Raw genomic sequence first — 56,086 nt, 5'->3', positions numbered from 1 at the left:
GGTGCCGGCCGCGCACGGCGCCTGACCCGCACGGGCACCTGACCAGCGCGGGCACCTGACCAGCGCCGTGCCTGACCCGCACAGCACCTGGCCCGCAAGGTCACCGCTTCGCGCGCGCCGCCTCGGCGAACCGGTCGCGGTCGACGACCGCGCGGTCGATCTCGCCCGCCGCGACGACCGTCCCCGCGGCGTCGACGGCCCGCACCGCGAAGGTGAGGCGGCGGCCCGACGCGCCGTCCGGCGCCTCGGCGGAGACCTCGACCGTCCCGCCGACGGGCGTGGCGCGCAGGTGCTCGACGCGGATCGCCACGCCCACCGTCGTCTGCCCCGCGTCCAGGAGCGGCGCGGCGGCCCGGACGGTCGCCGCCTCCATCCACGCGATCACCCGCGGGGTGCCGAGCACCGGGACGTCGCCGCTGCCCAGCGCGGTCGCGGTGTCGGCCTCCGTCACCTCGTAGCGCACGCCCACCACCCTAGACGCCGCCCCGGCGCCCGGACGGTTGCCGGGGAGGAACGCGGGGTAGGGGGCGACAGTAGGAGCCGGGCGGTCCCCCAGCGCCCGCTGACGCGTGTGCGCGCGAGGGGGATCCAGTGGGGGAGCACAGGCGGGAGTCATGGCCGCGGCTGCGGGTCGCGGACTGGACCGGCACGCGGGACACCCTGCACATGTGGACGCAGATCGTCGGGAAGATCCGGATGGCGCACGCGCCGCTGATCAACCATTGGTGGCAGGTCACGCTGTACGTGAGCCCGCGCGGGCTCACCACCTCGGCGGTGCCCTACGCGGCCGGCGCGTTCGACGTCGAGTTCGACTTCATCTCCCATGTGCTGCGCATCCGCACGAGCAGCGGCGAGGAGCGGCTGGTGGCGCTGGAGCCGAAACCGGTCGCCGACTTCTACGCCGAGACGATGGACCATCTCGTCGGGCTCGGGATCGAGACGACGATCCAGGCGCGGCCGAACGAGGTGGAGCCGTCGATCCCGTTCGCCGACGACCACCAGCACGCGTCCTACGACCCGCAGGCGGCGCACGTGTTCTGGCGGCAGCTGCTCCAGGCGAACCGGGTGATCGGTGATTTCCGGTCCCGGTTCATCGGCAAGGTGAGCCCGGTGCACTTCTTCTGGGGCGCCATGGACCTCGCCTGCACCCGGTTCTCCGGACGCGAGGCGCCGCGGCATCCCGGTGGCGCGCCGAACTGCGGCGACTGGGTGATGGTCGAGGGGTACTCGCGGGAGCTGAGCAGCTGCGGGTTCTGGCCCGGCCTCGACGAGGGCGCCTTCTACGCCTACGCCTACCCCGAACCGGAAGGGTTCGCCGACCGCCCGGTCGCGCCGGACGCGGCGTCCTACAGCCGCGAGAACGGGCAGTTCCTGCTGCCGTACGAGGCGGTCGCCACGGCCGGCGACCCGGACGGGACGCTCCTGGCGTTCCTGCAGAGCACCTATGAGGCCGCCGCGGAGCCCGGCGACTGGGACCGCCGCGCGCTGGAGGCCGACCCGGACCGCTGGGCCCCGCACCGGGTGTAGCCCGCGCCACGAGAGAAGGGAGCCGGGATGCCCGGCCAAGGTGGTTTCCCCGCACCGGCGCAAGGACTGGTGCTGACGCATTTCCTGACCGTGCGGGACGTCGCCGCATCCAGGGACTTCTACGTGAACGTCCTGGGCGGCGAGGTGATCCTGGAGGAGAACCCCGCCACCCTGAAGGTGGCGAACAGCTGGATCATCATGAACCCGGGCGGCGGACCAACACCGGACAAGCCGGACATCGTCCTCACGCCGCCCTCGCCGGGCGACCCTGTGTCGACTTTCCTGAACGTCCGGGTGGCGGACATCAACGCCTTCTATGCGCATGCCACGGCACAGGGGGTCCAGTTCCTCACCGAGCCGCTGGACCGCAAGGCCGAGATCCGCTGCTACATGCGCGACCCCGACGGCTATCTCATCGAGGTCGGCCAGGCGACCGGCATCCTCCAGGGCGTCTTCGCCGACCCGCCGGCGTCCGGCTGACCATGGCACGCGCAGCGCACCGCAGCCCGTCCGCGAAGAGCCCTTCCGCGACCCAGCACGTCCGCGAGCCCGCAGGAGGCCCGGTGATCGACGAGGATTTCGAGGCCCGTGTGGCGCCCTACCGGTGCGAGCTGCTGGTGCACTGCTACCGGATGCTGGGCGCCGTCCACGAGGCCGAGGACCTGGTCCGGGAGACGATGCTGCGCGCTCGGCGGGCCCGCGAGCGCGCCGCCGAGCGGGAGCGGGAGGGCACCGCCGGGCGCGGGCGGAAGGGCACGGCCGAGCGCGCGCGGAAGAGCACGGCGCGGGCGGGGCGGCCGGACGAGCGGGCGGAGCTGTACGGGATCGCGACGCGCGCGTGCCTGGCGGCGCTGGAGGGCCGGTCGCGGCGGCGCCTGCCGTCCGGGCTTTGCGGCCCGAGCGACGATCCGCACGCACCGCTCGCCCCGTCGCTGGACGTGCCGTGGCTCCAGCCGTTCCCGGACGCGCTGCTCGGCGGCCAGGAGGAGCGGGCCGTGCGGCGGGGCAGCCTGCGGCTGGCACTGGTCGCGGCGATGCAGGCGCTGCCGCCGGAGCACCGGGCCGTGCTCATCCTGCGCGACGTGCTGGGCTACCCGGCGGAGGAGGTCGCGGCGCTGCTGGGCACGAGCGCGGCGGCCGTCGAAGGCGCGCTCCGGCGGGCCCGCGCCGACCTCGCGGACGTCTCGGCGGCCGAGGACGCGGTCGCCGGGCCCGACGACGGCGCCGCCGGCGCGCTGATGGACCGGTACGTCCGGGCGTTCGAGGACGCCGACGTGCCGGGGGTCGTCGCCCTGCTGACCGAGGACGCGGTGCTGGAGATGCCGCCGATCCGGCTCTGGTACGCCGGCCGGGACGCCTGCGGCCGGTTCCTGGAGCGGCTCTTCGAGATGCGCGGCACGGACTGGCGGCTGGTGCGGACGGCGGCGAACGCGCAGCCCGCCGTCGCCGCCTACCACCGCGACGACGACGGCGAGGACTACGTGCTGCACACGCTGCAGGTCTTCACGGTGCGGCCGGGCGGCGTCGCGCGCAATGTCGTGTTCCAGGACGCGCGGGTCTTCGCGGCGTTCGAGCTGTCGCCGGTGCTGGCCGAGGTCCGCTGAGACCGCGGTCGCGGCCGGTCCGAGGGGCGCGAACGTAGACTGGCGGGCATGACCGGGATCCCCGACGGCGACCTGATGCGGCTCGACCACCAGGTCTGTTTCGCCCTGCACAGCACGTCCCGGGCCTTCGACGCGCTCTACCGGTCCGAGCTGCAGGGGCTCGGGGTGACGTACCCGCAGTACCTGGTGATGCTGGCGCTGTGGGAGGCGGACGGCCCGACCGTCAAGCGGCTGGGCGAGCGGCTGCGGCTGGACTCGGGGACGCTGTCGCCGCTGCTCAAGCGGCTGGAGGCCGCGGGCCTGGTGGAGCGGCGCCGCAGCCGCGAGGACGAGCGCTCGGTGTCGGTGCACCTGACCGCGCGGGGCGACGCGCTCCGGGGGCGCGCGGCGGACGTCCCGCGCCGCATCCTCGACGCGACCGGCCTGGACGTCCAGGAGCTGATGGGGCTCCACGAGACGCTGCGGCGCGTCACCGCCAGCCTGGACGACGCCGCTCGTTGACTTGCGGCGTGTCGGCCTTAAAAGCGGGGTTTTAAGGCCGACACGCCGCAAGTCAACGCATGGCGATGCGGTCGAGGACGGGCAGCGGGGCCAGGCCGTACTGGTAGAAGTCGACGGTGTCGGCGCCGGACGCGCGGGCGGCCTCGACCTTCGCGGCCAGGTGCTCGGCGGACGTCGTGTCGGGATGCCCCGGGCGCAGGACGGCCCGCAGTTCGGTGCCGGTGCCGAGTGCGGCGCGGTAGGCGGCGACGTCCTCGCCGATCCGTGCGGCTTCGCGCGCGTAGCAGAGCACCGCGTACGACGGGACGGCTCCGGCGAGGGCGGCCGGGTCGATGCCGACCTGCCAGGCGTCGGCGGCGGCCGGTTCGCCGGTGGGAAGGCCGTCCGCGTAGCCCTTCATGGCGCCGGTCAGGTCGACGAACGTCAGCCGGGAGCCTTCCGCGGCGACGGCGTCGGCGACCTCGGCGGCCAGGGACGTGACGATCGGCGTCCGCGCGCGGGCGAACTCGGCCAGAACGTCCGGGATCTCCTCGGCGGTCGGGCCGCCGTCCAGCACGGACTCAGCGAGCCGGGACGCTGCCTCACGGGCCGCGTCGGTGCCGGGGACGCGGCGCCGGCAGTGCTCGCAGAAGCACAGGCCGAGAGCGAACTCGGCCGCCGGGCCGAGCTGCACGAACGAGCGTTCGTGGTGGTAGCCGTGGCCGAACGTCCCGAAATGCAGGGATTCGGCGACGACGGAGTCCATCCCTTGCCGGGCGATGGCGCGGCCTAGAGCGACCGCGTAGGCGCGGACGTCCGGGTGGGATGGGCAGAGGTCGGCGGGCGCGGCGCGGTCGCCGAAGCAGTTCTCCTGCGTCACGTCAGGGTCGGCCAAGCCGAGCGTCGTGTTGTGCAGGAACACGCCCCAGCCGTGAAGGGGGACGCCGAGCGCGCGCGTCTCGTCCCGGAGCGCGCGCAGCGGACCCTCGTCCGCGCCCTCCCGCACCGGCGGGACGAGCCGGAGCCCGTCGAAGTGGCCGTCGAGCGGGAAATGGACGCCGTCATGGCGGAACGTGACGCGGGACCGGCCATGGGGCGTCACATCGCGGGCGCGATGGTAAGCCGCGCCGACCGTGATCGACGAGACCCCATGGGCCAGGATCCGCGCGGCGTCCACACCGCGCAGATCCTCCACCAGGACATAGAGGGAGGAGTCCATCAGCTCTTCTCGTGAACGGCGACGTCGGGCCAGACGAGGATACGGGCTCTCCGTAGCCCAGGCTCAGCGCGGCTTGAGCGCCCGCCCCGGGCGCGCCGACCCGTCGAGGACGCCGCCGCTCAGCACCGGGACGCCGTTGACCAACACGTGCTCGACGCCGTCCGCCGGCACGCGCGGCCGCTCGTAGGTGGCGCGGTCGGTGACGGTCCCGGGGTCGAGCACGACGAGGTCGGCGGCGTGCCCGGCCTCGACGCGGCCCCGGTCGGCGAGCCGGAACCGGGCCGCGACGCTTCCGGCGAGATGCGCGGCCGCCTGCTCCCAGGTCCAGTCGCCGAGCTCGCGGACGTGCCGTCCGAGCAGCCGCGCGAACGCGCCCCAGCCGCGCGGATGCGGATGCCCGCCCTGGTAGACGGCGTCGGAGCCGGCGATCTGCGCGGGATGCCGCAGCAGCGTGCGCACCGACTCCTCGGTGGCGGACGGCGGCTGTGCGAACACGCATCCCGCCTCGAGGCGGGTGGCCGCGAGGAGGTCGCAGCAGAACGCGCCAGGTGGGAGCCCCGCCCGGTCCGCCGCGTCGGGGAGGGTCATGCCCTCGGCCCAGCGCAGCTCTTCGGCGGGCACGTGCGACAGCGTGATCCGTGGCCAGACGTCCGCGCGCTGCGCGAACCAGTCGCGTTCGAGCCGGGCCCGGACGGCCGGGTCCGCGAGCGCGACGAGCGGCGCGTCGAGGTCGGCGACGGGCAGCCATGTCGGCAGCGCGACGAGCGTCAGCGTGCTGCATCCGCGCAGGTAGGGGTAGCTGTCGAAGGTCAGGTCGATGCCTTCGGCGCGCGCCTGGGAAGCCAGCGGGGCCAGCACGTCGCCGGGTCCGTGGAGGTGCGAGACGTGCGGGGCGACGCGTCCCGCCCGCGCTATCTCCAGCACCTCCGCCAACGCCCGCGCCGCATCGGCCTCATAGCCGCGCATATGGGTGACGTACGGGAGTCCTGCCGCGCCGACGGGCTCGCACAGCGCGGCGATCTCGTCCGCCCTCGCATAGCCACCCGGCACGTACTCCAGTCCTGTGGACAACCCGGCCGCACCCTCGCTCAGGCCGCGCTCCACTTGCGCGCGCATAGCGGCAAGCTCCGCCGCGTCCGGGGCGCGCTGGGCCGTGCCCATGGCGCCGTGCCGGATCGTCCCGTGCGGGAGCAGGTAGACGGTGTTGAGCGCCGTCCGCCGGTCGTAGCCGTCCAGCAGTTCCGCCACCGAGACCGACACCGCGCCGTCCAGGTCCGGGTGGCTCCCGTTGACGGGCGCGAAGTACCGGGTGACGAACCGGAGCGTGTCCGCACTCGCCGGCGCGTAGGAGACACCGTCCTGCCCTAGGACGAACGTCGTGACGCCCTGCCGCAGCGCCGCCTCCTGGGCGTCCGCATCGAACACCGCGGCGTCACCGTGCACGTGGGCATCGATGAATCCCGGCATGACGTAGCGGCCCGTCGCGTCGATCTCCTTGCCCGCCTGCGCGCGCGCCAGCGCACCCACCGCGGCGATCCGTCCGGCGGACACGCCCACGTCGGCGCGGCGCGCGGGCCCACCGGTGCCGTCCAGCACCGTCCCGCCACGGATCACCACATCGAACATCAGGCTGAAGGCTACGGACGGTCAGCGCCGGTCGCCAGGGGCGCGGCGCAGAAGCCGCGGCCTGACCCTCCCCAGCCCCTGCAGCGGGCGCGGGCGGAGCGACGCGATGTCGAAGCGGCCGCCGGAGGGGAGCGCGGACGCCATCTCGCCGTCGATCAGGACGGTGCCGGGGTAGGCGGTGGCGGTGAGCCGGGCGGCGAGGTTCACCGGGGTGCCGAAGACGTCGCCGAGCCGCTGGATGACCTCGCCGTACGCCAGCCCGACGCGGACCTTCGGGAACTCGGGGTCCTCGTTGAAGCGCTCGGCGGTCCGCAGGCCGATCTCGGCGGCGGCGGACGGGTCGGTCGCGACGAACAGCACCTCGTCGCCGAGGGTCTTGACGATCCGGCCGCCGAGGTCGGCGACGATCTCGGCGGACGCGGACTCGAAGCGCTCGACGAACGCGGCGAGCGCGTCGGCGTCGAGGCTGCGGCTCAGCCGGGTGAAGGAGACGACGTCGGCGAACCCGACGGCGAGGTGCGCGAGGCCGGCCGCGGGATCGGACGGCGCGGCGGCCGTGACGGCGGCGGCGCGCATCCCGGCGGCGGTGAGCTGGCGGCGCCAGCCGTGCAGCAGCAGCCGCTCGAACGCGGGCCGCAGCTCCTCGGTGGCGGCGAGGGCGGCGGTGACCAGGTCGGGCGTGACGGGCTGGTCGGCCGGCAGCACGCTGAGCCGCTGCAGCCAGACGTCGCCGAGCCAGCTCGCGAGCCGGCCCATCGTCTGCCCGACGGCGCGGACGAGCTGCAGGACGGTGTCCTCGTCGACGAGGTCGTGGCCCAGCACCTCGTTGATCTCGCGGAGGGCGGTGACGTCGCCGTCGGTGAAGGCGGCCTCGTCGTCGGGCGGGATGGGGAAGCCCAGGGCCTGCCAGATGCGGCGCGCGTACGCGTCCGGGACGCCGGATAGGGCCTCGACCTCCTTGCGGGTGTAGCGCAGGGGACCGCCGAGGAGGGTCTCCTCGATGTCCAGGGGTCCGCCGGGGTCCGTCATGGACTCCCCCTCTATGTCTCATTGATCAATGTCACAATGATGGCGGAGTAAGATCGCGGCGGTCAAGACGAAGCAACCGGCGGGCGGGGCATGGCCGAGTACCGAATCGACGACCTGGCGCGGGCCGCCGGGACCACCGTGCGCAACATCCGCGCCTACCAGGACCGGGGGCTGCTGCCGCCGCCGCGCCTCGCCGGCCGCGTCGGCCTGTACGACGACTCCCACCTCGCGCGCCTGCGGCTCATCGGCCAGCTCCTCGGCCGCGGCTACACCTTCGCGGTCATCAAGGACCTGCTGACGGCCTGGGAGACCGGCAGGGACGTCGGCGACGTCCTCGGCCTGGAGAAGGTCCTCACCGACCCCTGGTCGGACGAGATCCCCGGCACCGTCGGCTATGACGAGCTCATCGCGATCTTCGGCGCCGGGCTGGACGACGCCGAGCGGGACCGGATCCGGGAGCGGACCATCGCGCTCGGCCTGATCGAACCGGACGGCGAGAAGTTCCGCGTGCCGAGCCCCCGGCTGCTGCACGTCGGCGCCGAACTGGTCGCGGCGGGCATCCCGCTGGACGCGGTGCTCGACATCGCCGAGCGGATCCGCGGCGACGTCGACGTGATCGCCGGACGGTTCGTCGGGCTCGTCCAGGAGCACGTCTTCGACCGGCTCGGGGACCAGCCGGGCGGCGAGGAGGTCACCGAGGTCGCCGCCGTCGTCCGCCGGATGCGGCCGCTGGTCAAGATGGTCGTCGACCCGCTGATCGCGCGGGCGATGGAGGCCCGCGTGCAGGACGCGCTGGGCGAGCACCTCGAGATGATCAGAGACCACCTCGCCGGGGCCGAACCGCCCGCTACAGGAGCGAAGCACCCCATTTGACGGTGACCCGGTGGACGGCGCCCTCGGAGTCGGTGAACGTCAGCGTGCCCTGCCCGGGCAGCCCGATGATCGCCGTCCGCAGCGTGACCGTCACGCTCGCCGTCCCGCCCCTGGCCACCCCGCCCTGCATCTGCGACAGGACCAGCTCGCCGTTGGACGTCATCGCCGTCCACGTCACCGGGCCGTTCCGCGCGGACAGGCTGACCTGCGCCGTCTTCGTCCCGTACATCTCGACCGTGCCCGGGTTCACCACCAGCACCCCCGGCCGCGCCGGCGGCTTCGGGCCGGACGGCGACGGCGCCGGCGGCGCGGACGTCGCGGGCGGCGACGGGCTCTTCTCGTCCGTCTGCGGCTGGAGCGGCGCGCCGGACGTGCCCCCGGGCGTGCCGGACGGGGCGCCGGACGAGCCGGGCGGCCCGCCGCGGTGGTCGCCGTGGTCCTTGCCCTTCCCGTCGTGCCCGCCCTCGTGCTTGATCGACGGCTGGTTGTGGAACGGCGGCCACGACAGCGTGCCGCCGCCGATCCCCGGCCCCATGGCGAGCGCCGCCACGACCGCCGCGACCAGCGCGCCCACCATCCCGCCGCCGGTGAACAGCCAGCGCCGGGTGAACGGCGACGGCACGTCCGGCTGGCTCGGCAGGCCCTCCGGCGTCAGCGCGCCGCCGCGCGCGGCGATGTCCGCGCGGTAACCGGCGAGCTCGGGGTCGGTGGCGGTGTGCATGACGCGGTGGCGCAGCGCCGCCGGCAGGACGGGCGCGGGCGCGCGGCGCAGCAGCGGCGCGGCCCGGACCCGGCGGCGGGCCCGGCAGTCCGGGCAGTCCGCGGCGTGCTCGTCGGCGGACGGGTCGGCGGCCTCCTCGGCGGCCGCGCCGCGGCGGTGCAGCGTCTGCCACAGCCCCGCCGACAGCGGCCCGCGCCGCACCGGCGGCCCGGCCTCCTCCGGGGCGTCGTCGGCGTCCGGCTCGTCCGGGATGGGCGCGGGCGGGCGGGCCGCCAGCACCGCGACGGCGGCGGGCCGGCCCTCCTCCGCGGGCTCGCCCGGCACGGCGGCGGGCGCCTCGGACGCCGCGCAGGCCCGGACGGCCCGCGCGACCTCAGCGGCGAGCGCCGCCTCCATCTCCGCACCGCCCCGCCTGACCCGCACGGCGGCGCGCCGTCCCGACATCCCGAGCGCCGCGCCGAGCCGCGCGGGCCGCAGGTCGTGCCGGAACGCCAGCAGGACCGCCTCCTGGTCGACCGGGTCGAGGGCGGCGAGCGCGGTCCGCAGCAGGCCGTGCAGCTCGGCGGACGGCGGCCAGCCCGAGGTGTCGGCGGCATCAGCGCATTCCAGGAAGGGAGCGTCGGAGAACTCGGCGTCCCGATCCCAGTACAGGTGCCGCGGACGGCCGCGGCGGATGCACCGGCGCCGGGCCGCCCCGTACAGCCACGAGCTCAGGTGCAGGTGGTCGCGCATCCGGGGGGCGCGGCGGCACGCGTCGATGAAGGTGTCGTGGACGATCCCCGCAGCGGTCTTCTCGTCCCCCGTCATTGACAACGCGTAGTCGTAAAGGCGCTCACCGTACTCGTCATAGAGCGTGGCCAGCGCCGCCTCGTCGCCTTCGTTCAGACCCTGGACCAGTTTCCGGTCCGCCACGTCTTCAGAGGGGGACAACCTGGGCATACACGCTCCCGGCACCGGCATGGGAGTCCGCCCCGAAAGGGGCCGTCCGGACAATCAGCCCACCTTGCATACACCCCTCGGCCCGGTCGACACCACTCGATCTCATGAAATCGCCGATACCGGTGACCCAGCGGTGAAGCGCCCGCATCTCTCCGTGATCACTTCGTTCATGACCGGCCGTCAGAATCCGGTCAGATCGTGGACCTCCAGCCCGCCCTCGGCGTACCGCCGCCGCAGCACCTTCTTGTCGAATTTTCCGACACTGGTCTTCGGCACTTCGGCGATGAACGCCCAGCGCTCCGGCAACTGCCACTTCGGCACCCGGTCGCTCAAGAACTCCCTGAGCTGCGCCGCCGTGACCGACGCCCCCTCGCGGACGACGACGGACGCGAGCGGGCGCTCCTGCCAGCGGTCGTCCGGGACCCCGACGACGGCAGCCTCGATCACGTCCGGATGCGCCATCAGATGGTTCTCCAGCTCCACCGAGGAGATCCACTCGCCGCCGGACTTGATGACGTCCTTCGCCCGGTCGGTCAGCACCATGTACCCGTCGGCGGACAGGTTGCCGACGTCGCCCGTGCGCAGCCAGCCGTCGTGGAACCTGCCGGGGTCCTCGTCGCGATGGTAGGCGCCGGTGATCCACGGCCCGCGGATCTCCACCTCGCCGACGGCCTCCCCGTCGTTCGCGAGCACCACGTCCCCGTCGCCGACCACCCGGATCTCCAGGCCCGCCAGCACCCGCCCCTGGCTGACCCGGGCCCGCCATGCCCGCTCCCCCTCCGCGCCCGCCGGCGCGTGCGCCATCGTCGCGACCGGCGACGTCTCCGTCATCCCCCACGCCTGCACGATCCGCACGCCGATCTCGTCGAACCCGCGCATCAGCGCCTCCGGCACCGCCGACCCGCCGCACGGGACGAGCCGCAGCGAGCTGAGGTCGGACCCGTGCTCGCGCGTGTACCGCAGCACGTCCGACCAGATCGTCGGGACGGCGCCCGCGACCGTCGGACGCTCCGCCTCGATCAGCTTCACCAGCGGCTCCGCCTGCAGGAACCGGTCCGGCATGACCAGCGCCGCGCCCGCGAGCATCGCCGCGTACGGCAGCCCCCACGCGTTCGCGTGGAACATCGGGACGACCGGCAGCACCACGTCGGCGTCGCTCATCCCCAGCGCGTTCCCGGTGCAGACCGACAGCGAATGCAGGTACGCGGACCGGTGCGAGTAGACGACGCCCTTCGGGTTGCCCGTCGTCCCGCTCGTGTAGCACATGGCCGCCGCGGACCGCTCGTCGATCTCCGGCCACGCGAACTCCGGCGGCGCGCCGGCGAGCAGCTCCTCGTACGAGTGCAGTTCCTTGCCCGCGCCCTCCAGCGGCGCCGTGTCCCCCTCGCCCACCACCACGACGTGCCGGACGGTCTTCATCTGCGGCAGCACCGGCGCGAGCAGCGGGATCAGCGACCCGTCGACGATGACGACGTAGTCCTCGGCGTGGTTGGCGATGTACACGAGTTGGTCGGGGAACAGCCGCAGGTTCAGCGTGTGCAGCACGGCCCCCATCGACGGGACCGCGAGGTACGCCTCCAGGTGCTCGGTGTTGTTCCACATGAACGTGGCGACCCGCTGGTCGCCGTCCACGCCGAGCGCGCGCAGCGCCCCGGCGAGCCGCGCGGCGCGCTCACCGACCTCGGCGTAGCTCCGGCGCCGCGCGCCGTCCCCGGTCCAGGTAGCGATCTCCACGGCCCCGCACACCTGCGTGCCGTACCGCATGATCGTCGTGATGGTCAGCGGGAAGTCCTGCATGGTGCTCCACACGGCACACCTCCGGCTCAGCTGCGGAACTCCGTTCTAGCCCACCCACCGCCCTTTGCCCAGAGCCCACCCCAACCCCCGGGGGTCCGAACCTCAGCCACCGCCCAGCTCGCGCCCGACCCCGCCCCCGACAGCTCGAACCCCGAACCGGGCCAACTCGACCCCGGCCCGGCGGCCCGAACCTCAGCCACCCACCACGGGCAGGCACGCGGAGCGAGTGCAGCGAGCGGAGCGGGCCTGCCCGGCGGTCGGTGAGCCGTTTCGCCGCGGAGCGCCAGCGGAGCGGGGAAACGGCTCACCGACCGTGACGGGGGTTCCAGGGGGTCGCCCCCCTGGGAAAACACAGCCACGGGCAGGCACGCGGAGCGAGTGCAGCGAGCGGAGCGGGCCTGCCCGACGACGGACGAGGCGTTTCGCGCGGAGCGCTAGCGGAGCGGGAAACGCCTCGTCCGTCGCAACGGGGGTTCCAGGGGGTCGCCCCCCTGGGCTAGTACAGCCCCTCGTCGTCGCGGAGGCGGGCCATGGCGCGGGAGACGGTGCTCTTGACGGTGCCGATGCTGACGCCGAGAACGGCGGCGATCTCCGCTTCGGACATGTCCTCGTAATAGCGGAGCATGACGGCGAGGCGCTGCCGTTCGGGGAGGCGGCCGAGGGCGCGGCCGAGGGCGTCGCGCATTTCGGCGCGGCGGGTGTGATCGTCAACCGGGCGGTCGGGAACCTGGTCCGTGGGATAGATATCCAGTTTTTTCCGGCGCCACCAGGAGATCTGGGTGTTGGCCATGGCGCGGCGGACGTAGCCGTCGACGGCGGCGCGGTCCTGGATGCGGTCCCAGGCGAGGTAGGTCTTGGCGAGGGCGGCCTGCAGCAGGTCCTCGGCTTCGGCCCGGTCGCTGGTCAGCCGCCTGGCGGCGCGCAGCAGGGTGGGGCCGCGGTCCGCCACGTAGGCGCGGAACTCCTCGTGCCGCGTGCTGTTCACCGTCACCACCGAACCAGGGGTCGCGCGGAGCCGGCGAGGGGCAGTGGATCTTGTCCGCGCCGGTTCCCGGTACAGTTGACGATCTCAGGTTGATCGTAATTCCGGTCCTACTTAAAGTACATATCCGGGTCAACCAGTTAATAATCCTCATCCCAGGTCGATTGAACGTCTCCCGGCCATCGACTTATCGCGACAAATCCGTCGACAGAGCGTGCACCGCGCGTGACTCTTGACTCGCCGTCCTAACAGACGTCACCCCCCGTGAAGATCGAGCCGGAGTGCCGCCATGCCGTTGCCCCACCGCCGCGCCGCCAGGCGCCGCCGTCTCCGGGAGGCCGTGCTCGGCGCGTCCCCGGAGGCCGGCGCCGGGCTGCCGGAGAACGCCGGCCGGCCGCTCGGCGCGCTGTCCGGGACGATCCTGGACGCGAGCCCGCACCTGCTGGTGCTGGACGCGGACGGCGCCGAGCTGCGGCTCGCGATGAGCGGGGACACGGCGGTGTGGCACGGCGGGCGCGGGGGCCTCGCCGCGCTGCGCCCCGGACGGGAGGCGATCGTGCGGCCGAAGGCCGACGGCCCGGGCATCGACCGGATCTGGGTCGACGCCGACCGGGTCGCCGGCACCCTGCTGGCGTGCGGGCGGGATGTCTGGGAGGTGGACATGGGCCCCCATCGCGGGCGCGCCCATGTGACGATCCCCCCGCACGCCCTCCAGCAGGTGCTCGTCCGGCATCCGCGGCTGGAGCCCGGCTACCTGGTGGACGTGATCTGCGTGCGGTCCCCCAGCGGGACGCAGGCGGTGCGTCCGGGCACGTCCCAGCCCGGGTACCGGGCCGACGACCTGGCGGGGCCGGAGCCGGCGGCGCCCGCGCCGGCGGTGCTGCGCGGGACCGCGACCTGGTTCGCGAACCCGCCGGTGCCGCGCGGCGCGGCGTATCCGGCGGTCGATCCGGAGGGGGACGGCGGCGGGTGCGCGGACGCACCGTCCGGCTGCGTCGCGTTCCCGTACCTGTCGGTCGGCAGCGAGATCACGGTGCACAACGAGTGCACGGGGCGGGCGGGTCGGGTGCCGGTGGTGGAGTGCGGCTGCGCGGCGGCCCGGTTCTGCGACCGGTGCGTGGAGTGCGGGGCGTCGCCGCGCGGCCGGATCGTGGAGCTGACCCCGGAGACGTTCGTGGGGCTCGGCGGCGATCTGGAGGCCGGGTGCTTCAACGTGCTCGCGCGGCCGGAGGTCCCGGCGATCGGTTTCGGCGGCGGCGCGGAGGAGGCCCCGGGATGGTGACGTTCCAGAACACGCAGGTGCTGCTGCTGGCGATGGTGCTGCTGGCGGCGTGCCTGGCGAAGCTGACGATCCGCGAGCGGGTCGCGGAGGCGCCGGACCACGTGCACGGCGTGCCGGTCCCGGCGGGGCTCGCGGGGCTGGCGGCGCTGCGCCGCAGCCGGGGGCTGAACGTCGGGCTCGGGCTCGGCGAGGGGGTGCTCGGGCTGGCGCTGCTGGTGACCTCGCAGTTCTCGGTGCGGCTGGCCACGACGCTGGCGTTCGCGGCGGCGACGTGGGTGGTGGGGGAGCTGCGCGTGCGGCGGCCGGACGCGGGGTGCGGCTGCTTCGGCGGCCTCAGCGCCAAGCGGGTCGGCCGCCGCAGCGTGGCGCGCGCGCTGCTGTTCACCGGGGCGGGCATCGCGTCGCTGGGCGCGCCGATGGCGGGCCTGGACGTGCTGCGCGACGAGCACACGCAGGTGGGGCCCGTGCTGATCCTGGAGCTGGCGCTGTTCGCGGCGCTGTCCCCCGAGTTGCGGGAGTTGCTGGACCGGCGGTCCCGCGCGCGCGGGCTGGGGCGTCCGGAGGCGCCGTGCGAGCGGCGCCGCAGCCCCATGTCGGAGACGTACGCGGCGCTCTATGACAGCGCCGCGTGGCTGGAGCACGAGAACGCGGTGGCGAGCGCGGTTCCGCTGGACGTGTGGCGGGAGGGCTGCTGGCGGTTCGTGGTGTTCCCGGCCCGGCGGGACGGGCGGGACTTCGAGATCGTGTTCGCGGTGTCCACCGCGGAGCGGGGGCGGGCGGTCCGGGCGGCGCTCGTCCCGGCGCGGATGCCGACCGCTGTCTAAGCGTCTCTTGGACGCGTCCAAGAATGCCGTAGAGATTCCTCGCGGGGAGAGCGGGCACTGACCGCGGGTGGGGGGAAACGGCGGCGGCTACCTGCGGTTCCCGTCGGTCTGCGGCGACGACGTCGTCTTCGTGTGCGAGGACGACCTGTGGACGGTGCCCGCGTCGGGCGGCCGGGCGTACCGGCTGACGGCGGGGGTCGCGGCGGCCGCCTATCCGCGGCTGTCGCCGGACGGGCGGCTGCTGGCGTTCGTCGGGCGGGAGGAGGGCCCCGCCGAGGTGTACGTGATGCCGGCGGCGGGCGGTGCGGCGCGGCGGCTGACGTTCCATGGGACGTCCTGCACGATCACCGGCTGGGACCCGGACGGGCGGATCGTCTATGCCAGCGATGTCCGGCGCCCGTTCCGCGGCTACCAGTGGCTGTACGCGATCGACCCGGACGGCAGCGGCATCCCGGCCGAGCTTGCGTACGGGCCGGCGAGCAGCGCGACCTACGGGCCGGGCGGCGCGGTCGTCATCGGCCGCAACACCGCCGATCCGGCCAGGTGGAAGCGGTACCGGGGCGGCACCGCCGGCGACCTGTGGACCGACCCGGACGGCTCGGGCGGGTTCCGCCGCCTCATCGAGCTCGACGGGAACCTCGCGGCGCCCTGCCGGGTCGGCGGCCGGGTCTACTTCCTGTCCGACCACGAGGGCGTCGGGAACGTCTACTCGTGCCTGCCCGACGGCACTGACCTGTGCAGACACACCCACCACGAGGACTACTACGCCCGCAACCTCGCCGACGACGGCCGGCGGCTGGTCTACCACGCCGCCGCCGACCTGTACGTCCTCGACCCGGACGGCGACGCCGGGCCGCGCCGCGTCGACGTGCGGCTCGGCAGTTCCCGCACGCAGCGCAACCGCCGGTTCGTGCCCGCCGCCGAGTACCTCGACACGGTCACGGTGAACTCGGCGGGCGACGGCCTGGCGATCACCACGCGCGGCAAGGCGTACTCGTTCGCGGCGTGGGAGGGGCCCGTCCGGCAGCACGGGCGGCAGGACGGCGTTCGGTACCGGCTGCTGACCTGGTTCAACGACGACCGGCGGCTGATCGCGGCGGCGTCCGGCGAGGACGGCCGGGAGCGGCTGGTGGTGCTGACGGCGTCCGGCGCGCGGGACGCGGCGCACGCCGAGACGTCCGGGGACGTCGGCCGCGTGCTGGAGCTGGCGCCGTCACCGGCCGCGGACCGGTTCGCGTTCACCAACCACCGCAACGAGCTGTACCTGCTCGAACCGGACGGGGACGGCCCGCTGGAGCCGGTGCCGCTGGACGTCAGCCCGTACGGCGCGATCAGCGGCCTGGCCTGGTCGCCCGGCGGCGAGTGGCTCGCCTACGCCTGCCCGACGTCCGCGCAGACCACCGCGATCAAGGTGTGCAACGCCGAGACGGGCCTGGTCGCGCCGGTCACCCGGCCCGTCCTGCACGACCGCGCGCCGGCCTGGGATCCGCTGGGCCGCCACCTGTACTTCATCGGGCAGCGGGTGTTCGACCCGGTGTCCGACACGCTCCAGTTCGACCGGGGCTTCCCGCTCGGCGCCCGCCCCTACGCGATCACGCTGCGCCGGGACGTGCCGTCGCCGTTCGCGCCGGCGCCGCGTCCGGTGGCCGGCGAGGAGGCGCCCGCGCCCGGTGAGGCGAGCCTCGCGGAGGGGTCGGACGCGCGCGACGTCACCGGTCCCGGTCTCGGCGCGAGCGTCGCGGCGGCGTCCCGGCTGGCGATCGACTTCGACGGGATCGAGCGGCGCGTCGTCGCGTTCCCGGTCGCGGAGGGCCGGTACGGGCGGATCGCCGGGGTCAGGGGCGGGGCGCTGTACTCGGTGTTCCCGGTGAAGGGCGGCCGCGGCGACGACCCGGCGCTCGGCCGCGTCGACGCGTTCGACTTCGCGGCGCGGCAGGCGCGGACCCGGCTGCGCGACGTCGGCGACTTCTGGCTCGCCCGCGACGGCGTCACCCTGCTGTACCGGTCGCGGTCGCGGTTGCGGCTGGTCACGGCCGGGCGCGAGCAGCCCGCCGACGACCGGCCGGGCCGCCGCAGCGGCTGGATCGACCTGGACCGCGTGAAGGTGTCGGTGTGCCCGGCGACCGAATGGCGGCAGATGCTCCGCGAGACGTGGGTGCTGCAACGCGAGCACTTCTGGGACGAGGACATGGCGGGCATCGACTGGGACGCCGTGTACCGCCGCTACCTCCCGCTTGTCGACAAAGTGACAACTCGTGGGGAGTTCTCCGACCTGCTGTGGGAGATGCAGGGCGAGCTCGGCACGTCCCACGCCTACGAGATCGGCGGCGAGTACCGCAGCCGCCCCGTCTACGAGCAGGGCTTCCTCGGCGTCGACTGGGCCGTCCGCGACGGCCGGTTCGTGATCGCGCACATCATCGAGGGCGACCCGTGGGACCCGGCCGCCACCTCCCCGCTGAACCGGCCCGGCATCGACGTGCGGCCCGGCGACGCGGTCGTCGCGATCAACGGCGAGCCCGTCGCGCCGGGCGGCGTGGTCCCCGGCGAGCGGCTGGTGAACCTCGCCGGCGAGGAGGTGCTGCTGACGCTCCGGCGCGGGGACGCCGCGCCGTTCACCGTCGCCGTGAAGACCCTCGCCGACGAGCGTCCCGGCCGGTACCGCGACTGGGTCACCGCGAACCGCGCGCTCGTCCACGAGCGGACCGGCGGCCGCGCCGGCTACCTGCACGTCCCCGACATGGGCCCGGACGGGTTCGCCGAGTTCCACCGCGGCCTCCTCGCCGAGTACGACCGCGAGGCGCTGATCGTCGACGTGCGGTTCAACGGCGGCGGCAACGTGTCCGGCCTGCTGCTGCAGAAGCTCGCGCGCCGCCGGATCGGCTACAACTTCCCGCGCTGGGGCGTCCCGATGCCGTACCCGCGCGAGTCGCCGCGCGGGCCGATGGTCGCGATCACCAACGAGCGGACCGGCTCGGACGGCGACATCTTCAGCCACGCCTTCAAGCTGCTCGGGCTCGGCCCGCTCATCGGCCGCCGGACGTGGGGCGGCGTCGTCGGCATCCGGCCCCGGCACCGCCTCGCCGACGGCACCGTCACCACGCAGCCCGAGTTCTCGTTCGCCTTCGACGACGTCGGCTGGCGGGTCGAGAACTACGGAACGGACCCCGACATCAATGTCGACATAACGCCACACGACCACGCGAACGGCACCGACGCGCAACTCGTCCGGGCGATCGACGAGGCGCTCGCCCTACTGGACCGGTTTCCGCCGCACACGCCGGACCCGTCCACCCGGCCGGTGTTCAAGCCCGGCGGCGGCTGAGCCGCGGCCGGCCCATGACCGAAGCGCGTCACCAGTTCTCGTCGGTGTCCTCGTCCCGGTCGTGCAGGTCGTCGAGCTGGTTGCCGTACAGCTCGTCCTCGTCGTCCTGGCGGTGCGGGCGGCGGCTCGCGATGCCCTCGTCGTGCATGCCGCCCATGTCGGAGGAGTACTCGTCGTCCTGCCCGAACCCGTGGCCGCCGCCCTCGAACCCGGATTCGTCCTGGTAGCCGTACGGGCCGTGGCCGTAGCCCTGGCCGCCCTGCTCCTGCCGCATCGTCGGCTCGTCGGTGCCCCGTGACTCCGACGACCCCGTCGACGAGTCCGGCTCGTCGCCGCGCGCGTACGCGTCCTCCTCGCGGGTCGAGTACAGGTCGTCCGGGTCTTGGCCCCGGTAGCGGTCCTGCTCGTCCATCGTGATCCCCCCGTCGTCAGCGTTCGCGCCAGATCCGGCACATCCGGCCCATACCCAGATAACTCCGCGCAACAACCGCGATGACGGACAACACCCTCTGTCTATCTATAGCTCTTTCTAGGAAGGAAGCTAGAAAGCCTTAGAGAAACCTCGGAAGGCAGGCGAGCAGAATCTACGGCTCTCTAGCACTTCTGCTAGAAAGTCGTATAAGCATCGGACGACGAGAACCGATGCAGCCTTATAACGGCTCCTAGCGCTGACGCTAGAAAGCTCTAGAGAACCCTTGCGCCCGTCAGGCGGGCTGGGAGCGGAGGTACTTGCCGAAGTGCGGGACGGTGAACGCGACCATGCCGCGTTCCGCGCTGTAGATGAGGCCCTTCTTGATCAGGCCGTCGCGGGCCGGCGACAGGCTGGACGGCTTGCGGCCCAGCTCGTCGGCGACCGCCGCCGTCGGCACCGGGTCGTCGCCGAGCATCGCCATCGCGCGCATGTAGTCGCGCTCGGCGGGCGTCGCGCGCTCGTAGCGGCTGCCGAAGAAGCCGACCGCCAGCTCGCTCTCCGCCTCCGGCGCGGCGACCCGGATGTCCTCGGCGGTGATCGGGGTGTCGGGCGCGACGTCCCACACGACCTTCGCGTACGCCTGCACGAAGTACGGGTAGCCGTCGGCCGCGCCGTACAGCGCGTCGAGGGCGTCCTTGGTGAAGGTGACCTCCTCGCGCTCGGCGGGCGCGAGCAGCGCGACGTCGGCGGACTCGCGGTCGAGCCGGTCGATGCGCGCGTAGCGGAACAGCCGCTCGGAGTAGGACTTGCTCGCCGACAGCACGGCGGGCAGGTGCGGCAGGCCCGCGCCCACGACGATCAGCGGGCCGCCGATCTGCGACAGCTCGTGGCACGCGGCGCACAGCGCGGACACGTCGTCGGCCGGGACGTCCTGCATCTCGTCGACGAACAGCGCGATGCCCGCGCCCACGTCCGTCGCGACGGACGCGGCGTCCACGAACAGCTCGGTCAGGTCGATCTCCAGGTCGCCGGAGTCGGCGCGGCCCCGCGAGGCGGGCACGTCGATTCCCGGCTGCCACCGGTGCGCGCGCGCCTTCGCCTTGGTGCCGGACGGCTCGGGCCCGGCCTGCGCGAACGCCTTCAGGACGCCGAGGAACGCCTCGATCCGGTCGGGCGCGCGGTGCCGGGGGGCCAGCTCCCGCACCGCCATGTGCAGCGCGGACGCGACCGGCCGCCGGATCGACTGGTCGGGGCGCGCCTCGATCTTGCCGGTGCCCCAAAGCTTCTGGATCGCCATCGACCGGAACGCGTTGAGCAGCACGGTCTTGCCGACGCCGCGCAGCCCGGTGATGATCATGCTGCGCTCCGGGCGGCCTCGGGCCACCCGTTCCAGCACCACCTCGAACTGCCTCAGCTCACGGTCGCGGCCGGCCAGCTCGGGAGGGCGCTGCCCGGCGCCAGGGGCATAGGGATTGCGCACGGGGTCCACGCTCTCGGACTCTATGAGGCGATATAGCTGCGGCCGTAGATTTGGGTAGAAACCGCTGCGGCGTGTCGCGTGCTCGTGCCGCCCGCCGTGCCGCGCGCGACCGTCGGCGCCCCCGGGTACCGTCCCGTGGGGAGCGTGTGCGGTGCGGTTGAGAGGTGGGGCCGCGATCGCCACCATGTCGCCTCCCGGCGAGCGGGTCCGAACAAGTCGAACTTCTGTTCGACTCATTCGAACACAGTAGCGCACGCCTCCCGCCCCGTCACCCGAACCCGCCGACTCCCCTGACGGCTTCCGGACGCGCCTCCCGGACGCGGGTTCCGGGCACACTTCGCGGCCGGACGTGGCCCCGGCCGAACTCACCTCCACCCGGACACGTCGAAACGAGCATGTTCGCGGCAGCCGGCCCAACCGGACACCACACGCTCGCGGCGCCCTCGGCCGCCGGGCCCGACGTCTTCGCCGTCTTCCCCTTCCTGTTCTTCGGGATCGTGGCCCTGGTCGTGGTCGGCATCGTGTGGGCGGCGGTGCAGAACAGCCGGCGCATCAAGGCGCTCCACGCGTACGCGGCCCAGTGCGGCTGGTGGCCGATCACCGCCGACCAGCCGATGCCGGGCCCGGTCGCGCAGGCGGCGCGGTCCCGGCGGACGAAGCTGGCGGTCGCGACGACGCGCGAGCACCCGATGTGGCTGGTCTGGCACCGGTGGACGGAGAGCAGCGGCACCGGCGACAGCCGCACCACGTCCACCCACGACCTGACCCGCTACTTCCTGTTCCTCGGCCCGGGATACGAGGACGTGGAGGTCGTCAAGCGGACGGCCATCGGCGGGTTCTTCATGCCGGTCCGCGGCGTCGGCACCGGCGACGCGGACTTCGACAAGCGGTTCCTGATCCGCGGGCCCGGCGAGCAGCAGGCGGTGCGGCTGCTCACGCCCCCGATCCGCGCGGCGATGCTGTCGGGCCACGCCCCGGCCTGGGCGGTGTCCGCGGGCGTGCTGATCTCCGCGGACTCCGTGGCGCCGTCCGTCCAGACCCTCGAACCGCGGGCGCAGGCGCTGATCGTCCTGGCCCGCATGCTGGCCTCCGGCGGATAGGGCGGCTCAGCCGCCGCGGCGGGCGGCCCAGACGGTGCGCTCGGTGCGCAGGGCCAGGTCGTCGCGGTGCAGGATGCTGCCGGGGCCGCCGGTGTCGAGGAGCCGGTCGAGCGCGGCGAGGTCGTCCGGTGCGAGCTCGTCGGCGACGGCGGCGCGGACGCGCCGCAGGGTCCCCAGGGCGTAGCGTCCGACCGTCTCGTCGCGGGAGCCCTCGATGTTCGCGGTGAAGACCTGCTCGCCTTCCACGACGAATCCGGCATTGGTCAGCATCGGCCCCCAGTCGGCGCCGCGATACGGCATCTCCTCGGCACTGGAGCGGTCGGCGGCGGTGTAGAGGCGCGCTTCCAGTCCGGGCCGGTCCTGCGGGGCGTCGTCGGGCAGGAAGTTGGGGAGACCGGCCAGCTCGACGACGGCGAACAGCCCACCCGGCGCGAGCAGGTCGCGGACCTTGCGCAACGCGCGGTTAGGGTCGGCCATGTGGTGCATGGAGGCGGAGGCCCACACCAGGTCCGGCGTGCCAAGGTCAGGCCAGTCCGCGTCGAGATCGGCCCGGACGAGGCTTACTCGCTCGTCCACGCCCTGCGCGCGCGCCTTCTCCTCTAGGCGATCGAGGTGCTCGGCCGAGGAATCGACGGCGGTCACGTGCGCCTCCGGGAAGCGGGCGAGCAGCGCGAAGGTGCCGGCACCCGTCCCGCAGCCCAGATCCACGATCTTGCGCGGGCTTCCCTCGACCGGCAGCCAGGCGGTCGTGGCGGCGATGTGCTCGGCGAGGATCTCCGCGCTCAGATCGAGCATCTCGACCTGGTCCTCGTCGTCGTGGTGATGCCCGTGCCCGTGCCCGTGCTGGTGGCCGTGGTGCCCGTGCGGCGGCGTGTGGCTCATAAGGCCACATTAGAAGGCCACATCAGAAGGGCCGCCGTCGGCGGGCGCGGTTTTGTCGGCGGGCGCGGATAGCGTCGCCGACATGGGGCGGATCCGATACCTCAAGGGCGACGCGACCTCGCCGCAGGCGAAGGGCCCGAAGGTCATCGCGCACATCTGCAACGACCGGGGCGGCTGGGGCAAAGGGTTCGTGGAGGCGGTCTCGAAGCGCTGGCCCGAGCCCGAGGCCGCCTACCGGAGCTGGCACCGCGAACGCGCGCGCAACGACTTCGGGCTGGGCGCCGTCCAGATCGTCCAGGTCAAGCCGGACATCTGGGTCGCCAACATGATCGGCCAGCACGGCACCAGGACCTCGCGCAGCGCCGGGCCGCCGATCCGCTACGAGGCCGTCCGCGAGTGCCTGCACCGGCTCGCCGCCGAGGCCGCCGCCCTCGGCGCGTCCGTCCACATGCCGCGCATCGGCTGCGGCCTGGCCGGGGGCCGCTGGAGCCGCATCGAGTCCCTCGTCACCGCCGAGCTCGCCGACCTCGACGTCACGGTCTACGACCAGGACTGATCACCACCGCGACCCTGGCGCCACGCGGACGTTGGCTCTCGCGGGTGACGTGCGTCCGGCACCGCGATTCCTAGCGTGAAGGCCCTCACGACCTGGAGGGACCACACGTGATCAAGCACAAGCGGGCGATGGGCGGCGCACTCGCGTTCGGGCTGGCGATCGGCGCGCTGGCGGGGACCGGCGTGCCGAAGGACCCGGCCGCGGCCTCGACCGGCGACACCCGGCTGCCCGCGATCCTGCACCGGCTGACCACCGCCGACGGCGCGCCCGGGGCGCTCCTCGACGTCCGGGACCGGCGCGGCCGCACCACCGCGCTGACCAGCGGCGTCGGGGACGTGCAGACCCGCACGCCCGTCCCCGGCGACAGCCGTTTCCGGATCGGCAGCGTGACGAAGACGTTCGTCGCGACGGTCGTGCTCCAGCTGGTCGGCGAGCACCGCGTCGCGCTGGACGCGCCGGTCGAGCGCTACCTGCCCGGCGTCATCCGGGGGCACGGCAACGACGGTCGGCGCATCACCGTCCGGCAGCTGCTCCAGCACACCAGCGGCCTGCCCGACTACCTCGACTACGTCACCCCGCAGGACATCCTCAAGGACCCGCTCGCCCACCACGACCTCCGCGCCATGGTGGACGCGGCGCTCGCGCACCACCGGGTGTTCAAGCCCGGCACGCGCTGGAAGTACTCCAACACGAACTACATGGTGGCGGGGCTGCTCATCGAGAGCGTGACCGGCCACCCGTACGGCGACGAGATCCGCGACCGCGTCATCAAGCCGCTCGGGCTGGACGCGACGTCCGTGCCGGGCGACTCGCCGGCGATCCCCGGGCCGCATCCGCGCGGGTACGTGCGGCCGGGCGAGGGCGCGCCGCTGATGGACGTCACCGAGCTCAACCCCTCGGTCGCCGGGCCGGGCGGCGGGATGATCTCCAGCGGGCGCGACCTGGGCCGGTTCATGGGCGCCCTGCTCGACGGCAAGCTCCTGCGCCCCGCCGAGCTGCGGGAGATGATGCGGACCCGTTCGACCGGCAATTCGGACGGCCGCGCCTACGGCCTCGGCCTGGAGAGCAGGCCACTGCCCTGCGGCGGCCTCTACTGGGGGCACACCGGCGACATGCTCGGATTCGAGACGGTCACCGGCGCCACGTCCGACGGAAGGCAGGCGACCGCCATGGTCAACCTCGACCCGGGCGGCTCCGAGGCCCAGGACGCCGACATGGAGACCGCCGTCCAGACGGCCCTCTGCTCCTAACCGCCCGGTACGTCAAAGACCTCTGCCCGGCTCGCGGGAACCGCCGGTGAGCGCGGTGAGCTTGCGCTGGAACGTGGCGCGCTCCGGTTCGTTGCCGGTGAGGGCCAGCGCGGCCCGGTAGGCGTCCGCCGCCTCGGCGCGGCGGCCGAGGCGGCTCAGCAGATCCGCCCGCGCCGCGTGGAACAGGTGGTAGCGGCGCAGCTCCGCGGCGCCGGACAGGTCGTCCAGCAGGACGAGCCCCGCCTTGGGCCCGTCGCGCATCGCGACGGCCACCGCCCGGTTCAGCGCGACCAGCGGGGACGGCTCGATCCGCAGCAGCACGTCGTACAGCGCCACGATCTGCGGCCAGTCCGTGTCGTCGAAGCTCACCGCCTCGTCGTGCAGCGCCGCGATCGCCGCCTGCACCGCGTACGGCCCCGCACCGGGCCCCGTCAGCGCCGCGACGACGAGCCTTCGCCCCTCCGCGATGAGGCCGGCGTCCCACAGCGTCCGGTCCTGGTCCTCCAGCAGCACCTGGTTCCCCGCCGCGTCCACCCTGGCCGCGCGCCGCGCATCGGTGAGGACCAGCAGCGCGAGCAGCCCCTTCACCTCCCGCTCCCCGGGCAGCAGCCCGTCCAGGATCCGAGCGAGCCGGACGGCCTCGTCCGCCAGCCCGGGACGCATCAGCCCGTCACCCGAACTGGCGGCGTACCCCTCGGTGAAGACCAGGTAGACGGCGCGCAGCACCCCCGGCAACCGGCCCGGCAGCTCCTCCGGCCCCGGCACGCGGAACGGGATGCGCGCGTCCCGGATCTTCCGTTTCGCCCGGACGATCCGCTGCGCCATCGTCGCGGTCGGCACCAGGAAGGCGCGCGCCACCTCGGGCGTCGTCAGGCCCGCGAGGAAACGCAGCATCAGCGCCGTCCGCGCCTCCACCGGCAGCGCGGGATGGCAGCAGGTGAAGAACAACCGCAGCCGCTCGTCCGGGATGTCGTCGAAACCCGGTTCAGCGGCGCGGTCGGCCTCGACCCGCAGCGCCGCCAGCCGCGCCGCCTGCACGCGATCGCGCCGGATCCGGTCGAGCGCCTTGCGGCGCGCCACCGTCAGCAGCCACGCCGGCGGCCTGTCCGGCACACCGTCGACCGGCCACCGCTCCAACGCGGTCTCCATCGCGTCGGACACGACCTCCTCGGCCAGGTCCAGATCCCCGAACCTGGCCGCGAGCAGGGCGAGCAGCCGGCCCCGGTCCTCGCGGAACACCGCCTCGACGGAACCGGCCGCCCCCTCCCCGCTCACGCCGCGTCCGGCTCCCACACCGTCCGGACCTGGACGGTGCCGTACCTGGCCCCCGGACAACGCGCCGCCCAGTCCAGCGCCGCGTCCAGGTCGGGGACGTCGATCAGGTAGTAGCCGCCGACCATCTCCCGCGTCTCGGCGAACGGCCCGTCCGTCACGACCCGCTTCCCGTCCCCGCGCACATGCACGGTCGTCGCGTGCTCGAGATCGAGCGCCTGACCGTCGACCTTCACCCCCGCGTCGGTCACCGCCTTCTCGAACGCCATGAACTCCTCCACCGTCGGCTCCCCGGCCGGCCGCTCCACCCCCGACTCGGGCGACCACGTATTGATCAGCAGCAGATACTTCACCGCGCACTCCTCACACCTAGAGACGGTTGCACGGTAATGACGCACCCCCACCCCCCAAATCGACACACCCCTCAAGAAAAGATTCCTCTCGCCCGGTTGCCGCACGGCTTCCGCCCGGACGACATCCAGGCGAAGACCGCCCGGCATACGAGATAGCCGACCTCCTATCCCAACTGGCGCCCGGCAACTGATGGACATCCTGACCATGGATGTCGTCTACCGCGTTCCCCACGGCCCCTGGGACGGCGACCGCGTGCACGAGGCGACGAGCCGGGTGATCGAAGCGGTCGACACGAACGCCCGATGGCGGACGAACACCTTCGATGACCACTGGAATTCCGTCCCGGCCCTGTCCGTGGTCGCACCGAAGGCCGCCGAAGACTGAGGCACCCGCCCCTCTACCGCGTCGGCCGCGAGGCCCTGGCCGACGGGGACGAGGTAACCCAGCTCGTACCGGTCGGCCGGGACGATGTTGAGGGCGTCAGGGATTGTCGTCTTGCGAGATCAGGTCGTACTCGTCCACGTCGAGCTCTGCCCCGAGTTCGACGAGGAAGGCCAGTGTGGGGCCGTCCAGATGCCAGCCGAAGAGATTCGGTTCCTGTGGCGCCGGAGAGCCTAGAGCCTGCTCCTCCGATCCCGGGTCCGCGTCTTCGAAGTAGCGGACGACCTGGAGTACCGCGCCGCCGTGTTCCTCGTCGTCCGCGGCCAGACGAGCGGCAAGCCCGGCGACGCGATCGGCATGGGGCCGGAGCCTGTCCAGCACGCGAGTGATCTGTTCGTCGACGCACAGGCCGGGCTCCCGGCACACGATCTCCCAGGCGTGCGACACCGGCACCTCGGTCGGTGTCGTGAATCGGCTGCCGCGGACGGACACCTCGTCGGGAGCGATCCTCAGCACAGCAGTCATCTCATGCGCCGTCACATGCCGACTGAAGAGGGCAAAGTAGACGTATTGCCGTACGGGCACACCAAGATCCTAACCGTGATCCAGATGGGAACCCGGCCAGGCACTACTCGACGGGGATGACGTAGCCCAACTCGTACCGATCGGTGGGGATGACGATGTCCGCCGTCTCGACCGGGCGGTCGGTGGTGCGGTACGTCCGCCGGATCACCATGATGATCGCGCCGACCGGCTCGTCGAGCCGCTCGGCCTCGGCGGCGAGGATCGGCCGGGCGGTGACGACCTCCTCCGCCGCCTCGACCTCCTGCCCGATCGCCCGCATCCGCGCGACGACGCCGGCACCCGCGTACGGCCCTTCCTCCGGGAACATGACCTCCGTGCCACGGGTGATCGCAAGCGGCTCCCACGAGACCGACGCCATCACGGGCCGTCCGTCGGCGAGAAAGGTGTAGCGGCTGCACATGACGTCGTCGCCCACCGCGATCTCGAGGCGCTCCGCGACCGCTTCGGTGGCCTGCTCGGTCGAGGACGAGACACGCCAGTCGCCGGTCCGGCCCTGCCTGGCCATCTCCTCGCGGAACGGGCTGGTGGTCCGGCCTTCCTTGTACCAGTAGCGCGAGATCCGCCTGAGCTCCGGGCGGCGGCGCACGTACGTCCCGGACCCGGAGCGCGCTTCCAGATGGCCCTCGGAGATGAGCAGCCGGACGGCCTGGAGGGCGACCGCGTCCGAAACGCCGTAACGCTCACGCAGCTGCGGACGCGAGGGGATCTTGTCACCCGGCGCCAGCACCCCCTCCATGATCTGTTGCCGCAGGTCATCCGCGATGCGCTGGTAGGCGGGCTGCGTCACGGTGGCTCCGAGTGGCCGGGGGCGGGCGATGTTCAGGCACAGCTTGACAAGCTGTGCGCACCGCATGCGAGCTGTGCGCACAGCTTGGCGACCCAGCGTACAAGATCGCACGGCGGAGGCAACCCCATGGAGTGGACCCAGGAGTACCCCGGCCTCCCGTGCATGGTCCCGGCGATACGCGCCTTCGTCCGGGGCTTGCTGAGCGACTCCCCGCGGGCGGAGGAAGCCGAGAGCGTCATCGCCGAACTGGCCGCCAACTCGTTGCGGCATACGCCGAGCGGCGGCCCCGGCGGCGTCGTCGCCATCACGGTGACCGTCCGCCCGGGCTGGGCACGCGTCGCCGTCTCCGATTCCGGCAACGGGGCCTGGTCTCGGCCCGCGGCGACTGAGCGCAGTGGCGACTACGGGCGCGGCCTGCTCCTCGTCGACGCGTTCGCCGACAAAGTCGGGCACGACGCTGACGAGGAGGGACAGACCATGTGGGCCGAATTCACCTGGAGCGAAGATGCCTGCACCCGCCGCGAGCGGGAGAGCGGCGGCCCATAGAGCCGGGGGCGCGTCGCGGTAAATCACCAGACGCCCGCACCCATCGCGGCCAGGCGCGCGCCGGGCCGCTCACACGAGGCGGCCCCGGCGCGGCGATTGCGGCGCCGGCCGGGACCTGACCAGGAAACGAGGTCCTGGCTGTGGCGAATCGTACGATCTCCGGCGACCCGCTCGCCGCGCTTGCCGCGCATCTGTCGGCGCATCGGCTCGCGGTGGAGCTGACGTCGCGCGGGCTCCGGGTCACCAATCCGGACGTTCCAGGGTGTTGCGACGAGAGCGGCTCCGCGTCCGACCTCATCACCTGCCGTGCGCGGGGCGAGGACTTCGGGAACGCGTGGTTCTGGACGTCGTGGGGCGAGCCGATCGCGCGCGCCGACCGGATCGTCGATGCCGCCGTGGTCGTCCGCGGCTATCTGTCGGGATCGGGACGATGACGGCGCCATGGGCGGTCGTCGAACTCGATCCTGAGCGGGTGGCGGCGGAACTCGCGCGGCGGTTCCCTGGGGTGTCGGCGTGGCGTGGCGAGTACACGGGACGGTGGTGGGCGGTCGCGCGTGACTGGGTGGGGCGTGACCGGTTGGTGGAGGCCGGGACGCCTGCGGCGCTCGTGCGGGTGCTGTGCGAGATCGGCGCGGGGTGCCCGCCGGTTCGGGCGGCGTCCGCCCAGGGGCGGGCGCCCTCACGGGTGGGTGAGCCCTGGCGTCCGGTCGCGGCGCGGGACGAGCGGACGCGCCGGAGCGGCTGGTTCCGACGCATGGTCGGGGTGCTGAGCGCCGCCTGAGCCGGGCGGCGGTGCGGCTTCCCCCGGGCCGCGCCGCCGCCCTTTTCCTCAGGACAGGGGCTCGTCCGCGGCGGACAGGTGGGGGACGGGGACGGTGCCCATGCGGCCGGCCTGGAAGTCCTCGAACGCCTGGACGATCTCGTCGCGGGTGTTCATGACGAACGGGCCGTAGCGGGCGACGGGCTCGCGGATGGGGAGGCCGCCGAGGATCAGGATCTCCCAGCCGTTCGCGCTGGCGAGGGGCTGGGAGTCGGCGGCGCGGACGACGAGGCCGTCCTGCGAGCCGTGGTGGTGCGAGCCCGCGAAGACCGCGAGCTGACCCTCGTCCAGACCGATCTCCTCGACGCCGGCGGTGCCGCGTCCGGACAGGACGTAGACCATCGCGTTGAACTCGCGCGGCCACGGCAGGGTGAGGCGGGCGCCGGGCGCGACGGTGGCGTGCAGGTAGTTGATCGGCGTGTAGGTGACGCCGGGGCCGTCGTGGCCGGCGAGGGAGCCGGCGATCACCCGGACGAGCGAGGAGCCGTCGTCGGCGGCGAGCAGCTTGACGTCGCGGGCCTGGATGTCCTGGTAGCGGGGTTCCACCCACTTCTGCGCGCGCGGCAGGTTCACCCAGAGCTGGACGCCGTGGAACAGGCCGCCCTTGGTGACGAGTTCGGGCGGCGGCTGCTCGATGTGCTGGATGCCGGACGCGGCCGTCATCCACTGGGTGGCGCCGTCGGAGATGAGGCCGCCGCCGCCCGTGGTGTCCTGGTGCTGGAAGGCGCCGTCGATGATGTAGGTGACGGTCTCGAACCCGCGGTGCGGGTGCCAGGGCGTACCCTTCGCCTCGCCGGGGGCGTACTCGACGGCGCCCATGTGGTCGAGGAGGAGGAACGGGTCGGCGAGGGACAGGTCGATGCCGGGGAAGGGGCGGCGGACCTCGAAGCCCTCGCCCTCCAGGTGGCGCTTCGCGGTGACGATCTTGGCGACGCGGCGCCAGTCGGTGTCCGCCTCCGGCAGCAGCGGCAGCCGGGGCAGGGTCAGCGGGTCGGCCATCACGGCTGGCATGGGGTCCTCCTCCGTCGGTGCCCGTCCGTGGCGGGCGTTGCCCCCTACAATCTAGTTGATGGTTCAACTATTCCCGGACTATACTGATCCGCATGAGCGAACCACGCTGGCTCGATGCCTCCCAGCAGCGCGATTGGCGGGCCTACGTCGACGGCAGCGTCCGGCTCACCGAGCTCATGGACCGCGACCTGAAGACCAAGCACGGGCTGTCGGTGTCGGAGTACGAGATCCTCGTCCGGCTGTCGGAGGCGCCCGACCACCGGCTGCGGATGGCCGAGCTCGCCGCCAACGCCAGCCAGTCGCGCAGCCGCCTGTCGCACACCTGCTCCCGGCTGGAGTCCAAGGGCCTGGTCAAGCGGGACAACTGCGGCACCGACAAGCGCGGCGTCTACGCGCAGCTCACCGAGGAGGGCTACGCCGCGCTGGAACGTGCCGCCCGCGACCACGTCGAGGTCGTCCGCGAGCACCTGATCGACGTGATCGACCCCGCCGACCTGGAGGCCATCGGACGGGCCTTCGGCGCCGTCCTCAAGCGGCTCGGCGCGAGCTGAGCTAGAGCGTGACTGTCACCCCGGTCAGGAACCCCACCGACACCAGGGTGAGGAACACCCACGCCAGCATCATCCCCGCGCCGAACGACCGCCACCGGCCGCCGACCTTCCACACCAGCAGCCCGCCCAGCCCGAACGCCAGCACCAGCAGCGTCACGAACTGCGGCAGCAGGCTCGGCCGACGGCTCATCATCAGCGGCGCGTACATCATCACGAAGTCGATGAACACGAACAGTCCGAACCCGGCGGCGATCGCGCCGACCTCCCGGCCGCTCAGCGCCCGCGTGCGCTCGGCGATGTCCAGCGCCCGCTCGGAGCGCAGCCGCAGCCGCGGGCGCGCGGCGTCCGCGCCCGGGTCCTCCTGCACGCTCTGCGCGACGGCGAAGATCTCGTCCTCGAGGCTCGGGACGTCCCTCTCCTGCGGATCCGCCATTCCGGCTCCCTGAGGGCCGGCGGAAGCCGGGCGACATGCCCGGCGAGGTGGACGACGTTCGCGGCCCGTTCGCCCCGGCCCCTTTCCGGCGGACGCGCCGTCAAACGCACCGTAGCGAATCCGAGGTCCAACGCGAAGGACTCGCGACGTGCCATCCTGCAAAGATGCCAGCCAGAGGGCCACTTCGCAGTGCGGCGTTCGCCGCCGTGTTCATCACCGTGTCGGCCGCCGCGACCGGATGCGGCAACGGATCCGACAACGGGGGCAAGTCCGGATCGGCGACGCCCGCCACGCCGCCGACCGCCACCGGGACCGCCACCCGGTCGGAGAAGCCGTCGGCGAAGCCGACCAGCCAGAAGTTCCAGGCGCAGATCAAGAAGGTCGCCGCCGGGGACCTCAAGTACTCCTGGCATCAGGGCTGCCCGGTCGCGCCGTCCGGGCTCCGGATGATCCAGATGACCTACTGGGGCATGGACAAGAAGCCGCACGCCAACGGGCAGCTCGTCGTCAACGCCAAGGCGGCCGGCGACCTCGTGACGGTGTTCCGCAAGCTCTACGACATGCGCTACCCGATCGAGCGCATGGAGCCGGTCGACAAGTACAAGGGAAGCGACTTCGCCTCCATCGAGGCCGGCAACACCTCCGCGTTCAACTGCCGCAACGCCACCGGGTCCAGCTCGTTCTCCCAGCACGCCTTCGGTCTCGCCGTCGACCTCAACACGTGCCAGAACCCGTACGTCTACGCGGACGGGCACGTCGCCCACAAGAACTGTGCGAAGTACGCGAACCGGAAGAACCGCGATCCCGGGGTGATCCACGCCGGCGACCGGGTGGTGAAGGCGTTCGCCTCGATCGGCTGGGGCTGGGGCGGCGAGTGGAGCGGGGCCCGCGACTACCAGCACTTCAGCAGCAACGGCCGCTGACGCCCGGACCGGCGGGCGCGCCGCTCGCGGTGGCCGCCGGTCGCGCCGCCGGGCCGGGCCCGCGCACGGGGGGTGGACGCGTCGGCGCGTCCGCGCGGGCTGCCGCCCGGAGTCAGACCATCATGAGCGCGATCAGGCCGGCCACGACGACGACCGCGAGGACGGCGAGGCCGACGATGAGCGGCATGTTCGGCCCCGACTTCTCGGCCGGCGCCCGGTTGGCGAAGTTCTGAAACTGGTGGGTGGTTCCTGCCGGATCATTCGGTGTCTGCGACATGCCGAAGAGGGTAACGGATGCCTTCCGCCCGTTTAGGGCGGTTTCCATGGCATCCGAGGAGGGCGGAGAGTGTGGGATTCGAACCCACGAGGACTGTCCCCAGCCCTGGGCGCTTTCAAGGCGCCTGCACTAGTCCACTATGCGAACTCTCCTCGGCCACGCCCGGTGGCCACGGCCAACGATAGCGGGCTCATCCGGCCGCCTCGACCGCATATCCCGGGATCGACGGCCACCGGACCGTCATCACGACCGACTCCTCCTCGGCCTGCCAGGAATGGTCGATGCCGCGTCCCCACACCACGTAGTCGCCGGGCTCGGCGAGCACCACGTCGCGTCCGGGGAACTCGAGCCGGAACCGGCCGCTGATCAGGACGAGCAGCGCGGTGCGCTTCTCACCGCCCGTCCAGCGCGCGCGCCGCTCGCCCTTGGGGTGGACGCCCCACTTGATCTCGACGTCGTCGCTGTGCCGCAGGTCGCCGGGCGGCTTGAAGTGCCCGAGCAGCCAGCCGCGGTCGGCCGCCGCGTCCGCGGCGGCCCTGCCCACGTAGACGCCCTGGTCGTCGCTCTCCACGTGAGGCGACTCTAGCGGCGGCGCCGCGCCGGACGGGTCAGGACGTGCGGTCGGGACGCGGGTAGGCGAAACCGTCGCCGACGACGGCGGCCAGGGTGAGGTAGGCCTCCCGCGTCGTCTGGGCGAGCTGCTCCAGCTCCACCTCGGCGCCCTCCTCCAGGTGGTCGTCGTAGGGGATGCGGACGACGGCGCGGCAGCGGCTCTCGAAGTGCGCCTGCAGCTTGTCCAGGTCGACCTGGCTGCGGGTGCGGTTGCGGACCATCGACAGCACCACGACGCCGTTGCGGACCAGGTGGCCGTGGTCGTGCGCCTCCAGCCAGTCGAGGGTCGCGCTCGCGGACCGGGCGCCGTCCACCGACGGGGAGCTGACCAGGACGAGCTGGTCGGCGAGCTTCAGCACCCCGGCCATCGCCGAGTGCAGCAGGCCCGTCCCGCAGTCGGTGATGCAGATGGAGTAGTACTGCTCCAGGACGGCGGCGACGGCCTCGTAGTCCTCGGCGCTGAACGCCTCGCTGACCGCGGGGTCGCGGTCGGAGGCGAGCACCTCGAGACGCGCGGCGTTCTGCGAGGTGAACGCGCGGACGTCGGCGTACCGCTGGATCTTGTCGCGGCCGTTGAGCAGGTCGCGGACCGTCGCGGCGGTCTCCAGCCGGACCTTGTCCGACAGCGTGCCGCGGTCGGGGTTGGCGTCCACCGCGATCACGGTGTCGCCGCGGATCGAGCCGAGCATCGAGCCGAGGCCGGTCGTGGTGGTCGTCTTGCCGACGCCGCCCTTGAGCGACATCACCGCGACGCGGTGGTGGCCGCCCGCCACGGCGGTGCGGGCGCGGGCGATGAGGTCCTTGCGGCGCATCTCGCCCTGCGACTCGCCGGGGTGGACGCTGCCGCCGGTGGCCTTGTAGACGGCGCGCCGCCAGCCGGAGGACGGCGCGATGCGGCGCTCGCCGAGCAGGTTCTCGGAGCTGAGGCTGTCGGTGTCGTTCGGGTCGCCCTGCTGCTGTTGCGGCTGCTGGCCCGGGTACGGCTGCTGCCCCGGCGGGACCTGCTGGTACGCCCCGGGCTGCGCCGGCTGGCCCTGCTGCGGGTACGCGTAGCCCTGCAGCGGCCGGCCCGTGTTCGGGTCGACGAAGTAGGACTGGCCGGTCGCCGGGTCGACCGCGTACGGCTGGCCCGTGTTGGGGTCGACGAGATAGGGCTGCCCGGTGTTCGGGTCGACCGGGTACGGCTGACCGCCCGCGTTCTGCGCGTACGGCTGACCGGCGTTGGGGTCGGCGGCGTACGGCTGGGCGCTCGCGTTCGGCTCCTGCCCGAAGGACTGCGCGGCGGGGTCGGGCGCGAACGACTGCGCGTTGGGATCCTGCGGGAACGCCTGCGCATTCGGGTCCTGCCCGAAGGGCTGCGCATTCGGATCCGGCGCGAACGACTGCGCATTCGGATCCTGCCCGAAGGGCTGCGCGTTCGGGTCAGGCGCGAAGGACTGGGCATTCGGGTCCTGCGGGAACGGCTGCGCATTCGGATCCGGCGCGAACGACTGCGCGTTCGGGTCCTGCGGGAAGGTCTGGGCGCCGTTCGGGTCGCCGGGGAACGGCTGGGGGCTGCCCGCGTTCGGGTCCATCGGCGGCGGGAACGGCTGGTCGGGCATGTACGGCGGGAGCTGGTCGAGCGGCGGCGCGCCCTGGCCGCCCGCGTCGTACGGCTGCGGCGGCCCGGTCTCCCAGGGCTGCTGCGGCTCGAACGGCTGGTACCCGGCGGCGTACGGCGGGGGCAGCATGCCGCCGTCGAACGGCTGGGGCATGGGCTCGCCGTTGTAGGGCGGCAGGTTCTGCGCCGCGCCCGGGACGGGCGGGGGCGGCCCGAAGCTCTCGGGGCCGAAGTCCGGGCCGAAGTTCTCCGGCGGCTGGAGCGGCGGCGCGGCCAGCCACGGGTTGGCGTTGGGGTCGTGCTGGGGCGGCTGCCCGGGCTCGGCGGGGGCGCCCTGCGGCGGCGCGGCCTGCTGGTCGGCGCCCTGCGGCTGCTGCCCGGCCTGGACGGCCTGCCCGGGGGGCTGCCCGGCCGGTTGCTCGCCCTCGGTGGCGGCCGGCGGGGCGGGGTCGGACGGCCCCGTCGCCTCGCCGCTCATCGCGTCGAGAGAGGCCAGCCGCTCCTCAAGGGAACGCCCGTCGTGCTCGTTCCTCGCCACCGATTTCTCCCCTCGGGCACACCTCAGATGATCATTACGGAGCAGGAGGGCAAAACGACCCCCACGCAGGATACCTGCGCGTCAATACCACGCATCACGTCCGTAGATCGACGTTGCCCCGGCGGGTGCGGGAGGGCCGCGCGTACGGTGCGTCCGGCCGCCGCCCGGTAGCGTGACGGTCATGCATGCGATCGTGATTCGCGAGCCGGGGGACGCCGAGGTCCTGGAGTGGACGCGGGTGCCCGATCCGGAGCCCGGGCCGGGCGAGGTGCTGGTCGACGTGGTGGCGAGCGCGGTGAACCGCGCGGACGTGATGCAGCGGATGGGCTTCTACAACCCGCCCGAGGGCGCGTCGCCGTATCCGGGGCTGGAGGTGTCGGGGCGGGTCGCCGCGCTCGGCGACGGCGTGACGGGCCTGGCGCCGGGCGACGAGGTGTGCGGGCTGCTGTCCGGCGGCGGCTACGCCGAGCGGGTCGCGGTGCCCGCCTCGCAACTGCTCCCCGTGCCGCGCGGCGTGGACCTGGTGGACGCGGCGGGCCTGCCGGAGGTCGCGTGCACGGTGTACTCGAACGTCTTCATGCTCGCCGGGCTGCGCGCCGGGGAGTCGTTCCTCGTGCACGGCGGCGGCAGCGGGATCGGGACGCTGGCGATCCAGCTGGCGAAGGCGGCCGGCGCGACGGTGGCGTGCACCGTCGGCAGCGCGGAGAAGGCGGCCCGCTGCCGCGAGCTGGGCGCCGACGTCGTGATCAACTACCGCGAGGACGACTTCGCCGAGCGCGGCCCGTACGACGTGATCCTGGACGTGATCGGCGCGAAGTACCTGGAGCGCAACGTCGGGGCCCTCGCGACGGGCGGCCGGCTGATGATCATCGGGCTGCAGGGCGGGACGAAGGCGGAGCTGGACATCAACGCGCTGCTGCGGAAAAGGGCGCTCGTCCACGCAACGGCGCTGCGGTCCCGTCCGTTGGAGGAGAAGGCGGAGATCGTGGCGGCCGTCCGCGAGCACGTGTGGCCGCTGCTGGAGTCGGGGGAGGTCCGCCCGGTCGTCGACCGGCGGGTGCCGATGGCCGACGCCGCCGCGGCGCACCGGCTGATGGAGCAGAGCGGCCACGTCGGCAAGATCCTGCTGACCGTGTGAGGATGAGGGAGATATGAGCGAGCCTTCGAAGAACCAGTCGGAACAGGAACCGCAGGTCCTCGTGGTCGGGCCGAACGGCATCGCGTTCGAGGGCGCGGGCGAGGGCGGCGAGTCCGAGGGCAAGTCGATCACCGAGATGGTGGAGCAGCCCGCGAAGGTGATGCGGATCGGCGGGATGATCCGCCAGCTGCTGGACGAGGTCAAGGCCGCCCCGCTGGACGAGGCGAGCCGGGCCCGGCTGCGGGAGATCCACAAGTCGTCCATCAAGGAGCTCGAGGACGGCCTCGCCCCGGAGCTGGTCGAGGAGCTGGAGCGGCTGTCGCTGCCGTTCACCGAGGGCGTGGTGCCGAGCGAGTCGGAGCTGCGGATCGCGCAGGCGCAGCTGGTCGGCTGGCTGGAGGGGCTGTTCCACGGCATCCAGACGACGCTGTTCGCGCAGCAGATGGCGGCGCGCGCGCAGCTGGAGCAGATGCGGCGGGCGCTGCCCGCGGGCATGATGCCGCAGGGCATGGAGCAGCAGGAGGAGCAGGGGCCCCGCTCCTCCGGCCCCTACCTGTAGGACGCCGCGGCGACGGCCGCATCCCCGCCGGGCGGGGGTGCGGCCGTCGTCACGGGAACAGGCGTTCCAGGATCCGCGCGACACCGTCTTCGTCGTTGCGGGACGTGGTGTTCGTGACGGCGGCGAGGACGAGCGGGTGCGCGTTCGCGACCGCGTACGACGTGCCCGCCCAGGCGAGCATCGGCAGGTCGTTGGGCATGTCGCCGAACGCGGTGACGTCGGCGGGGCCGAGGCCTTGCTCGGCGCAGAGCGCGGCGAGTGCGCTGGCCTTGGTGACGCCGTGCGCGCTCATCTCCAGTAGCCCGCGCCCGGACGAGTGGGTGACGGTGACCAGGTCGCCGACGGCCTTCTCGGCGCGCGCGGCGAGCTCGTCGGGGTCGGCGTCCGGGTGGAAGGCGAGCAGCTTGGTGCCGGGGCGGGCGACGAGCTCGGTGCCGTCGACGGGCCGCCCGCCGAGGGCCTCGGCGTCCCAGCGGGACAGGTCGTAGCTGGCCTCGAACACGAACCCGGTCGGGTACTCGACGGCGAACCGGAACTCCGGTGCCGCCGCGCGCAGCCGCCCGACGGCCTCGGCGAGCACGTCCGGCGGGATCTCCCGGGCGTGCACGACGGCCTCGGTGTGCAGGTCGTAGACGACGGCGCCGTTCGCGCAGATGGCGAGGCCGCGGTGCCGGACGGCGGCGGCGATCTCCGTCATCCAGCGCGGGGGGCGGCCGGTGACCATGACGAGCATCGCGCCGGCGCGCTCGACGCGCGCGAGGGCGGCGACGGTGCGCGCGGAGATGGTCCCGTCGGAGCGCACGATCGTGCCGTCGAGGTCGGTGGCGATCACGCGCGGCGCAGGTTCGGTCATGTCACCTTCCAGGTCGTCCGAAACCTCACCTTAGGCGACGGGTACGACGGGACGTCCGCCCGGCCGGTGCCCGTCCGTCCGGGTTCGGGTGTTGTTCACGGTGTGCCCCTTCCGTCCCGTCCGCCGCGCGCCTAGGGTGTGGTTCCACCCGAATCTTCTTCACGTTCCCTCCCCCCGCGTGCGGAAGGCAGAGATGACCCCCCGAACCCCCCGCCTGGTGTCGGCCGCGCTCGCGGGCGCCGTCGCGCTGGCCCCCGTCGCCCTCCCCTCCCCGGCCTCCGCCGCGCCCGCGGCGCCCGTCCGGAGCACCGCCGCCGTCCGCGACATCGCGGTGGACGGCGCCGTCAACGTCCGCGACATCGGCGGCTACACCGCACGCGACGGCCGGCACGTCCGCTACGGCCTCGTCTACCGGTCCGCGTCGCTCAGCAAGGTCACCGCCACCGGCATCGCCCAGCTCCAGCGGCTCGGGCTGTCGGCCTCCGTCGACTTCCGCTCGCAGCTCGAAGTCGGCATGTCCGGCGCCGACAAGCTGCCCGCCGGCGTCGCACCCGTCGCAGCGAACATCAACGCGTTCTCGCCGACACTGCTGACGATGCTGCCCGACCTGCTCAAGGCGATCCTCGCGCAGGACAAGTCCGGCGAGTTCATGGCGCTGTCCTACCGCGGTTTCGTCCACGACCCCGACGCGCGCAAGCAGTTCACCGCCGCGCTCAAGCGCATCGCGTCCGGCAAGGGCCCCGTCCTCTACCACTGCACCGAGGGCAAGGACCGCACCGGCGTCATGACCGCCGTCCTGCTGACGATCCTCGGCGTCCCCAAAGCCCAGGTGTACGCCGACTACCTGCGCTCCAACCAGGAGCTCGCCGACCAGAACGCCGCCGAGCTCGCCGAGCTGAAGAAGATCGGCATCGACCCGGCGCTCGTCGAGCCGTTCCTGACCGTCCGCGCCTCCTACCTCGACACCGCGTTCGACCAGATCAAGCGCGACTACGGGACGTTCGGCGCGTTCGTCACCAAGGGCCTCGGCATCGACGCCGCGACCCAGGCCGCGCTCCGCAGGCAGCTCCTGAAGTAGCGGAAAGGGCCCGTCCGGGAATCGGACGGGCCCCTCGTTCTGCCGTATCAGCGCTTGACGGGCTCCAGGACCTCCAGGCCCAGGAACTTCTGCAGCGCCTCCGGGACGCGCACCGAACCGTCCGCCTGCTGGTGGTTCTCCAGGATCGCGACCATCCACCGCGTCGTCGCGAGCGTCCCGTTCAACGTCGCGACCGGCTGGTTCTTGCCGTCGGCGTCCTTGTGCCGCACCGACAGGCGCCGCGCCTGGAAGTCGGTGCAGTTCGACGTCGACGTCACCTCGCGGTAGGTGTTCTGCGTCGGCACCCACGCCTCGCAGTCGTACTTGCGCGCCGCGCTCGCCCCGAGGTCGCCCGCCGCCACGTCGATCACCCGGTACGGGATCTCGACCTTCGCGAGCATCTCCTTCTCCCACTCCAGCAGCCGCAGATGCTCGGCGTGCGCGTCCGCCGGATCGCAGTAGGAGAACATCTCCACCTTGTCGAACTGGTGGACCCGGATGATGCCGCGCGTGTCCTTGCCGTACGAGCCGGCCTCGCGGCGGAAGCACGACGACCACGCCACGTACCGCCGCGGCAGCTCGTCGATGATCTCGTTCATGTGGTACGCGGCGAGCGGCACCTCCGACGTGCCCACCAGGTACAGCTCCTCCTGCGGGAGCTGGTACACCTCCGCGGCGTGCGCGCCGAGGAACCCGGTGCCCTCCATCGCCTCCGGCTTCACCAGCACCGGCGGGTACATCGGCACGAACCCGCTCGCGACCGCCTGCTCCATCGCCAGGTTCAGCAGCGCGTACTGCAGCCGCGCCCCCACTCCGGTCAGGTAGTAGAACCGGGCGCCCGCGACCTTCGCGCCGCGCTCCATGTCGATCGCGCCGAGGCTCTCGCCCAGCTCCAGGTGGTCCTTCGGCTCGAAGTCGAACGCGGTCGGCTCGCCGACGTGCTCCAGGACCACGTAGTCCTGCTCGCCGCCGGCGGGGGCGCCCTCCTCGATCAGGTTCGGCACGCCCTTCAGCGCCGCGTCCAGCTCCTCGCCGACCCGGTCGGCCTCCGCCTCCCGGTCCTTGACCTGCTGCGCCAGCTCCTTCGCGCGGGCCAGCAGCGCCTGCCGCTCGTCGCCCTGCGCCCGCGACACCGACTTGCCGAAACTCTTCTGCTCGGCGCGCAGCTGCTCGAACGAGGTCAGCGCGGAGCGCCGCCTCTCGTCCAGGTCCAGCAGCCGGTCGACGACGGCGTCATCCTCACCGCGGGCGCGCTGCGAGGCGCGCAGCCGCTCGGGATCCTCTCGAAGAGCTCGCAGGTCAATCACAGACCCGAGGCTACCGGCCCCGGGCCCTCCGGCGCGCGCGAGTATCGCGGTCCGCCCGCCGCCTTGCTCAGTGCCGCGCGCTCGCCAGCAGCGCGTGCGCCGGCAGCGCCACGTGCCCGTCGGCCGCGCCGTCCTGCCCGTCCGGCACCGCGTAGTCCGCGATCAGCCGGTCGTACTCAGCCTTGATCCGCGCGACCGTCGGCGCGTCCTGCCGGCTCACCGCGACGCCGTTGCTGCCGACCCGGGCCAGCGCGCCCGTCTCCCACCACTCCTCCGGGTCGACGACGTGCTCCCAGGTCACCTCCTCGACCGCCACGTCCGCGAAGCCCGCCTCCGCCACCAGCCGGCGGAACGCCATCGCCTCGCCGTACTCCAGGAACGGCGACGGCGGGATGTCGTCCGGCCACGGCACCCCCGCCGCCTCCAGCGCGTCCCGCACGACCGCGAGCGCGCCGACGCCCGGCATCACCCAGCAGCTCAGCGCGAGCCGCCCCTCCGGCCGCAGCACCCGCCGCAACTCGGCGAGCGCCGCGTCCGGCGCGCCGACGTGGTTGATCACGAAGTTGCCGACGACCGCGTCGAACGTCCCGTCCGGGAACGGGACGTCCGGCAGCACCGCCACCCGCACGTCCAGCCCCGGCACGTTCCGCCGCGCCGTCTCGGCCATGTCCGGGTCGGCGTCCAGCGCGGACACCTCCGCGCCGCGCCGCACCGCCTCCGCGGCGACGAACCCCGGGCCCGTCCCCACCTCGAGCACCCGGGTCCCCGCCGCGACGCTCGCCGCGTCCAGCAGGGGCCCGACCATGTACCGCGTCATCCGCGCGAACCCCCGCTCGTACGCGGGGGCGCGCCCGGCCCACAGCTCGCGCTCGTAAAGATCGAAGTCGGCCACGACGGCAGCGTACGCCACCGCGGCCGACCCCTCATCGAACGTCTACGTAGTCGTCCCTGTAGGTCTTCACATAGGCGGACGCTCCGCCGTAGTAGGCGCGCCACGTACCGTCCTTGGACGCCTTGAAGCCCTTGCGGAACTGGCCCATACCGTCCGCTGTGGTCGCCCCCATGTACGTCCACTTGGTCGACCCCTTGGGCCGGAAGTAGAACGGCACCTTCTGCTTGCCGAACCTGGTCCACTTCGTGGTCTCCCTATAGAGGGTCCCCACGATGGTGACGGTGCGGCCCTTGACGACCGGCTCCGGGCTCGCGTTGAAGTCGAGGAACTTCGTCCGGTACCGGACGTCCACGTAGTCGGTCGGGCTCGTCGACGGCACCACCAGGTAGCCGTCCGGCCGGACGACGGTCCGCCAGTACCCGTCCCGCGTCGCACGCCCCTGGATGTCGAAGCGTCCGTCACCGCTGACGGACAGCGCGCCGGCGTCGGTCCACTTCTTCTTGTCCGCGGAGAACTGCAGGTAGACGTCGGCGGCCGGGCCGTCGCCCCACCGGCCGTCCGCGTGCTTCCACAGCACCCGCCCGGTCCCGGTCACCATGTCGCCCCGGCCGACCGGCTCGGGATCGGCGTCGAACCCCGTGATGGACGTCCGGTACGTGACCTGCAGGTCGTTCGTATTGGCGGACGACATCCCGTAGGCGTAGTAGTCGTCGGGGAGGCCGACGGGGTCGTCGCCGAAGGAGGCGTCGAAGGCGCCGCCGTCGGTGACCAGGACAGGCACGCTGTAGACGCCGTTCGCGTCCGTCTTCGGCGAGGCGATCGTGTGCCAGTCGCCGCCGACCGCCTTGTCGAACTGCAGGTCGACCTGCTTGCCCGCCAGCGGCGCCCACACCCCCGCGCGGTCCTGCCGCTCGAGCCTGCCGGTGACCGCCACCGTGTCTCCGACGATGAGCCCGCCCTTGATCTCCAAGGTGATCCGGGTCTTGAGCCGCTGCCTAGTGACCTGGACCGCCGCGCTCCGCACCGGCCGGTGCATGAAGTCGCCGTTGAACACCACGGCCAGATCGTGGGACACGCGGAAGTCGGCGGTCCCCTCCGCGCGCCCGTCCGCGCCGGTGACCACGGTGACGATCTGCCCGGACGGCTCCTGGACGTGCACCGGCGCGCCCGCGACCGGCGTCCGCGTGCCGTCGGGGTTCTTGGCGAGCAGCCGGGCGCGGAAGGTCACCTGCGGATGGTCCACGTCCACCACGGCCGGCGAGACCGCCACGTCCGCGATCTCGCTGTCCAGCCCGTTGTCGATCATCACCCGGCGCGGCAGGGTCCGCGTCATGGTCGCGTTCGTCAGCTCGATGTCCGCCATCCAGCGGCCCTCCGCCACCGTCACCGGCGACTTCGTCCGCCACACGCCGTCCTTGGTCGTGCCGTCGACCAGTTCGAAGTCGTCCACCGGCACGCTCTCGGACCCGCCGAGGTACGGCCGCAGGACGGCGCGCACCTTCGTGATGTCGCTCAGCGACCTCGCCGCCACCTCGATCTGCGTGGTCGCCCCCGGCGACAGCACCCGCGCCGACCGGAGGTCCGGCGAGTCCGCCGCCTCCGCGGGCGGCGCGACGGCGAGCGCCGCGACGGTGACCAGCCCGGTGAAAAGCGCCAGCAACCGGCGCATCCGAATTCTCATCGCACATCCACGTAGTCGGTCGGCTTGCCGGACGCGAGGTAGTTCGCGCTGCCGTTGTAGGAGGCCATCCACGTGCCGTCCTTGGACGCCTTGAACGTCTTGCTGAACCAGCCGTTGGACGCCGTCTTCACCACGGCCATCTGCGTCCACTTCGACGAGCCCTTGGCCTGGAAGTAGATGGACACCGGCGCACCCGGCCCCGGCAGCTTCTTGTCCATGTACCGGAACAACTGCCCCTTGACCGTGAGGCTCTTCCCCTTCTTCACCGGCTCAGGAGAGGCGTTGAACCCGCCGATCGACGTCCCGTACCGCACGTCGACATACGTGGGAGTGGTGACGAGCGGCTTGTAGAGCCCGTCCCCCGCGTACCGGACCCGCCAATAGCCGTCCTTCTCCGTGTGCGCGTCCGCGGTGAAGAAGTCGAAGCCGCCGGCGGCCGTCGTCTTGCTGTACGTGGCACCCGTCCACGTCTTGCGGTCGGTCGAGAACTCCAGGAACACCGGCGCGCCGGCGATCGGGCCCCAGTCGCCGGCGAGCGTTCCGGTCACCTCCAGCGACCCGCGGTAGGCGAGCGGACCCCGCGGCGAGAAGGACGGGCCGGAGATCCGCGCGTTCCTGGAAAGCTCCACCCTCCCGAGATCAACGGAGCCGCCGGTGAGGTAGAACGTCCCGGGCGTCTCGATCGACAGCCGGCCCGAGCGGGTCGCCGAGAACGAGGCGTCGAACGTCCCGTCGGCGCCCGTCGTCGGCCACCAGTCGCCGCTCGCCGGCGCCGCGGCGGCCCCGCCCGCGGTGTCCTGCTGGTAGTCGACCGTGAGCGAAAGGCCGCTGACGGGCACGAGTCCGGCGGAGCCGCGCCGCATGACCGTGCCGTGGACGGTGACGTCGGCCCCCTCGGCCGTGGGACGCACCGACACGACCCGCGCCGTCGTCACGGTCGCCTGCTTGACGACCGTCAGCGGGGCCGACGCCGAGTTACCGCACAAGGCCCCTTGCCGTGCGACCGTCACCGTCATCGACGGGTTCGTGGCGGTGAAGGCGAAGCCCCCGTCCGCCCCCGTGCGGGCACTGCCGTTCCCCGCCTTCACCGTCGCCCCCTCAGCGGGTTCGAGCGGTTCGTCGCGGTACTTCTGCACCATGACGCGGCCTTGGTAGGTCACGTCCGGGTGCTCGATGTCGATGGTCTTCGGCGCGTACTCGACGTCGGTGACGGACGTCAGGTAGCAGTCGACGAATGCGGCGGCCGGGCTCAACGTGGAGCCATCGGCGGACCGGAGGGTCGCCTGGGCGATGTTCGCGCCGGGATGGTGCTCCACGTCGGTCTGGAGGGTGGCCTGCCAGGTGCCGTCCTTGTTCGTGCCGTCGACGAGCGTGAACGAAAGCGCCGCATAGGGCGCGGCGTCGGCCGGGTTCCGCACTGCGCCCTCGACGTCGACGATCCCGTCCGACGATTTCGCCTTCAGCGTGAAGGTCACCACCCGATCGTGCGACAGCCGGTCGAAGGCCGACGTCAACCGGGCGTCATGGATCTCCGCATGGGCGGCCGCCGGAGCGACCACGCTCGCGGCCGTCAGGGCGGCGGCCGCGAGGGACGCCTTGACGGTCTTCCCGCGGCGGCTCATCGAACATCCACGTAGTCGCTGAGCTTGTTGGACGCGAAGTAGTTCGCGCTGCCGTTGTAAGAGGCCATCCACGTCCCGTCCTTGGACGCCTTGAACGCCTTGCTGAACCAGCCGTTGGACGCCGTCTTCACCACGGCCATCTGCGTCCACTTCGACGAGCCCGAAGGCTTGAAGTAGATCGTCACCGGCGCGTTCGGACCGGGCGCCACCTTGTCCATGAAGCGGTAGAGCAGGCCCTTGACCGTGATGGCCTTCCCCTTCTTCACCGGCTCGGGAGAGGCGTTGAAGTTGTACATCTGCGTCCGGTACTTGACGTCGACGTACTTGACCGGGCTGACGGCCGCCGCGGTGAGCGCGTCGCCTGGATACCTGAGCCGCCAGTACGCATCCGCGGTGACCGGCCTGTCGGTGGTGGAATAGAAGCCACCCTGGTCTTCCAGCGTCTGCTTTTCCCAGACCGTCCACCCGGTCTTGCCGTTCAGGGAGTACTCCAGGAACACCGGCGACTTCGCGGTGCTGCCGGGATCCGGCTCGATGGACAACCGGCCCTGCGCGGCGATCGGGTCGCCATAGGGCTGCTGCGCCGGGCCGACATCGAATCCGGAGAATGCGGAGACCCTCCGGATCGTCAATGGCCCCACCGTGATCCTGTTGCCGTCGAGGAACTGGTCGCCCGGAGTGGCCACCGTCACCGCGCCGGACGCTCCGAGCAGGGTGCCCGCCTGGAAGTAGGCCGAGAACGTCCCGTCCGCGCCGGTCTTCGGGTCGACGGGCTGGAAAGCGGCCAGGCCGGACGGCGCACTGATCGCGATCTCCATACCGGCGACCGGAACGGGACCGCCGGGGCCCTGCCGGACGACCTTGCCCTGCACCCGCACATCCCCGAACGGCCCCACGCTCGACGCCGGGGTGATCGTCGCGGTCGTCACGGTCGCCTGCTTCGTGACGGTGACCGGAGCCTTCTGCTCCGTGTAGCACAGCGGGCCCTGCGCGTACGCGTAGACAGTGGCGGCTCCCCTGATCTGCAGTGCGAAGGAGCCGTCCGCCTCGGTCGCGGCCTTCGCGGCCGCCGCCGACACCTCGGCGCCCGCCGCCGGCTCCGCCGCCTCGTCCCGGCTCTTGCGGAACATCAGCCGGCCGCGCAGCGTCGTGTCCGGATGGTCGGCGTCGACAACGGAGGGGCTGCCGGTCAGGCCCTCGATGGTCGTCGTGTAGCAGTCGAGGAGTCCGGCCCGCCTGGTCGTCGTGGCCCCGTCCGCCGTGGTGATCACCGTGTCGACCACGCTTCCACCGGGACGCACCGTGATGTCGGGCCGGTACTCGGCCTCCCAGACGCCATCGCTGTCCGTCCCCTGCGTCCGCGTGAGCTGCAGCGTCGCGTACGGATCCGCGGTCGACGACTGGTAGCGCAGATGCGCGGTCACGTTCGTGACCCCGCTCGCCGAGGTCACCTTCAGTGAGATCTTGGCGACGCGGTCCTCGGCCAGGCGGTCGAAGGCGACGGTGAGCTTGGCGTCCGAAACGTCCGCGTGGGCGGCGGTGGAGACGGTCAGGGTCGTCGCGGCGAGGGCGGCGGCGGCCAGGAGGGACGACGTTCGGCGCAAGGAAGGGCCTCTCCGGTGGCGTTCGGGAAACGCTCAGGAGACGTCCAAGATCCACTACCGGTTGACAGTGCCGAACCGCCCGATCATCACATTTCGGTCACCGGCTCCGCGGGTCAGGGGCGGGCGGTGCGCAGGGTGGTGAGCCAGGCGGCGGCCTCGGTGAAGTCGGTGTCGTGGGTGCCGCGGCGGATCTCGGGGCGGACGCGGTCGGCGCGCGGGTAGGAGCCGATGAAGCGGACGTCCGCGCAGATGCGGCGCAGGCCCATCAGCGCCTCGCCGACGCGGGCGTCGTCCACGTGGCCTTCGAGGTCCATCCAGAACAGGTAGGAGCCGAGGCCGGCGCCGGTCGGGCGGGACTGGATCAGCGACAGGTTGATGCCGCGGACGGAGAACTCGGTGAGGATCTCCAGCAGGGCGCCCGGGTGGTCCTCGCCGATGAACGCGACGACGCTGGTGCGGTCCATGCCGGTGGAGGGCGGCGGCGTGCAGGGGCGGCGGAGCTGGACGAAGCGGGTGACGGCGTCGGCGACGTCGTGGATGTCCTCGGCGAGGACGGCGAGGCCGTAGCGGGCGGCGGCGAACGAGCCGGCGAGCGCGGCGTCATAGTGGCCGTCGGCGACGTGCTGGGCGGCCTCGGCGTTGGACGTGGCGGCGCGCCATTCGGCGTCCGGGACGTTCTCGGCGAGCCAGCGGCGGCACTGCGGCTGCGCGATCGGGTGGGACGCGACGGTCTTGATGTCGGCGAGGGCGGTGCCGGGCCGCACCAGCAGCGCGAACGAGACCGGCAGGTGGACCTCGGCGACGATGCGGAGGGGCTCTCCGGTGGCGAGCTCGTCCAGCGTGGTGGGGACGGAGCCCTCGACGGAGTTCTCCAGCGCGACGACGGCGGAGTCGGCGTCGCCGCGGCGCAGCGCGTCCAGGACGGCGGGGACGGTGGCGAGCGGGAGCTGCTCGGCGCCCGCCGCGCCCGGCAGGGACATCAGCGCGGCCTCGGTGAACGTGCCCTGCGGCCCCAGGTAGGCGTAGCGTTCTGGCCTGGTTTCTGCGGTCACGAAGATCCCCCGAGGGCGCGGCTGGGCGGGGCACGTGCTTCTGCGGTGCCGGAAGAGACGAGTGTACTTCGCGCCGCGTAAAGTCCCCGCGGGGCGGCCCTCGGCCGGGTGCCGAGCCGTCTCGGGTGCGGTCTCAGGTGCGGGCGGACGGGGCCCGGTCGCCGCCGCCGAAGTCGGGCAGCGGGTCGTCCATCGACACGATGGGGCCCTTGCCCAGCCGGGCGGCGCGCAGCACCTGGTTCTCCTCGGGGGACAGCATCTCGACGGGATGCCCTCCCTGGACGGCCTTGGCGTAGGTCCTGGTCTCGGTGCGCCCGTTGATCGAGCTGAGCACGACGCCGTCACCGACGGCGTTGAGCACGGCGAGCGAGAAGGACCGGTGCCCCGACATTTCCTTGAGCGCGTCGTAATGCACGATGGCGAGGTCGCGCAGCGCGCGTTCGTCCACCTCGCCGGAGGCGACCTGGAGTTGGCGCCTCAGCATTTCGCCGCACTCTTCGACGACCTGGTTCACCCGATTGTGGGCCACCACCGCGATGGATAGCCCGGCCACACCGGCGACCAGGCCGGCGACGGCCACCGCGACAAGCATCACGTGGCGAGCGTACCCACCTCGACCTGCCGTTGCGAAGGATCTTCGCGACCCGTCCGGCGCGTGACGCGGTTCGTGAGCCAGGTTCCGAGCAGGACGACGGCGACGATCGCCGCGAGGCCGAACGAATCACGCTCCAGACTCCCCCAGAAACGGGCGATCGGAGGGTGTCCGGTGCCGGACAGATGGGCTCCCCACCAGGGCAGCGGGAACAGAAAGAAGATCCAGAACGCCAGGCCGGAAAGACATCTTCGCGTGTCTCGCCCATCGCCCACCAAAGCCCCAATGGCCGGGATCATCCACACAAGATGGTGAATCCACCCGACAGGGGACAGGAGCACGGACAGCAGCCCGGTGATCGTGACCCCGGCGAGCAGCAGGGTGTAGGCCCCCGGACCGGACGCCGGGTCGGCCGCAGCGCAGTGATCGGTGCCGGCGTAGTGATCGGTGCCAGCGAAGTGATCGGTGCCGATCCGCCCGGTGACGCGGTCGCCGGCCAAGGCGTCCGCGGTGTAGGTCGTCCGCCGCGCGAGCCCGAAGCCGGCATAGGCCACGACCAGCGCGAGGACGAGCCACACCCCCGTCCGGACGGGGCCCTGGTCGATGATCCGCGCGACGATCCCGTTGATCGCCTGGTTGGTCGTCCCGGCGACGGAGCCGGTGCGGTCACCGCCCTGGAGCAGGGCGCCGAACCAGTAGCCCGCCGAGTCGTGCGGCAGCACCGCGAACGCGCCGAGCGTCGCCACCACCGCGGTGGCCAGCGCGTTGACGAACGCGTCCCGTCGCCCGGTGATCAGGAAGTAGACGAGGAAGACGCCCGGCACCAGCTTGATCGCCAGCGCCAGCCCGACGAGCAGCCCGCGCGGCCACCGCGGCGAGCGGGTGCAGCAGTCGGCCAGGCACATCGCCAGCAGGAACACCCCGACCTGCCCGAACCGGATCTGGTCGCGGTCCGGGTCGAGCCAGGCCGCCGCGGCGACCAGCACCCCGGTGGTCAGCGGCGCCCACCGGCCGGTGCGGCGGATCAGGTCGCGGAACGCGTACCAGACGGCGACGGCGAGCGCGGCGTAGATCAGCACGGTCCACGTCCACTGCGCGGCCCGCCACGACATCAGCGTGAACGGGACGGCGAGCAGCGCCGCGAACGGCGGGTAGGTGAACGGCAGCAGCTGCGGCGGCTCGGTCAGGAAGTCGTACAGGGACGCGCCGCGCAGCACCGCCAGCCCGCCCTCGCGGTAGACCTCCAGGTCGACGAGCCGCTGGTCGGGCTGGTTGAACAGCCACTGGGAGACGATCGGTGTGACGGCGGCCACCACGACGGCGACGCCGGCCAGCATGATCAGCGCGTCAAGCGGCGACCGGCCCGGGCCGCGCCGGCCGGCCGTCCCGCGGCCCCCGCTGAGTGCTCGCATCCCCACATCCTGGCGTCATCGGGCCCCTCCGGGCCGGGGCCCGATCGGTGCCCAGCCCGAAGGATATGCACCCGGCGCGGCCTGCGGGGCCCGCCGTTCCGGGCGGCCCGTCGCCGTCCGGAGGCCCGGCGCGCCATGGTGAAGCTCTTGTAACCTGAGCGCCATGACGCAGCGGGGGGCGAATGTAGCGATTTTCGTCGCCGCCGTCGTGACTCTGCTGACCGCCGTGCTCGCTCCGTCGGCGGCGAGCGCGGCGACGGGGCCGTCCGCACCCCGCGGTGCGGCGCCCGGCGGCCGTGTCGTGATCATCGGGATTCCGGGCCTGATGTGGCGCGACGTCGACGCCAAGACGACCCCGGCGCTGTGGAGGCTGACCCGCGAGGGGTCCGCGGCCGGGCTGAGCGTCCGGACGACGCGGACCAGCACCTGCCCGACCGACGGCTGGCTGACGCTGTCGGCTGGCCAGCGGGCCCGGCTGGCGCACGGCGACTGCGCGCTGCCGCCCACCCCCGTCCTGCCCGGCCAGCCGTCGCCCACGGGCCCGCCGCCCGCCGGCGGCGCCATCGCGCCCGGCTGGCCCGCGATCAAGAGCGACAACGCGGGCACCGGCTACCACGCGCAGATCGGCCTGCTCGGCGACGCCGTCCACGCGGCGGGCGGCTGCACCCTCGCCGTCGGCCCCGGCGCGGTGTTCGCCGCCGGCGACGGCGGCGGCCGCGTCGACCGCTACGTCCCGTCCACCGACAAGGCGACCCCCGCGGACTGGGCGCGCTGCCGGCTCGCCGCGGTCGACGTCGACGAGGTGTTCCGCGCCTACATCAACGCCGGTGTGGACCCGCACGGCGACCAGGTCCCCGTGTCCGACGGCAAGCGCGCCGCCGCCGCGTCCGCCGCGGACCGGCGCGTCGCGCAGGTGCTGAGCCAGGTCCCGGCCGGGACGACGGTCCTGGTGGCGGGCCTGTCCGACACCGGCGTCAACCCGCACCTGCGCGTCGCCGTCGCCAAGGGTGGCGGCTACCGAACCGGCCTCCTCACCTCCAGCGCCACCCGGCAGGACGGCCTGGTCACGCTGACCGACCTGACGTCCACGGCGTTCCAGCAGCTCGGGCTCAAGGAGCCGCAGCAGGCCGTCGGGTCCGCGTGGCGGTCCGAGCACTCCGGCGACTCGACGGCCAAGCGCGTCGACGCCCTGGAGGACGAGGACGTCGCCGCGCAGGCGATCCGGGCCGTCCAGACCTCGTTCTACTGGGTACTGTTCGCGACGCAGCTCGTCCTGTACGGGATCGCGGCGCTGGCGCTGCGGCGGCTCGGCAACGACCCGCGGTCCCGGGCCCGGATACTGGGCGGGACGCGGGTGATCGCGCTGCTCGGCGGCGCGGTGCCGGGCGCGTCGTTCCTGGCCGGGCTGATGCCGTGGTGGCGGGCCGCGCACCCGACCCCGGTGCTGATCTGCACGGTGCTCGGCTTCGCGGGCCTGATGACGGGCGTCGCCCTCGCCGGCCCGTGGCGCCGCTCGGCGTTCATGCCCGGCCTGGTGATCACCGCGGTCACCGCCGCCGTCCTCGCGCTGGACGTGATGACGGGCTCGTCGCTGCAGCTCAACACGCTGATGGGGTACACGGCGCTGGTCGCCGGGCGCTTCTACGGGTTCGGCAACCAGGCGTTCGCGCTGTTCGCGGTGGCGGCGATCCTGACGGCGGCGTGGGTGTGCGAGTACCCGCTGCGCCACCGCGCCGACCCCGACCCCGGCGGGCTCGCCGGCGCGACCCGCCGCGCGAAGCTCGCGGCGCTGGGGATCGTCGCGGCGATCGGGCTGCTCACCGTCGCGGTCGACGGCCTGCCCGCCTGGGGCAGCGACTTCGGCGGCGTCATCGCGATCACCCCCGCGTTCGCGATGCTCGGCATGATGATCACCGGCAAGCGGGTGTCGCCGGTGAAGCTCGGCGCGTTCTGCGTGGCCGGGGTCGCGCTGGTGCTGGCGATCTCGTGGTGGAACTCGCGCAGCGCCAACCCCACCCACATGGGCCGGTTCTGGCAGGACCTGATGGACGGCAACGCCTGGGACGTCGTCACCCGCAAGTTCGACGCGATGCTGAACAGCCTCGGGTACTGGCCGTTCACGCTGGCGCTGGCCGCGGCGCTGGTGTTCCTGTTCTTCGTGCTGGCGCGGCCGACGCGGTGGCGGGCGGTGTCCCTGCTGCACCGCGCCTATCAGCACAGCCGGACGATGCGCCCGGCGCTGATCTGCGCGCTCGCGGTCGGCATCATCGGGACGCTGGCGAACGACTCGGGCGTGGTGATCCTGTCGGTCGCGTTCAGCCTGGCGACCCCGCTGATGCTGGCGGCCGGGGTGCGCTCGCTGGAGATCGACCTGGACGCAGGCACTGAACAGCCAAGGCCGCGAGCACCGCGAGCAGCGTCCACGGAATCACCGTCGGCCTGACGACGGTGAACAGCCACGACAGATCCTGGGGCATCCCGATGCGCTGCGGCGCGCGCGCGGGCAGGTAGGCGAGGCTGAGCGCGGCGGTGTGCGCCAGCAGGATCCAGTCGATGCGCGATAGCGGCAGCAGCGCCAGCAGCGCCCAGCCGAACCCGTCGTACCAGGGCAGCACGTAGGGCGCGGCGAGCAGCCACGCCAGGACGACCGCCGTGGCCATCCGCCGCTCGGCGATCTGCCCTGGATGCTCCGCCAGCGGGTCGTCCTTGGGGAGGCCGCGCGCCAGCAGCAGGAACAGCACGATCCCGAGCACGAGCGAACCGGTCTTGATCACGTCGCGCTGCGAGCCGCGGCCGAGCATCCGGTCGAGCAGGTGCCAGGGGGTGGCGAACGACACCATGTTGCTCGCCTCGTGCACCTGGTCGAGGGCGTGCGGACCGGCGAGCGCGTACGCGGTCGCGGCCGTCGCGGCGGCGCCGGCCGCGAGCGCGACGAGCCCGCCGGCCGCCTGCCACCGGCGTCCCTTCCACAGTTCGCGGAGCAGCGCCCACGCCGGGCCGCCGCCGGCGAGCGCCGCCGGCATCTTGATCGCCCCGCCGACGCCGGTCAGCGCGCCCGCCGCCAGCGCGCCGCCCCACATCCGCCACCGTCCGCGCAGCACGCAGGCGTCGAACACGGTCAGCGCGGCTACCATCGGCGCGATCGCCAGGACGTCGTTGTGCGCGCCGGAGATCAGATGGAACAGCAGCAGCGGGTTGCACGTCCACAGCAGCGCGGTGCGGAGCCGCCGGTCCTCGTCGCGGGACGTCCGGTAGAGGATCAGCGCCGTCACCGCGAACGCCAGGACGTTGAACACCGACAGCACGAACACCGTCAGCCGCACCGAGCCGCCGCCGATCCACGACGCGACGGCCTGCTCCCCCGTCGCGATCGGCCCGTACACCGACGGCGTCGAACGCCACTCCTCGGGCGCCCCGGCCACCGGGTCCTTCGGCAGGTCGACGGCACGCGTCTCGTACGGGTCGTGGCCGGTCGCCGCCATCCGCCCGTACGAGGCGTAGTTCAGATGGTCCGTCGACCCGACCGGCGGCATGAACATGAACGCGACCGCCGTCAGCAGACCCGCCACGACCAGCGGAAACGCCCGGACACGCCACCCCCGCCGGACGGCGAGGAAGCACAGCCCGAGGCCCGCCGACCCCGCGACGACGCCCACCACGACCAGCCCGAGCACCAGGTACGGCGACGGGTGGACGTCCAGCGAGTACGGCGGCTCACCGAACCGCGCGTCCATCGCGGGCTGGAACGCGGACGGCCCGAGCAGCGCGGTGGCGAGGAAGCAGCACAGCGAGACCCCGATCGCCCACAGCCCGGCCGTCCCCGGCCCGGCGGCCCCCCGCCCGGTGGTCTCCCGCCCGGTGGTCCCCGGCCCGGTGGTCTCCGGCCGCGCGGGACCGGGACGGGTCACCGGCGGCGGCCGCGCAGGCGGGCGAGCCGCTCGGCCACGACCGGCTCCCGCACGGCCAGCGCCCTGGCCACGTCGCGGAACTGCCGGCCCCGGTGCAGCTGCGCGCGCCAGTCGGTGCCGGTCGCGCGGTGCGCGAGCGGCACCTCCACCTCCGCCACCCGGAACCCCTTGCGCAGCAGGTCGATGGTGAGCCCGGTCTCCACGCCGAACCCGGCGGCGAGCGGGAGCGCGGCGTCGAACGCGGCGCGGGTCAGGCAGCGCTGCCCGTTCAGCGGCTGCGTCGCCTCCCAGCCGGTGGCGCGGCGGATCCCGTCCCGGGACAGCCGCACGACGAACCCGTGCCCGCCGAGCTTCACCGTCGAGGAGAACGCCGCGATCGTCATGTCGGCCTCGCCGGCCAGCACCGGCGCGACCAGCGGCGCCGCGTCCGCCGCCGTCCCGGCCAGGTCGGCGTCCAGGAACAGCAGGTGGCGGGGCCCGTCGCGGCCCTCGTCCAGCAGCCGGACGGCCTCGGCCCCGGTCTCCATCGCGGCGCCCTTGCCCCGGTTGCGGGCGTGCCGCACCACCCGGGCCCCCGCCTGCGCGGCCACCGGCCCGGTGCGGTCGGACGAGCCGTCGTCGACGACGACGATCAGGTCGGCCCCGGGAAGCTCCTGCGCGGCCTTGACGGTGGCCGCGATGCGGTCGGCCTCGTCCTTGGCCGGGATGATCACCGCTACACCCTGCGTATCCGCCTCCTGCATATCCGCGATCGTAGTCGGCGCGCGGGCATGCCACCGTGAACGACCGGCGACGGCGGGACGACCGGCGGCCGATCAGTCCAGCGCGGGCGCCGCGTCGTCGGTCACGGTGAACACGGTGTCGAGCCCGGTGACCTGCAGAATCCGCTTCACGGCCGGGCGCGGCGCGGCCAGCTCCAGCGAGCCGCCCTGCTCCTTGATCCGCTTCATCGCCGACAGCAGCACGTTCATGCCGGTCGAGTCGCAGAACTCGACGCCGGCGAGGTCGACCACGATCCGGTCGACGGGGCCGCGCAGCAGCCCCGCGAGGGCGGCCTGCAGCCTGGGCGCGGTGTACAGGTCCAGCTCGCCGGTCGCTGTGACGACGGCGTGACCTCCCTGAGACGCGGTCGAGACATTTAGCTCCACGTCCGGCACACTATCTCGACTCCGGGCCATGAGCCAGACAGTTCGCCAAGTCGCGTGTGGCGCGGGCGTGTCCGTGGCGCGGCGCCGTTCCGCGACACCCATACGCTTTGGGAACTACACACCGTGATGTCACGGTTTCGGGTTCGGGCGGGCGCCGCGCCCCGCCCTCGACCCCCTTGGGGCCGCCGTACGGGAACTCCCTCGTTCGCCCTTCGCGGACGTCCCGAGTAGGGAAGGCTGACCCCGTGCAACAGCGGCATTGGGGGGTGCGCGGCACGTGAAGGCCGACCGACTGACCGACCCGCGGCACACGCGGCTGCGCGAGCGCCTGGACGCGATCCGCGCGCGCTCCGCGAAGTCCACCTCGTGGCGGACGTCCACGCAGTACCTGTCCCGGCTGGTGAACCGGGACGGCTTCGTCCCGGTCAAAGCCCGGCTCACCCGCGAGGACCTGGCGTTCCTCGCCGGCGCCCGGGACGAGGTCATCGCGCTCGCCGAGCTCGGCGCCCGCATCCTCGACCTGCACCGGCCGCAGGAGGCCGGCGGCATCACCAGCGACCCCGACAGCCCCATCCGCCGCTGCCGCGCCTGCATGTGGCGCTGGCCCTGCCCCACCTTCCGCGCCATGGACGACACCCTCGACTAGCCCTCAGGCGGCAGCCAGTGCCTTTGCGGGGCCCCACACCCCCGGCAAGAGCAGCCTGACCAACGCCTTCCGCTCCGCGCCGGGCGCCGGTCAGGCGAGCAGAGGGAGGCGGACCTCGAAGCGGCAGCCGGGGCCCGCGTTCGCGACGCCGATCTCGCCCGCGTGGGCCTCGACGATGCCGCGCGCGATCGCCAGGCCGAGGCCCGCGCCGCCGCCCGGCGTGCGGGCCGCCTCGCCGCGGAACGCCACGTCGAACACGCGCGGCAGGTCGGCCTCCGGGATGCCGCCGCAGGCGTCCGCCACCGTCACCCGGACCTCGCCGCCGCTGACCTCCCCGGTGATCTCGACGGCGCCGTCGCCCGGGGTGTGCCGGATCGCGTTCACCACCAGGTTGCGCAGCGCCCGCCCGAGCTCGCCCGCGTCCACGTGGACGGGCAGCCCCGCGCGGACGTCCCCGCTGATCCGCACGCCCTTGGCCTGGGCGAGCGCCTCGGCGCCCGCGACCGCCTCCGCGACCAGGTCGGCGAGCCCGACGCGTTCGCGCGACAGCCGCAGCGCGCCCGCGTGGATGCGCGACAGCTCGAACAGGTCGTCCACCATCTCGGCGAGCCGCTCGACCTCCACGCGGATGCGCCCGTGGTAGCGGCGGACGGTGGGGCCGTCGGCGACGACGCCGTCCTCCAGCGCCTCCGCCATCGCGCGCAGCCCGGCGAGCGGGGTGCGCAGGTCGTGGCTGACCCAGGCGACCAGCTCGCGGCGGCTCGCCTCCAGCGCCTGCTCCCGCTCGTGCGCCGCGGCGAGCCGGTCGTAGGCGGCCTCCAGTTCCCGCGACAGCTCCGCCAGCTCGGCGGGCAGCGGCGCCGCCGGGGGCCGGAACCGGTCCGCGCGGACGGCCTCGACCAGCACCCGGTTCGCGGCGACGAGGCGCCGTCCGAGCAGCACCGACACCGCCGCCGCGACCAGCCCGGCGGACACCGCGACCGCCAGCACGACCGACCGGTCATGGTCGTTGATCAGCATCAGGTACGAGATCACGAGGATCCCGGAGACCGTCGCGAGCACGGTCGCGGCGGCGACGACCGCCAGCTGGACGGCCACCGAGCGGGCGCGCAGCAGCCGCAGCAGGCCGAGCGCGGCCGCCGCGACCACCAGCGCGGCGAGCGCCGCGTAGAAGACCACCCACAGCAGGTCGGCGAAGGGGATCACCGGTCCGCCTCCCCGGGGGCGGCGGGCTCGTAGCGGTAGCCGACGCCCCACACCGTGACGATCCGGCGCGGCGCCGTCGGGTCGTCCTCGATCTTCTCGCGCAGCCGGCGGACGTGCACCGTGACCGTCGAGGAGTCCCCGAACGACCAGTCCCAGACGCGTTCCAGCAGCTCGTCGCGGGTGAACGCGCGGCGCGGGTGGCGCATCAGGAACGCCAGCAGGTCGAACTCGCGGGAGGTGAGCGCGAGCGGCGCGCCGTGCAGGCCCGCCTCGTGCGCGCCGACGTCGACGACCAGGCCGCCGTCGCGCAGCGGGCCCGCCGGGACGGCCGGGACGAGCGCTCCGCGCGCGCGCCGCAGCACCGACCGGACGCGCAGCGCCAGCTCCCGAGGACTGAACGGCTTGGTCACGTAGTCGTCCGCGCCGGTCTCCAGGCCGACGAGCCGGTCCTGCTCCGCGCCGAGCGCGGTCAGCATGACGACCGGGACGGCCGAGGTCTCGCGCAGCCGCCGGCACACCTCCAGGCCGTCCATACCGGGCAGCATCAGGTCGAGGACGACCAGGTCGGGCGGGTCGTCCTGGGCCCGGCGCAGCGCGGCGGGGCCGTCGGCGACGCATTCCACGTCGTGGCCGTCGCGCGCGAGGTAGCGGGCGACGACCTCCGCGACGGTCGGGTCGTCGTCGACGACCAGCACCCGTCCGGCGTGGTCCTTCATCGGTTCACCGCGGCCATGGGCTCGCCAGGGGGCTTGGGCTCGCCAGGGGGCTTCGCATCCGTTCACGCTACGTGCGC

Annotated in this window: 55 protein-coding genes, 1 tRNA gene and 1 pseudogene (1 of these 57 running past the window's edge); 23 read left to right on the top strand and 34 right to left on the bottom strand. The window is 73.1% G+C overall.

Annotation, left to right across the window (positions count from 1 at the left end; translation table 11 throughout):
* Positions 1-25: the 3' end of an ATP-dependent Clp protease ATP-binding subunit gene (locus tag J4709_RS44835; RefSeq protein WP_208251469.1), read on the top strand. The gene continues 2,507 nt to the left of window position 1, outside the view; the window shows 25 of its 2,532 coding nt (coding positions 2,508-2,532); its start codon lies off the left edge, out of view; it ends in the stop codon at positions 23-25.
* 75 nt (positions 26-100) lie between these two features.
* On the opposite strand, the gene J4709_RS44830 is transcribed toward J4709_RS44835, so the two are convergent.
* Complete coding sequence (locus tag J4709_RS44830; RefSeq protein WP_208251468.1) at positions 101-463, bottom strand: thioesterase family protein; 363 nt, start codon at positions 461-463, stop codon at positions 101-103.
* Between the two features lie 128 nt (positions 464-591).
* Between J4709_RS44830 and J4709_RS44825 the strand changes: the two genes are divergently transcribed.
* From J4709_RS44825 to J4709_RS44810, 4 genes are all read left to right on the top strand, one after another.
* Complete coding sequence (locus tag J4709_RS44825; protein ID WP_208251467.1) at positions 592-1,527, top strand: DUF5996 family protein; 936 nt, start codon at positions 592-594, stop codon at positions 1,525-1,527.
* 69 nt (positions 1,528-1,596) lie between these two features.
* Positions 1,597-2,007, top strand: a complete 411-nt coding sequence (locus J4709_RS44820; protein WP_307802080.1) for a VOC family protein — start codon at positions 1,597-1,599, stop codon at positions 2,005-2,007.
* An 83-nt stretch (positions 2,008-2,090) separates the two neighbouring features.
* Complete coding sequence (locus J4709_RS44815) at positions 2,091-3,131, top strand: RNA polymerase subunit sigma-70 (RefSeq protein WP_307802079.1); 1,041 nt, start codon at positions 2,091-2,093, stop codon at positions 3,129-3,131.
* Between the two features lie 48 nt (positions 3,132-3,179).
* The gene (locus J4709_RS44810; RefSeq protein WP_232385003.1) at positions 3,180-3,632 is read left to right on the top strand and encodes a MarR family winged helix-turn-helix transcriptional regulator; all 453 of its coding nucleotides are present in this window, start codon (positions 3,180-3,182) and stop codon (positions 3,630-3,632) included.
* Between the two features lie 52 nt (positions 3,633-3,684).
* On the opposite strand, the gene J4709_RS44805 is transcribed toward J4709_RS44810, so the two are convergent.
* The 3 genes from J4709_RS44805 to J4709_RS44795 all read right to left on the bottom strand — a co-directional run bounded on the left by J4709_RS44805 (position 3,685) and on the right by J4709_RS44795 (position 7,485).
* The gene (locus J4709_RS44805; protein WP_208251461.1) at positions 3,685-4,830 is read right to left on the bottom strand and encodes a hypothetical protein; all 1,146 of its coding nucleotides are present in this window, start codon (positions 4,828-4,830) and stop codon (positions 3,685-3,687) included.
* A 63-nt stretch (positions 4,831-4,893) separates the two neighbouring features.
* Positions 4,894-6,456 carry an N-acyl-D-amino-acid deacylase family protein gene (locus J4709_RS44800; RefSeq protein ID WP_232385002.1) on the bottom strand — a complete coding sequence of 521 codons (1,563 nt, stop codon included), beginning with the start codon at positions 6,454-6,456 and terminating at the stop codon, positions 4,894-4,896.
* A 21-nt stretch (positions 6,457-6,477) separates the two neighbouring features.
* Positions 6,478-7,485 carry an adenylate/guanylate cyclase domain-containing protein gene (locus tag J4709_RS44795; protein WP_208251459.1) on the bottom strand — a complete coding sequence of 336 codons (1,008 nt, stop codon included), beginning with the start codon at positions 7,483-7,485 and terminating at the stop codon, positions 6,478-6,480.
* A 90-nt stretch (positions 7,486-7,575) separates the two neighbouring features.
* Between J4709_RS44795 and J4709_RS44790 the strand changes: the two genes are divergently transcribed.
* Positions 7,576-8,358 (top strand): MerR family transcriptional regulator, encoded by a 783-nt coding sequence (locus J4709_RS44790; protein ID WP_208251457.1) that lies wholly within the window; start codon positions 7,576-7,578, stop codon positions 8,356-8,358.
* On the opposite strand, the gene J4709_RS44785 is transcribed toward J4709_RS44790, so the two are convergent.
* The 3 genes from J4709_RS44785 to J4709_RS44775 all read right to left on the bottom strand — a co-directional run bounded on the left by J4709_RS44785 (position 8,333) and on the right by J4709_RS44775 (position 12,800).
* On the bottom strand, positions 8,333-9,991 hold the full coding sequence (locus J4709_RS44785; RefSeq protein ID WP_208251455.1) for an RNA polymerase sigma factor: 1,659 nt from the start codon (positions 9,989-9,991) through the stop codon (positions 8,333-8,335). The two genes, J4709_RS44790 and J4709_RS44785, sit on opposite strands and share 26 nt — an antisense overlap.
* 207 nt (positions 9,992-10,198) lie before the next feature.
* On the bottom strand, positions 10,199-11,827 hold the full coding sequence (locus J4709_RS44780) for a long-chain fatty acid--CoA ligase (RefSeq protein WP_208251454.1): 1,629 nt from the start codon (positions 11,825-11,827) through the stop codon (positions 10,199-10,201).
* A 484-nt stretch (positions 11,828-12,311) separates the two neighbouring features.
* Positions 12,312-12,800: a SigE family RNA polymerase sigma factor gene (locus J4709_RS44775; protein WP_208251452.1), complete on the bottom strand. Its 489-nt coding sequence runs from the start codon at positions 12,798-12,800 to the stop codon at positions 12,312-12,314.
* A 286-nt stretch (positions 12,801-13,086) separates the two neighbouring features.
* On the opposite strand from J4709_RS44775, the gene J4709_RS44770 reads away from it, so the two are divergent.
* The 3 genes from J4709_RS44770 (at position 13,087) to J4709_RS44760 (ending at position 18,225) form a co-directional block, all read left to right on the top strand.
* Positions 13,087-14,079, top strand: coding sequence for a hypothetical protein (locus J4709_RS44770; protein WP_208251450.1), 993 nt, complete (start codon positions 13,087-13,089; stop codon positions 14,077-14,079).
* Complete coding sequence (locus tag J4709_RS44765; RefSeq protein WP_208251448.1) at positions 14,073-14,903, top strand: MauE/DoxX family redox-associated membrane protein; 831 nt, start codon at positions 14,073-14,075, stop codon at positions 14,901-14,903. The genes J4709_RS44770 and J4709_RS44765 overlap by 7 nt, the downstream gene beginning before the upstream one ends.
* 67 nt (positions 14,904-14,970) lie before the next feature.
* Positions 14,971-18,225 (top strand): S41 family peptidase, encoded by a 3,255-nt coding sequence (locus J4709_RS44760; protein ID WP_208251446.1) that lies wholly within the window; start codon positions 14,971-14,973, stop codon positions 18,223-18,225.
* A 28-nt stretch (positions 18,226-18,253) separates the two neighbouring features.
* On the opposite strand, the gene J4709_RS44755 is transcribed toward J4709_RS44760, so the two are convergent.
* Positions 18,254-18,637 carry a hypothetical protein gene (locus J4709_RS44755; protein ID WP_208251440.1) on the bottom strand — a complete coding sequence of 128 codons (384 nt, stop codon included), beginning with the start codon at positions 18,635-18,637 and terminating at the stop codon, positions 18,254-18,256.
* 292 nt (positions 18,638-18,929) lie between these two features.
* A complete protein-coding gene (locus J4709_RS44750) occupies positions 18,930-20,126 on the bottom strand; it encodes an ATP-binding protein (RefSeq protein ID WP_208251438.1) in 1,197 nt (398 codons plus the stop codon).
* Positions 20,127-20,512: 386 nt separating this feature from the next.
* On the opposite strand from J4709_RS44750, the gene J4709_RS44745 reads away from it, so the two are divergent.
* Positions 20,513-21,217 carry a hypothetical protein gene (locus J4709_RS44745; protein WP_208251436.1) on the top strand — a complete coding sequence of 235 codons (705 nt, stop codon included), beginning with the start codon at positions 20,513-20,515 and terminating at the stop codon, positions 21,215-21,217.
* Between the two features lie 6 nt (positions 21,218-21,223).
* On the opposite strand, the gene J4709_RS44740 is transcribed toward J4709_RS44745, so the two are convergent.
* Entirely contained in the window at positions 21,224-22,099 is an 876-nt protein-coding gene (locus J4709_RS44740) for a class I SAM-dependent methyltransferase (RefSeq protein ID WP_208251434.1), read from the bottom strand.
* An 82-nt stretch (positions 22,100-22,181) separates the two neighbouring features.
* Here J4709_RS44740 and J4709_RS44735 point away from each other — a divergent pair, with 82 nt between their 5' ends.
* Complete coding sequence (locus tag J4709_RS44735) at positions 22,182-22,655, top strand: macro domain-containing protein (protein ID WP_208251432.1); 474 nt, start codon at positions 22,182-22,184, stop codon at positions 22,653-22,655.
* A gap of 107 nt (positions 22,656-22,762) precedes the next feature.
* The gene (locus J4709_RS44730; RefSeq protein WP_208251424.1) at positions 22,763-23,905 is read left to right on the top strand and encodes a serine hydrolase domain-containing protein; all 1,143 of its coding nucleotides are present in this window, start codon (positions 22,763-22,765) and stop codon (positions 23,903-23,905) included.
* Positions 23,906-23,917: 12 nt separating this feature from the next.
* Here J4709_RS44730 and J4709_RS44725 read toward each other — a convergent pair whose 3' ends face one another.
* The gene (locus tag J4709_RS44725; RefSeq protein ID WP_208251422.1) at positions 23,918-25,180 is read right to left on the bottom strand and encodes an RNA polymerase sigma factor; all 1,263 of its coding nucleotides are present in this window, start codon (positions 25,178-25,180) and stop codon (positions 23,918-23,920) included.
* Positions 25,177-25,530 (bottom strand): YciI family protein, encoded by a 354-nt coding sequence (locus tag J4709_RS44720; protein ID WP_208251421.1) that lies wholly within the window; start codon positions 25,528-25,530, stop codon positions 25,177-25,179. Before J4709_RS44720 ends, J4709_RS44725 begins: the two co-directional genes overlap by 4 nt.
* A 190-nt stretch (positions 25,531-25,720) precedes the next feature.
* On the opposite strand from J4709_RS44720, the gene J4709_RS44715 reads away from it, so the two are divergent.
* Entirely contained in the window at positions 25,721-25,915 is a 195-nt protein-coding gene (locus J4709_RS44715) for a hypothetical protein (protein ID WP_208251419.1), read from the top strand.
* Positions 25,916-26,011: 96 nt separating this feature from the next.
* Here the strand turns inward: J4709_RS44715 and J4709_RS44710 are convergent, their stop codons facing one another.
* Together J4709_RS44710 and J4709_RS44705 are read right to left on the bottom strand one after the other, a co-directional pair.
* A complete protein-coding gene (locus tag J4709_RS44710; RefSeq protein WP_208251417.1) occupies positions 26,012-26,497 on the bottom strand; it encodes a DUF4279 domain-containing protein in 486 nt (161 codons plus the stop codon).
* A 43-nt stretch (positions 26,498-26,540) separates the two neighbouring features.
* The gene (locus tag J4709_RS44705) at positions 26,541-27,284 is read right to left on the bottom strand and encodes a GntR family transcriptional regulator (protein WP_208251415.1); all 744 of its coding nucleotides are present in this window, start codon (positions 27,282-27,284) and stop codon (positions 26,541-26,543) included.
* A gap of 126 nt (positions 27,285-27,410) precedes the next feature.
* On the opposite strand from J4709_RS44705, the gene J4709_RS44700 reads away from it, so the two are divergent.
* From J4709_RS44700 to J4709_RS44690, 3 genes are all read left to right on the top strand, one after another.
* Positions 27,411-27,830, top strand: coding sequence for an ATP-binding protein (locus J4709_RS44700; protein WP_208251414.1), 420 nt, complete (start codon positions 27,411-27,413; stop codon positions 27,828-27,830).
* A gap of 140 nt (positions 27,831-27,970) precedes the next feature.
* Positions 27,971-28,264 carry a hypothetical protein gene (locus tag J4709_RS44695; protein WP_307802078.1) on the top strand — a complete coding sequence of 98 codons (294 nt, stop codon included), beginning with the start codon at positions 27,971-27,973 and terminating at the stop codon, positions 28,262-28,264.
* Entirely contained in the window at positions 28,261-28,611 is a 351-nt protein-coding gene (locus J4709_RS44690; protein WP_208251412.1) for a hypothetical protein, read from the top strand. Before J4709_RS44695 ends, J4709_RS44690 begins: the two co-directional genes overlap by 4 nt.
* Before the next feature lie 48 nt (positions 28,612-28,659).
* On the opposite strand, the gene J4709_RS44685 is transcribed toward J4709_RS44690, so the two are convergent.
* On the bottom strand, positions 28,660-29,661 hold the full coding sequence (locus J4709_RS44685; protein WP_208251409.1) for a pirin family protein: 1,002 nt from the start codon (positions 29,659-29,661) through the stop codon (positions 28,660-28,662).
* A gap of 92 nt (positions 29,662-29,753) precedes the next feature.
* Here J4709_RS44685 and J4709_RS44680 point away from each other — a divergent pair, with 92 nt between their 5' ends.
* Positions 29,754-30,212, top strand: coding sequence for a MarR family winged helix-turn-helix transcriptional regulator (locus tag J4709_RS44680; protein ID WP_208251408.1), 459 nt, complete (start codon positions 29,754-29,756; stop codon positions 30,210-30,212).
* A gap of 1 nt (position 30,213) precedes the next feature.
* On the opposite strand, the gene J4709_RS44675 is transcribed toward J4709_RS44680, so the two are convergent.
* Positions 30,214-30,645, bottom strand: coding sequence for an MFS transporter (locus J4709_RS44675; protein WP_208251406.1), 432 nt, complete (start codon positions 30,643-30,645; stop codon positions 30,214-30,216).
* Between the two features lie 164 nt (positions 30,646-30,809).
* Between J4709_RS44675 and J4709_RS44670 the strand changes: the two genes are divergently transcribed.
* The gene (locus tag J4709_RS44670) at positions 30,810-31,568 is read left to right on the top strand and encodes a M15 family metallopeptidase (protein ID WP_208251405.1); all 759 of its coding nucleotides are present in this window, start codon (positions 30,810-30,812) and stop codon (positions 31,566-31,568) included.
* 112 nt (positions 31,569-31,680) lie between these two features.
* Here J4709_RS44670 and J4709_RS44665 read toward each other — a convergent pair whose 3' ends face one another.
* From J4709_RS44665 to J4709_RS54200, 4 genes are all read right to left on the bottom strand, one after another.
* Positions 31,681-31,845: a hypothetical protein gene (locus tag J4709_RS44665; protein WP_208251404.1), complete on the bottom strand. Its 165-nt coding sequence runs from the start codon at positions 31,843-31,845 to the stop codon at positions 31,681-31,683.
* A gap of 63 nt (positions 31,846-31,908) precedes the next feature.
* Positions 31,909-31,997 (bottom strand) — tRNA-Ser (locus J4709_RS44660).
* 38 nt (positions 31,998-32,035) lie between these two features.
* Positions 32,036-32,416, bottom strand: coding sequence for a cupin domain-containing protein (locus J4709_RS44655; RefSeq protein WP_208251402.1), 381 nt, complete (start codon positions 32,414-32,416; stop codon positions 32,036-32,038).
* A 37-nt stretch (positions 32,417-32,453) separates the two neighbouring features.
* A complete protein-coding gene (locus tag J4709_RS54200; RefSeq protein WP_307802077.1) occupies positions 32,454-34,595 on the bottom strand; it encodes a MinD/ParA family ATP-binding protein in 2,142 nt (713 codons plus the stop codon).
* Between the two features lie 181 nt (positions 34,596-34,776).
* Between J4709_RS54200 and J4709_RS44645 the strand changes: the two genes are divergently transcribed.
* Together J4709_RS44645 and J4709_RS44640 are read left to right on the top strand one after the other, a co-directional pair.
* Complete coding sequence (locus J4709_RS44645) at positions 34,777-35,733, top strand: NAD(P)H-quinone oxidoreductase (protein WP_208251401.1); 957 nt, start codon at positions 34,777-34,779, stop codon at positions 35,731-35,733.
* Positions 35,734-35,746: 13 nt separating this feature from the next.
* The gene (locus tag J4709_RS44640) at positions 35,747-36,292 is read left to right on the top strand and encodes a bacterial proteasome activator family protein (protein WP_208251400.1); all 546 of its coding nucleotides are present in this window, start codon (positions 35,747-35,749) and stop codon (positions 36,290-36,292) included.
* A 49-nt stretch (positions 36,293-36,341) separates the two neighbouring features.
* Here the strand turns inward: J4709_RS44640 and J4709_RS44635 are convergent, their stop codons facing one another.
* The gene (locus tag J4709_RS44635; RefSeq protein WP_208251399.1) at positions 36,342-37,145 is read right to left on the bottom strand and encodes a Cof-type HAD-IIB family hydrolase; all 804 of its coding nucleotides are present in this window, start codon (positions 37,143-37,145) and stop codon (positions 36,342-36,344) included.
* A 193-nt stretch (positions 37,146-37,338) separates the two neighbouring features.
* Here J4709_RS44635 and J4709_RS44630 point away from each other — a divergent pair, with 193 nt between their 5' ends.
* The gene (locus tag J4709_RS44630; protein ID WP_208251398.1) at positions 37,339-38,223 is read left to right on the top strand and encodes a tyrosine-protein phosphatase; all 885 of its coding nucleotides are present in this window, start codon (positions 37,339-37,341) and stop codon (positions 38,221-38,223) included.
* Positions 38,224-38,270: 47 nt separating this feature from the next.
* On the opposite strand, the gene serS is transcribed toward J4709_RS44630, so the two are convergent.
* The 8 genes from serS to J4709_RS44590 all read right to left on the bottom strand — a co-directional run bounded on the left by serS (position 38,271) and on the right by J4709_RS44590 (position 48,385).
* Positions 38,271-39,530 (bottom strand): serine--tRNA ligase, encoded by a 1,260-nt coding sequence (gene serS / locus J4709_RS44625; RefSeq protein ID WP_208251397.1) that lies wholly within the window; start codon positions 39,528-39,530, stop codon positions 38,271-38,273.
* 67 nt (positions 39,531-39,597) lie between these two features.
* Positions 39,598-40,422, bottom strand: a complete 825-nt coding sequence (locus tag J4709_RS44620; protein WP_208251396.1) for a class I SAM-dependent methyltransferase — start codon at positions 40,420-40,422, stop codon at positions 39,598-39,600.
* Positions 40,423-40,453: 31 nt separating this feature from the next.
* Complete coding sequence (locus tag J4709_RS44615) at positions 40,454-42,091, bottom strand: hypothetical protein (RefSeq protein WP_208251395.1); 1,638 nt, start codon at positions 42,089-42,091, stop codon at positions 40,454-40,456.
* An 8-nt stretch (positions 42,092-42,099) separates the two neighbouring features.
* Complete coding sequence (locus J4709_RS44610) at positions 42,100-43,725, bottom strand: hypothetical protein (protein ID WP_208251394.1); 1,626 nt, start codon at positions 43,723-43,725, stop codon at positions 42,100-42,102.
* Complete coding sequence (locus tag J4709_RS44605) at positions 43,722-45,329, bottom strand: hypothetical protein (RefSeq protein WP_208251392.1); 1,608 nt, start codon at positions 45,327-45,329, stop codon at positions 43,722-43,724. The genes J4709_RS44610 and J4709_RS44605 overlap by 4 nt, the downstream gene beginning before the upstream one ends.
* Positions 45,330-45,442: 113 nt before the next feature.
* A complete protein-coding gene (pheA, locus tag J4709_RS44600; RefSeq protein WP_307802076.1) occupies positions 45,443-46,381 on the bottom strand; it encodes a prephenate dehydratase in 939 nt (312 codons plus the stop codon).
* A 133-nt stretch (positions 46,382-46,514) separates the two neighbouring features.
* Entirely contained in the window at positions 46,515-46,973 is a 459-nt protein-coding gene (locus J4709_RS44595) for a DUF4446 family protein (RefSeq protein WP_208251482.1), read from the bottom strand.
* A complete protein-coding gene (locus J4709_RS44590) occupies positions 46,973-48,385 on the bottom strand; it encodes a glycosyltransferase 87 family protein (protein ID WP_232385001.1) in 1,413 nt (470 codons plus the stop codon). Before J4709_RS44590 ends, J4709_RS44595 begins: the two co-directional genes overlap by 1 nt.
* Before the next feature lie 163 nt (positions 48,386-48,548).
* Between J4709_RS44590 and J4709_RS54195 the strand changes: the two genes are divergently transcribed.
* Positions 48,549-50,828 (top strand): hypothetical protein, encoded by a 2,280-nt coding sequence (locus tag J4709_RS54195; protein ID WP_232385000.1) that lies wholly within the window; start codon positions 48,549-48,551, stop codon positions 50,826-50,828.
* Positions 50,829-51,315: 487 nt separating this feature from the next.
* Here the strand turns inward: J4709_RS54195 and mptB are convergent.
* The 3 genes and pseudogenes from mptB to J4709_RS44575 form a co-directional block, all read right to left on the bottom strand.
* Positions 51,316-52,119: pseudogene (gene mptB / locus J4709_RS54190) on the bottom strand (polyprenol phosphomannose-dependent alpha 1,6 mannosyltransferase MptB); the annotation flags it as partial.
* Between the two features lie 170 nt (positions 52,120-52,289).
* Entirely contained in the window at positions 52,290-53,036 is a 747-nt protein-coding gene (locus J4709_RS44580; protein WP_208251388.1) for a glycosyltransferase family 2 protein, read from the bottom strand.
* 72 nt (positions 53,037-53,108) lie between these two features.
* On the bottom strand, positions 53,109-53,441 hold the full coding sequence (locus J4709_RS44575; protein WP_192809170.1) for an STAS domain-containing protein: 333 nt from the start codon (positions 53,439-53,441) through the stop codon (positions 53,109-53,111).
* Positions 53,442-53,718: 277 nt separating this feature from the next.
* Here J4709_RS44575 and J4709_RS44570 point away from each other — a divergent pair, with 277 nt between their 5' ends.
* Positions 53,719-54,087, top strand: a complete 369-nt coding sequence (locus J4709_RS44570; protein ID WP_208251387.1) for a hypothetical protein — start codon at positions 53,719-53,721, stop codon at positions 54,085-54,087.
* Positions 54,088-54,177: 90 nt separating this feature from the next.
* On the opposite strand, the gene J4709_RS44565 is transcribed toward J4709_RS44570, so the two are convergent.
* Complete coding sequence (locus J4709_RS44565) at positions 54,178-55,293, bottom strand: sensor histidine kinase (RefSeq protein ID WP_208251386.1); 1,116 nt, start codon at positions 55,291-55,293, stop codon at positions 54,178-54,180.
* Positions 55,290-56,009, bottom strand: a complete 720-nt coding sequence (locus J4709_RS44560; RefSeq protein WP_208251385.1) for a response regulator transcription factor — start codon at positions 56,007-56,009, stop codon at positions 55,290-55,292. Before J4709_RS44560 ends, J4709_RS44565 begins: the two co-directional genes overlap by 4 nt.
* Positions 56,010-56,086: the final 77 nt, after the last annotated feature.

The organism is Actinomadura violacea (genome assembly GCF_017573465.1).
GTDB lineage: Bacteria > Actinomycetota > Actinomycetes > Streptosporangiales > Streptosporangiaceae > Spirillospora > Spirillospora violacea.
The sequence above is the reverse complement of the archived record's forward strand: the minus strand, read 5'-3'. Positions and strand labels throughout refer to the sequence as shown.

What these genes read in the sequence shown, in the direction of transcription:
- J4709_RS44810 (WP_232385003.1), top strand. Translation starts at nt 3,180, where the DNA reads ATGACCGGGATCCCCGACGGCGACCTGATGCGGCTCGACCACCAGGTC.
- J4709_RS44805 (WP_208251461.1), bottom strand. Translation starts at nt 4,830, where the DNA reads ATGGACTCCTCCCTCTATGTCCTGGTGGAGGATCTGCGCGGTGTGGAC.
- J4709_RS44800 (WP_232385002.1), bottom strand. Translation starts at nt 6,456, where the DNA reads ATGTTCGATGTGGTGATCCGTGGCGGGACGGTGCTGGACGGCACCGGT.
- J4709_RS44795 (WP_208251459.1), bottom strand. Translation starts at nt 7,485, where the DNA reads ATGACGGACCCCGGCGGACCCCTGGACATCGAGGAGACCCTCCTCGGC.
- J4709_RS44790 (WP_208251457.1), top strand. Translation starts at nt 7,576, where the DNA reads ATGGCCGAGTACCGAATCGACGACCTGGCGCGGGCCGCCGGGACCACC.
- J4709_RS44770 (WP_208251450.1), top strand. Translation starts at nt 13,087, where the DNA reads ATGCCGTTGCCCCACCGCCGCGCCGCCAGGCGCCGCCGTCTCCGGGAG.
- J4709_RS44765 (WP_208251448.1), top strand. Translation starts at nt 14,073, where the DNA reads ATGGTGACGTTCCAGAACACGCAGGTGCTGCTGCTGGCGATGGTGCTG.
- J4709_RS44755 (WP_208251440.1), bottom strand. Translation starts at nt 18,637, where the DNA reads ATGGACGAGCAGGACCGCTACCGGGGCCAAGACCCGGACGACCTGTAC.
- J4709_RS44745 (WP_208251436.1), top strand. Translation starts at nt 20,513, where the DNA reads ATGTTCGCGGCAGCCGGCCCAACCGGACACCACACGCTCGCGGCGCCC.
- J4709_RS44740 (WP_208251434.1), bottom strand. Translation starts at nt 22,099, where the DNA reads ATGAGCCACACGCCGCCGCACGGGCACCACGGCCACCAGCACGGGCAC.
- J4709_RS44735 (WP_208251432.1), top strand. Translation starts at nt 22,182, where the DNA reads ATGGGGCGGATCCGATACCTCAAGGGCGACGCGACCTCGCCGCAGGCG.
- J4709_RS44715 (WP_208251419.1), top strand. Translation starts at nt 25,721, where the DNA reads ATGGACATCCTGACCATGGATGTCGTCTACCGCGTTCCCCACGGCCCC.
- J4709_RS44700 (WP_208251414.1), top strand. Translation starts at nt 27,411, where the DNA reads ATGGAGTGGACCCAGGAGTACCCCGGCCTCCCGTGCATGGTCCCGGCG.
- J4709_RS44690 (WP_208251412.1), top strand. Translation starts at nt 28,261, where the DNA reads ATGACGGCGCCATGGGCGGTCGTCGAACTCGATCCTGAGCGGGTGGCG.
- J4709_RS44685 (WP_208251409.1), bottom strand. Translation starts at nt 29,661, where the DNA reads ATGCCAGCCGTGATGGCCGACCCGCTGACCCTGCCCCGGCTGCCGCTG.
- J4709_RS44680 (WP_208251408.1), top strand. Translation starts at nt 29,754, where the DNA reads ATGAGCGAACCACGCTGGCTCGATGCCTCCCAGCAGCGCGATTGGCGG.
- J4709_RS44675 (WP_208251406.1), bottom strand. Translation starts at nt 30,645, where the DNA reads ATGGCGGATCCGCAGGAGAGGGACGTCCCGAGCCTCGAGGACGAGATC.
- J4709_RS44670 (WP_208251405.1), top strand. Translation starts at nt 30,810, where the DNA reads ATGCCAGCCAGAGGGCCACTTCGCAGTGCGGCGTTCGCCGCCGTGTTC.
- J4709_RS44665 (WP_208251404.1), bottom strand. Translation starts at nt 31,845, where the DNA reads ATGTCGCAGACACCGAATGATCCGGCAGGAACCACCCACCAGTTTCAG.
- J4709_RS44645 (WP_208251401.1), top strand. Translation starts at nt 34,777, where the DNA reads ATGCATGCGATCGTGATTCGCGAGCCGGGGGACGCCGAGGTCCTGGAG.
- J4709_RS44640 (WP_208251400.1), top strand. Translation starts at nt 35,747, where the DNA reads ATGAGCGAGCCTTCGAAGAACCAGTCGGAACAGGAACCGCAGGTCCTC.
- J4709_RS44635 (WP_208251399.1), bottom strand. Translation starts at nt 37,145, where the DNA reads ATGACCGAACCTGCGCCGCGCGTGATCGCCACCGACCTCGACGGCACG.
- J4709_RS44630 (WP_208251398.1), top strand. Translation starts at nt 37,339, where the DNA reads ATGACCCCCCGAACCCCCCGCCTGGTGTCGGCCGCGCTCGCGGGCGCC.
- J4709_RS44615 (WP_208251395.1), bottom strand. Translation starts at nt 42,091, where the DNA reads ATGCGCCGGTTGCTGGCGCTTTTCACCGGGCTGGTCACCGTCGCGGCG.
- J4709_RS44610 (WP_208251394.1), bottom strand. Translation starts at nt 43,725, where the DNA reads ATGAGCCGCCGCGGGAAGACCGTCAAGGCGTCCCTCGCGGCCGCCGCC.
- J4709_RS44595 (WP_208251482.1), bottom strand. Translation starts at nt 46,973, where the DNA reads ATGCTTGTCGCGGTGGCCGTCGCCGGCCTGGTCGCCGGTGTGGCCGGG.
- J4709_RS44590 (WP_232385001.1), bottom strand. Translation starts at nt 48,385, where the DNA reads ATGCGAGCACTCAGCGGGGGCCGCGGGACGGCCGGCCGGCGCGGCCCG.
- J4709_RS54195 (WP_232385000.1), top strand. Translation starts at nt 48,549, where the DNA reads ATGACGCAGCGGGGGGCGAATGTAGCGATTTTCGTCGCCGCCGTCGTG.
- J4709_RS44580 (WP_208251388.1), bottom strand. Translation starts at nt 53,036, where the DNA reads ATGCAGGAGGCGGATACGCAGGGTGTAGCGGTGATCATCCCGGCCAAG.
- J4709_RS44560 (WP_208251385.1), bottom strand. Translation starts at nt 56,009, where the DNA reads ATGAAGGACCACGCCGGACGGGTGCTGGTCGTCGACGACGACCCGACC.